The organism is Micromonospora sp. NPDC047730 (assembly GCF_043204765.1).
Classification (GTDB): Bacteria; Actinomycetota; Actinomycetes; order Mycobacteriales; family Micromonosporaceae; genus Micromonospora.
In genome coordinates this window covers 512339-569883 of the sequence record NZ_JBIDCU010000003.1, presented here as the reverse complement: position 1 = coordinate 569883, position 57545 = coordinate 512339, and the positions used below count along the sequence as shown (strand labels likewise).

The following is a 57545-nucleotide window of genomic DNA, read 5'->3' as shown; positions in this document are numbered from 1 at the left end:
TCCGCATTCGGGCCGCTCAGGCCGGCGACCCAGTCCACGTACTCCTCGTCCTGTGCCGTCAGCGGCTCGGACTCCCGGTCCGCCGGAGCGTCCTCGGCCCGGGGCCGGTTGCGCCGGAACAGCCCCAGCCGACCACGGTTCCGTCCCCCGGGCTGCTCGGCCGGGCCGGCCGACGCCGCGCCGTCGGCCGGCGTCCCGGGTCCCTCGGCGGCAGCGGTCCCGTTCTCCGACGCGGCGTCCACCGGCGTCGGCGCGGGGCCCCCGGGCCGCGCGGTGGCGAGGGCGTCCCAGTTCGCCGCCCGGGCCAGGTCGGGCAGCGGGGCCCGGTGTCGGGGCCGGGGCGCCGGCTCGGGCGTGGGCTCCGCGGCGGCCGGGCGGGGCGCGTCGAGGGCGTCGTCGGGCCCGACCCGGGGCGCTGCCGGCCACGCCGGTGCGGGTCGCCAGGCCGGCCGGGGCGCCGGGTCCGGCTCGCCGCCCGGACCAGCCGCCGGCTCGTCGCTGGGCAGGAGTGGCACCGCGCGGGGACCGCTGTCGTCCGGATCCGGCGCGTGGGAGCCGACCCCGGACGTCGTGCCGAACACGCCGGCGGCTGGGGCGGCCTTGTCGATCCGATCCGCTCCGGCGGCCGGACGGACTTCGGTGGTGGGACGGACTTCGGTGGTCGGACGGACTTCGGCGGTCGGACGGACTTGGGTGGTGGGACCCGCCTCGGCCGCGGGACCGACTTCGGCGGTCGGGCCTACCTCGGTGGTCGGGGCCGGTTCGGCGGCACTGCTCGCCGTCTGAGCGGTTGCGGCGGCCCCGGCCGACCGTGTCCCTGCCGCAGCGGCGGTGGCCGGTGCCGTGGCCTGAGCGCCGGCACGCGGTGCCGCCGGTGGGGTCGCCGGATCGGCGGGGGAGTCGATGACCGCGGGCGTCGGGTCGGCGCTGTTCGCCGCCGCGGCCGCCGGCTGTTTCGTCGACCGGGGCTTGCGGGTGCGGCGGGGCTTGGGGGCGGCCGGGGCGGCCGGCTGCGCGGGGGGCGCGGCGGCCTCGGCCGCAGCCGGTGGTTGCTCGGCCGCAGCCGGTGGTTGCTCGCCCGCAGCCGTAGTGGCCTGGGCGCCCTCGTCGGCGCGGTCCCGCCTGGCGGCGGGCACGGCCTCCACCGGGGGCGGCGATCCGGCCGCTCCCGTCGCGTCCGTAGCCGCCGGGACCGGCGATCCCGCCGCATCCGTTGCGGCTGGCGGCTCGGCCGATCGCGCCGCATCCGTCGCCGCCGACGGCGCGGCGGAAGCCGCCGCATCCGTTGTCGTCCGCGACCTGGCCGGTTGTGCCGTGTCGGCGACCGGCGGGGCCGGCGATCGTGGCGGCGGCGCCGTATCCGTTGCCGGGTGCGCCGCATCCGAAACCGGCGGGGGTGGCGATCCGGCAGACGCCGCCCCGTCTGTGACCGGTGCTGACTCGGCGGGTTGTGCCGCGTCCGTGACCGGTGGTGATTCGGCAGAGGCCGCCGCGTCTGTGACCGGTGGGGGTGGTGATCCGGCGGAGCGCGGGGCGCCCGTCGTCGCCGCTGACCCGACCGGGTGCGCCGCGTCCGTGACCGGCGGGGGCGACGATCCGGCAGAAGCCGCAGAGGCCGCCGCGTCCGTCGTCGCCGGTGCCCCGGCCGGGTGTGCCGCGCCCGTGACCGCCGGGGGCGGCGATCCCGCGGTCCGGCCCCGGGCCACGGACGTCGAGGCCGGAGCGGCGGCGGGTGTCGTCGGGACGGTGGTGCCGTCGGCCGGCCAGTCCCAGTGCGCCGGGACGGCCCGGGGCGGCGGGGCGTCGTCGCCGGCGGTCCCGCCGGGGTCCGTACCCCCGGGCCGGTCGGCGGCCACGCGCCCGGCGTCGGTCAGGTCGACCGTCGCCGGCTCGTCGGCGCCGGCGGCCGGCTCCGGGGCGTGCGGCAGCGCGGGACCGGTGGGCAGCGGGCGCAGGATGTCGGTCGGCTCGATGGCGCCGCCGGGGGCGGTGCGCGTGACGAGCGGCCAGCGCAGCAGCGCGGCGGCGGCCGAACCGAGCGCGCCGGCGGCCACCGCGAACAACGCTCCGTAGTACGGCGTGAGCTGGTAGCGGTCGGTCGCGTCGCCCGGACCGGCGGTCAGGTAGGCGAACGCCACCAGCACCGGACCTGCCACCCCGATCGCGCCGTTGACCAGCGGCGGGTGGCCGCGCCACCGGGCCAGCCCGCCGGTCGCCGCGCCGGCGAGCAGCGCCACCAGAGGCAGGAGCACCAGGGCCAGTCGCTGGGCCGCGCCGGCGTCGAGCCAGGCCGGCTCCAGCACCCCGAGCCGTACGCTGGGCAGCGGCCCGGTCGAGGCGACCGACGGCGCCGTCGACAGCAGCGCCAGCAGCCAGACCGCGCCCGCGACCGCCGCCATGTTCCATCCCACCGGCGGCCGGAGCAGGACGGCGAGTGCGGCGCCCGCGCCGGCCAGCGCGCCGAGGACGGCGCAGATGCCGACGGCCCAGACCGGGTCCATCGCGACGAGTTCGGCGGCCCGGGCGGGCTGCATGCAGAGCGGCGCGACGACGGTCGCGCCCAGCGCGGCGCCGCTGGCGACGGCGAGGTGGCGGCCGGTGCCGGCCACCATGCCGTCCCGGCGGGCGAGGCGTTCGGTGAGCACCGCGCCGACCACGGCGGCGTTGGCGGCGAACCAGCCCGCCCAGACGAGCTGGGCCGGCCACTGGTTGACGGTGGCGCCGGTGAAGGTGCCGGCGAGCCGGACGATGCCGAAGCCGAACGCGACGCCGAGCTGACCGGCCCCGGCCAGCAGGCTCACCCCGAGCGCCGTGAGCAGCAGTCTGCCCCAGGTCCGATAGGCCATGTCCGGCACGTTACGCACCTGTTGGGCAGGCCGCCACCGGCGCGCCGCGAGCGGGGTCGGCCCGCCCGGCCAGCGGTTACTTCAGCTCGACCAGCCGCGCCAGGTACGTCGTGTCGCCGACGTTGGTCAGCATGTGCACGGCGCCCGGGTCCCGGTAGACCACCCCACCGGTCGGCTCGTCGGCGTCGATCGTGGTCCCGTCGAGCTGCGTGTCGGTCATCGGGTGCCGTCCAGCCGGGGGAGCACCTCGGCTGCGATGAGCTCCAGGTGGTCGAGGTCCGCGACGTCGATCAGCCGCAGGTGCACCCGGGTGGCGCCGATCGCGGCGAACTCCCCGATCCGGTCGACGAGCTGCGCGGGCGAGCCGACCACCGGGTCCTCCGGCGGCAGCGCGCTCTTGACGTGCAGCGGGGCGGCCCGGCGCTGCGCCTCGGCGTCGGTACGGCCGATCGCGACCACGATCCCGGCGGAGAGCGTCAGCGGGCCGCGCCCGGACTCGGCCCGGCCGACCCGGTCGCAGGCCTCCCGCACCCGGTCGTACGCCTCGGCGGTCTCCTCGACGGTCTTGAACGGCATGTTGAACTCGTCGGCGTACCGGGCGGCGAGTTCGGGGGTGCGCTTCGGGCCGCGCCCGCCGACGATGACCGGCGGGCCGGGCACCTGCACCGGCTTCGGCAGGGCCGGGGCGTCGACCAGCCGGTAGTGGTCGCCGGTGAAGCTGTACGTCTCGCCCGGCGGGGTCCGCCACAGCCCGGTGATGACCTCCAGCTGCTCGGCCAGCCGGTCGAAGCGCTCGCCGACCCGGGGGAACGGGATGCCGTACGAGGTGTGCTCCCGCTCGTACCAGCCGGCGCCGATGCCCAGCTCGACCCGGCCGCCGCTCATCTGGTCGACCTGGGCCACCATCACCGCCAGCGGGCCGGGCAGCCGGAAGGTCGCCGAGGTGACCAGGGTGCCGAGCCGGATCCGGGTGGTCTCCCGGGCCAGCGCGGCCAGGGTCAGCCAGGCGTCGGTCGGGCCGGGCAGCCCCGGCTCGTCGCCCATCGCCTGGTAGTGGTCGGCGCGGAGGAAGCCCTCGAAGCCGCCGTCCTCGGCCAGCCGGGCGAAGCGGAGCTGGTCGTCGTAGGTGGCGCCCCGGTGCGGCTCCGTGAAGACGGAAACCCGCATGCTCATCGTCCCTCCGCGCCGGCCGGCGCCGGCAGGTCCCGTTCCATGAGGAGTTCGTGCAGGTCGGCGCTGACCCGGGCGACGTCCGCCAGGTGCGCGTTGCGGCCGAGGGTGCGCGGTCGGGGGATGTCCACGTCGACCACCTTGCGGATCCGGCCGGGCCGGGGGCTGAGTACGACCACCCGGTCGGCCAGCAGCACCGCCTCGTCGATCGAGTGGGTGACGAAGACGACGGTGGCCCCGGACGTCATGTGCACGCGTTGCAGCTCTCCGGAGAGTTCCTCGCGGGTGAGCGCGTCGAGCGCGGAGAACGGCTCGTCCATCAGCATCACCCGGGGCTCGCCGATCAGCGACCGGCACAGCGACACCCGCTGTTGCATGCCACCGGAGAGCTCGTGCGGCAGCCGCTTCTCGAAGCCGCCCAGCCCGGCGAGGTCCAGCAGCTCCCGGGCACGGTCGCGGTGCTTGGCCCGCTTCCAGCCGAACATCTCGACGGGGAGCAGGACGTTGTCCAGCACCGTGCGCCAGGGGAGCAGGGCCGGCCGCTGGAACAGCATGGCGATGTCGCGGCGGGGCTTGGTGATCGGCGTGCCGGCCACGGTGATCTCGCCGTCGGACACCGGCAGGAGGCCGGCGACCAGGCGCAGCAGTGTGGACTTGCCGCACCCGGAGCGGCCGAGGACCGCCACGAACTCGCCCTCGGCGACGTGCAGGTCGATGCCGCGCAGCGCCTCCACCCGGCCACCGCGGCCGTCGAAGGTGCGGGACACCCCGGACAGGCGGATCATCTCCGGCGGCCTCCCTGATTCGGCGATCAGCAGTCGCGGCACAGGGTAGCCGGCCTGCCTCCGTGTCGCACCGTCCGGGGTGGATCACCTGACCAACCGCGGTGGATGACGGCGAGCCGTCACAGGTGGACACGAGTTGTGTCCGTACCGCAACCCGATACGGCTGGCACCGCAAAGGTTGTTTTCTCGTACGCTGTGCCCGCGATGGATCCCCTCACGACGGTGGAGCCGGCAACCCCTCCGCCGGCCCGCCAGACAACCCCCACCGGGCGGCGGCGAGCCGTACCGGTCGGAAAGGACATGGTGCACTGATGAGAAGGCTGACCCGTACGGTCGCCACAGCCGCGCTGGCCACCGCCCTCGCCCTGGTCTCCGCGTGCAGCGGCTCGGACTCCGGCGACGACGCCAAGGGCGGCAACGGCGGGGCGCTGGAGAAGGTGACCTACCTCACCTCGTTCGGCAACTTCGGCCGTGACTCCTACGCCTGGGTGGCGAAGGAGAAGGGCTTCTTCAAGGAGGCCGGGTTCGACGTCGAGATCAAGCCGGGGCAGGGCACCGGCATGGTGATCCAGACGATCGTCGGCGGGCAGGCCCACTTCGGCCCGATCGACCTCACCGGTGGGCTGCTCCAGTTCGGCAACGGCCAGGCCAAGGACTTCGTCGCGGTCGCCGCCATCCAGCAGCGCACCATGGCCGCCATCGCGACCGTCGAGGGCAAGGGCATCGCGTCGCCGAAGGACCTGGAGGGCAAGAAGCTCGCCGACACCCCCACCTCCGTCGTCCGCAACCTCTTCCCGACGTACGCCCGGATGGCCGGCGTGGACGCGAGCAAGGTCACCTGGGTCAACGGCGACGCGCAGACCCTGATGGGCACGCTCGCCTCCGGCGCGGTGGACGGCATCGGCCAGTTCGTCGTCGGCCAGCCGACCATCGAGACGGTGACCAAGAAGAAGGCCGTCCTGCTGCCCTACAGCAACGTGATGCAGGACCTCTACGGCAACGTGCTGATCACCTCCTCGAAGATCGCCAAAGAGAAGCCGGAGATGGTCAAGCGATTCACCGCGGCCCTGATGAAGGGCCTCGAGTACTCGCTGGCCAACCCGCAGGAGGCGGGCAACATCCTGAAGAAGAACGTCGACGCCGCCAACCCGGCCTCCGCCGCCGCCGAGCTGCAGCTGATGGCCGGCTACGTGCGGTCCAGCAACTCCGGCACCCAGCTCGGCACCCTGGACAGCGGCCGGGTGGCCAAGAGCATCGCGATCCTGCAGGGCGCCGGCCAGCTCAAGCAGAACATCACCCCCGACCAGATCATCGACTTCAGCCTCGCGCCGAAGGCCTGACCGACGCCGACCGTGCCGCGGGGGTGCGACCCACCGGGATGACCGGAGGGCGCACCCCCGCCGCGTGCCGGCCCCGGCCGGCAGGAGAGGAGGACACGTGACGGAGACGACAGGTACCCGGTCCGGCCCCACCGAGGCGGGGCGCGAGTCCGCCGTCCCGGCCCCGTCCGGCGCGCCCGGAGTGGCGACGCCCACCACGCCGCCGGTTTCGGCGGCCGCCCGCCGGTCTGGCGTACGCCCGGCGGCCGTCGGTCTGCCGCTGCTCGGCGCGGTGATCGCGCTGATCGTCTGGTGGCTGGTCACGTCGGTGCTGGAGCTGGTGCACCCGGCGTCCCTGCCGCCGCCGCAGGCGGTGTGGAATTCGTTGACCGCGTCGGCCGACGTGCTGCTGCCGGCGCTGGGGGTGACCACCCTGCTGACGCTGGTCGGCTTCCTGCTCTCGGCGGTCGCCGGGGTGCTGATCGGGATGGCCCTGGCCGCGTCCCGCCGCGTCGAGCGGATGTTCGCGCCGCTGCTGGTGGCGGTCAACGCGGTGCCGAAGATCGCCCTCGGCCCGCTGCTGGTGGTCTCGGTCGGCTGGGGGGAGAAGCCCATCCTGACCATGGTGTTCCTGCTGTGCTTCTTCCCGATCGTGCTCTCCACCGCGACGGGTCTCACCACCACCCCGGCGGACCTGGCCGAGCTGGCCAGGTCGCTGAACGCGTCGTGGTGGCAGGCGTTCCGCAAGGTGCGCTTCCCGGCCGCGCTGCCGCAGGTCTTCGTCGGCCTCAAGGTGGCGATGCCGCTGGCGGCGATCGGCGCGGTGATCGGCGAGTTCTACTCGGACAAGCCGGGGCTTGGCTACCAGATCCTGCAGTACAACGGCATCGGCGACACCGCGACCGCCTGGGCGGCGATCGTGCTGATCGCGCTGATGAGCATCCTGCTCTACAGCGCCCTCTCCCTGGTCGAGCGGCTCGCGCTGCCCTGGGTCCGGGCCACCACGTCGGCCCGGTGACCGTCGCCCACGGGTGACCGGCCATCCGACGTCGACCGGTCACCCGCTAGACCAGCCAAGGTGTGGCCCGCCGTGCCCGGCGCAGGGATCAAGCCTGACCGCCCGGAGCCGGGTACGCCGGGCCACACCGCCCAACCACCCTCACCCCGCGAGGCGCCACCGGCCGTTGCGGGCGACCAGGGTGGTCAGGGCCTGGGGCATCAGGCCGGAGTGGTTGTCCGGCGTCATCCGGATCGGGCCGGACAGGCCGTCCATCTGCGACGTCTCCAGCACGTCGCGGATGCCGTCGCGGTCGACCCGGCCGGGCTCGCCGCCGGCGCGCAGTTCGGCGTCGGCGATGAGCTGCACGGCGTCGGCCGCGAACGAGGACGAGCCGTTGTAGCCGCCGAACCGGGCGGTGTAGTCCTGGAACCACTGCCGGCGGGCCGCCTTCGCCGGGGTGGTGGCGATGACGTCGTCGATCACCATGGTCTGGGTGAAGACCATGGTCGCCCGCTCGGTCGCCCGGGCGGCGGCCCCGAGGAAGAGGTCGCCGGCGGCCGCCGCGTCGAAAAAGAGTGATCCCTTGAACTTGGCCTGCTGGGCCGCGGTGGCGGCCAGCGCCGCCTGCTCCGGCGGGGTCCACACCACCAGTGCGTCCGGCTCGTCCTCGGTCAGCGCCTTGACCTGCTCGCCGACCTCGGTGTCGGTGGTCTTGACCGACTCCGCACGCGGTGGCTTGATGCCGCTCTTCGCGAACTCGCTGCGCAGCGCGGCCAGACCCTCGCGGCCGTAGTCGTCGTCGCTGTGCAGCACGCCGGCCGTCTTGACGCCGTTGCGGCGCATCTCGACGGCGAGGGCGGCGGCGCTGTCGGCCGCGTTCGGGGCGAGCTTGAACACGTACCGCCGGTCGGCGATCGGGCTGGCCACCGCGCCGGACGAGGCGAGCGCAATGGTGGGAATTCGCTTCTCGTTGATGGCCCGGACGGCGCCGACCGCGCAATCGTTGCAGCCGCCCATGATGATCGCGCTGACTTGGGAATCGGCGCTGAAGTCACCGATGTTGCGCAGCGACTCGGCCGCGTCCGACCGGTTGTCCTTCACCTTGAGTTCGATCCTCCGGCCGTTCAGCGCGCCCGAGGAGTTAAGTTGCTCGATCTTCAGTTCCAGCGCCCGCTGGTACGTCTTGCCGACGGTCGCCGCCGCGCCGGAGAGTTCGAGGTCCGCCGCGATGACGATGGGACTGGTGTCCTGCTCGTCCGCGCCGAACTGGCAGCCGGTGAGCGTGGTGGCCAGCACGGCCGATGCGAGCGCCGCGGCGGTCGCGGAGCGGATGGTGCTCAACTCAGTCCTCCAGATGCGGCCCGGGCGCTGCCCGGTCACCGCCGGTTGTTTCCGTCCTCAGTGGAGAAACGGTATCGGTCTGCCGTACGGTGTGCGCGAAGCCTGCAAAACCTTGCCAACGCCGGGCCCTGTGGTCAAGCGCGGGCGTCGGAGGCGTTTCGGGACGCGTATCCCACATGGTGGGGCTGCGAGAAGTCTGCCAGCGCTTACTAATCCGACATGGCTGACCACCCTGGAGTTACATGCCCTGTTCACGGGCGTGGAGAATTGAAGGTATTAGTTGACCGGATCACGGGATGCGTGCCCTCCGACCGTTTCCTTCCCCACTGCGACTTCCCAAACAGGATCGCTTCTGATGAAATCGCGGCCGTGCCGCGTGTGGCGCAGTCCGCTGCACCGGGCGCGAGTCGGCGGGGCAGGCGTGGAAGAAACGACGGAGGCGATGTCGTGAGCACCGGACCGACGACCCTGCCCGACGGCGGCGAGAGGGAGCAGGCGAAGCGCCGGCGCATGCCCCGGCTGCGCGACGCGCGGATCCGCTCCAAGCTCGCGCTGATCCTGGTGGTGCCGGTCGCCGCGGTGATCGCGCTGGCCGCCGTCCGGCTCATCTCCGTCGGTGAGGGCGCCTACGACGCGACCCGGGCCCGGTCCCTGACCGCGCTCTCCATCGACATTTCCGCGATGACCCAGGACCTGCACGCCGAGCGGATGGCGGCGTCCGCCTTCCTGGCCGCGCCGCAGCAGAAGGCCGACACCTACAACCTGCGGGTGCGCAGCACCGACGAGCGGATCAACGCCTACCGGGCGGAGCGCGGGCGGATCGGCGACGTCCCGGCAGCCGTCGGGGACCGGCTGGCGACCATCGACGAGCACCTGGAGACGCTGGCCGCCACCCGGCAGAAGGTGCTGGACCGCCAGCAGATGGCGGTCGCCGAGGCGGCGCTGCGCTACGGGGTCATCATCACCGACCTGGTCGCGTACGGCGACGGGCTCGCCCAGCTGCCCGGCGAGGAGCAGCTCGCCGACGCCCGGCGTGCGGTCGCCGCGTTCGCCCGCGCCAAGGCGGCCGTCGCCGAGGAGCAGTCGGTCGCCTTCACCGCGCTGAGCGCCGGCGCGCTCGACGAGGAGCAGTTCTCCTCCTTCGTCGCCACCCTGACCAGCCAGCAGGAGGCGCTGCTCGCCTTCTCCCTGGCCGCCGACCCGACCCAGCGCGCACTCGTCGACGGCACCGTCTCCGGCGACGCGGTCACCCTCGCCGACCGGGTCGCGGCCGACATCACCCGCTCGGTCGGGCAGCGCCCGCTGGTGACCGCCCAGGACGCCACCGCCGCCTTCGGCGCGGTCAACGACCTCATGCGGTGGGCCGAGATCCGGCTCCAGGACCGGCTTCTCGACCAGGCCGACCAGGCCCTCTCGGACGTCATCCGGCAGGCCGTCGTCGAGTCGGTGCTGGTGCTGCTCACGCTCGCCATCGCGGTCAGCCTCGCCGTGGTGCTGGCCCGCTCGCTCAACCGCTCGCTGCGCCGGCTGCGGGAGGGTGCCCTCTCGGTGGCCAACCACGACCTGCCGGACGCGGTGAAGCGGCTCCAGAACGTCGGCAACGTCGGCGACGGCGGCGTCGACGAGATCGTCCGGGAGGTGCGCGACCCGATCCGGCTCGACAGCCGCGACGAGGTCGGGCAGGTGGCGCTCGCCTTCAACGTCGTGCACCGCGAGGCGGTCCGCGTGGCCGCCGAGCAGGCCGCGCTGCGTACCAGCGTCTCGGCGATGTTCCTCAACCTGGCCCGGCGCAGTCAGACCCTGGTCGACCGGATGATCGGCGAGCTGGACGCGATCGAGCGCGGCGAGGAGGACCCGAAGCGGCTGGCGCAGCTCTTCGAGCTGGACCACCTCGCCACCCGGATGCGCCGCAACGACGAGAACCTGCTCGTCCTGGCCGGCGCCGACTCGGCCGTGCCGCGCCGCGACGACGCCCTCCTGGTGGACGTGCTGCGCGCCGCGCAGTCCGAGGTCGAGCTCTACAACCGGATCGAGTTCGGCACCGTCGACACCGACATCTCGGTGGCCGCGCACGCGGTCAACGACGTGGTCCGGCTGGTCGCCGAGCTGCTCGACAACGCCACCCGCTTCTCGCCGCCGACGACGACCGTGGTCGCCGACGGCCGGCGCATCCGGGACTACGTGCTGATCCAGGTGGAGGACCGGGGCCTCGGCCTGACCGACGAGCAGCTGGACTCGCTGAACCGCCGGCTGGCGGCCCCGCCGAGCGTCGACGTCGCGGCGTTCCGGCTGATGGGTCTGGCCGTGGTCAGTCGGCTCGCCTCCCGCTACGGCATCCGGGTGGAGCTGCGCCGCAACGTGGAGGGCGGCACCGTCGCCCAGGTGACGCTCCCCGCCGCGACGGTGGTGCTGCCGCAGCTTCCCAGCCGCGACCAGCAGATCACCCGGCCCCGGCAGCCGCTCGCCGTCGAGCAGACGCCGCTCACCCCCGTCGGTCTCGGCGAGCCGCTCGCCGGAACGGGACGTACCGCCACCCTCACCGACCAGTGGCGGTCCGCGCCGGCACCGTGGCAGGCGCCCGAGCAGGCGCGGGACGCCGCGTCCCCGGTGCAGGCCGGCGGCCTGACCGGGACGCCGTCGTCGGCCCCTCCGGCGACGCCGGCCCAGCCGACCTTCACCGGCGGCGGGGTCTCGGTCGGCACGCCGACCGTCGCCTACCCTGCCGTCGAGCCGCTGCCCAAGCGTGTCCCCGCGGCGGAGGCCGCCGCGCCGGCCGCGCCGGTGCTGCCGGCCGGCCCGGTCGCCGGCCAGCCGGCCGCCACCCCGCTGCCGGCCGGTCCCGCCGCGGCGGGCGGATTCGGAGCGGGTGCGGGCCGTGGCCTCGGGGCCAACCTGGCTGCCACCGCCCCGGCCGCACCGGTCACCCCGGCCGCGCCGATCACCCCGCGCGCCGAGCTGCCGGCCGAGGCGCCCATCTTCCGCGAGATGGAGGCGGTGTGGTTCCGTTCGCACGGCAACGACGCCACCGCCATCTTCACCCGCCCGGACTTCAGCCAGCCGCCGCAGGCCCAGCCGTCCGCCGGCCAGCCGGCTGCGGCCCAGCCGACGACGGGCGAGTCACGCCCGCCACGGCTGCCCACGCGTACGCCGGGCAGCACGGCCACCCCGCCGCCCGCGCAGCCGCCGCCGCCGTCGTACACCCCGCCGGCCCCGGCCCCGGCCCCGGCACGGCCCGTGACGCTGGACGCGCCCCCCGCGCCGCCGGCCACGACGCCGGCTGCGGACCCGCCGCCGGCGGCGCCCGCGACGGACGCGGACGCCTGGCGGACGGCGGCCGACGAGGGCTGGTCCCGGGCCAGCCGGGCCGCGGAGCCGGCCGCCGCCGGCACCACCCGCTCCGGGCTGCCCAAGCGGGTGCCGCAGGCGCAGCTCGTGCCCGGCGGGATCGAGCCCCAGGGCGGCCGCGACCGCAGCCGGCGCACCCCCGACGAAGTACGGGGCCTGTTGTCGGCCTACCACCGCGGCGTGCAGCGCGGCCGGGCGGCCGGAACGGACCAGAACAGCACCTCGACCAAGGAGACGAGTCGATGAACAGGCCAGCGGCCATGCAGGACATGAGTTGGTTGCTCACCAACTTCGCCGACAGCGTGGCGGGCATCGCCCACGTGGTGGCGGTGTCCGCCGACGGGCTGCTGCTCGCCTCCTCGCGGGACCTGCCCGCGGACCGGGCGGACCAGCTCGCGGCGATCACCTCGGGCGTGGTCAGCCTGACCGAGGGCGCCGCCCGGATGTTCAGCGCCGGCGGTGTGCTGCAGACGGTCATCGAGATGGACAGCGGCTACCTCTTCCTGATGTCGATCAGCGACGGTTCGTCGATGGCGGTGCTGGCGGCCCGCAGCTGCGACGTCGGGCAGGTGGGTTACGAGATGGCGCTCCTGGTCGAGCGGGTCGGCGCGGCGCTGGTGCCGCTGCCCCGGGACGCCGTGCGGTCGTAGCCGGGTCGCGACGCGGGCTCCGCGTCGGCGAGGGATGAGGAGACCGGTGCCAGAAGGGCCCGGCCGGGAAGGGGAGGTGATCGCGGATGGACCAACGGCGCGCGGACCCGCGCGGCGCGCTGGTACGGCCGTACGCCGTCACCCGCGGTCGGACCGAGGCGCAGATGGACATCGCCCTGGAGGCGGTCCTGTCGGCCACCCCCACCCAGGTCGCGGAGTCCCGCTTCGCGGGGCACGACAAGCACCGCATCGCCACCGTCTGCGAGGGGCGGGCGCAGTCGCTGGCCGAGATCGCCGCGTACACCCGGATGCCGCTGGGCGTCACCCGGGTGCTGGTCGCCGACATGGTGGCCGAGAGCCTGCTGACGCTACACACTGCCGCTCCCGCCGAGGGGTTCGAGGAGCGGATGGAAATCCTTGGAAGGGTGCTAAGTGGACTTCGCAGGCTATGACCCCGCCGGGGCCCGCCAGAGCCGGGGAATCATCTCCGCGAAGATCGTGGTCGCGGGCGGCTTCGGCGTGGGCAAGACGACCCTGGTCGGCGCGATCTCGGAGATCACCCCACTGAGAACCGAGGCGGTGATGACCGCGGCCGGGGTCGGCATCGACGACCCGTCCAAGGTGCCGGGAAAGCAGACCACCACGGTCGCCATGGACTTCGGCCGGATCACCATGGCCGAGGACCTGATCCTGTACCTCTTCGGCACGCCCGGCCAGACCCGGTTCTGGTTCATGTGGGACGAGATCATCAAGGGCGCGGTGGGCGCGGCCGTCCTCGTGGACACCCGCCGGATCACCGACGCCTTCGCGCCGCTGGACTACTTCGAGAACCGCCGGCTGCCGTACGTGGTGGCGTTGAACCGGTTCGACGGCGCGCCGCAGTACGAGCTGGAGGAGGTCCGGGAGGCGCTGGCCATCTCGCCGGACGTGCCGCTGGTGTTGACCGACGCCCGGCACCGGGAGTCGGTCAAGCAGGTGCTGGTGACCGTCGTGGAGCACGCCATGATCCGCCTCCAGTCCGAGCACGGCCGCGGCTTCCCGGCTCCGGTCGGCTGAGAACGGCCACGGCTGGGCGGTGCCCTTGGCCGCCCCGGTGCGGGCGGCAGGGGCCACCCTGCCGGGTCAGTCGACCCGGAGCCGGTAGCCGCGCTTGACGACGGTCTGCACCACCCGGGGCGCCCGCAGCCCGGCGCGCAGCCGGGCGACCGCCATCTCCACCGCGTGCTCGTCGGCGCCGCGCGGCAGCGTCCGCAGCAGCGCGGTCCGGGACAGCACCCGGCCGGGGGAGTGGGCCAGCGCCCGGAGCACGGCCATCGGCGCCGGGGCCAGCGGACGCAGCTCGCCGTCGACCAGGGCGGCGTGCCCGCGCAGGGTGAGCAGGTGGCCGGCCGCCTTCAGGGTGACCGTGCGGCGCGGCAACTCGTCCACGATGGTCCGGACCAGGGCGCCCAGCCGCGCCCGGGACGGCGCGCTGACCGGCACCCCGCGCCGCAGCAGCGGCTCCGCGGTGACCGCCCCCACGCAACTGGCCAGCACGTCGCGCCGGAACGCGTCCAGCACCGCGTCGCCGCGGTCCCCGGCGGCGCGCAGCAGCGCCTCCGCCGCCGGGGCCGAGGTGAACGTGACGGCGTCGACCAGCCGGCCGGCGACCAGGTCGATCAGGCGGTGCAGCGGGGCCGGGTCGGTCGGTGCCGCCCACCGGTAGACCGGCACCTCGATCACGGTGGCCCCGGCCGCCTCCAGCGCCATCGTGCACTCCGGCTGCCGCTCGCCGTGCAGCTGCATGGCGATCACCTGCCCGGCGACACCGCGCCGGCACAGGTGGTCGACCACCTCGTCGCAACTCTCCGATTCCGGTGACCACTGGTCGTGCAGGCCGGCGGCGCGGATCGCCCCGCGCGCCTTGGGGCCCCGGGCCACCACGTAGGCGTCGGCGAGGACGCCGCGCAGCGGCTCGGCCAGCCCCCAGCCCTCGGCGGCCTCCAGCCAGCCGCGCATCCCGATGCCGGTGTTGGCCATCAGGATGTCGGGTGGCCGGTCCAGGCAGGCCCGGGTGGCCTCGCGCAGGTCGGTGTCGTCGGCCAGCGGCACGATCCGCAGGGCCGGGGCGATCACCACCCGGGCGCCCCGCCGCTGGAGCAGCGCGGCGAGTTCGTCCCGCCGGCGGTCGGCGGTCACCCCGATGGTGAAGCCGGCCAGTTCGTCGCGCATTCACCCCTCCTGTCGCAGCCGCACCTCGACCAGCCCGTTCCGGCAGCGCACCTCGTGCCGGGGCACGGCGACCCCGGGCAGGTCCAGACAGACCCCGGTGCGCAGGTCGTACGCCTGCTTGTGCAGCGGCGAGGCGACCGTCGGCACCCCGCCCCGGCTGCCGACGATGCCCCTCGACAGCACGTACGCCCGGCCGACCGGGTCGAGGTTGTCGAGGGCGAACAGCCCGTCGGCGGTGCGGAAGAGGGCCACCTGCACGCCGTCGACCAGCGCCGCGACGCCCCGCTCGGGCTCCAGCCGGTCGAGCGGGCAGACGGGCGTCCAGGCGCGCGTCGCGGCGGCCGGGACCGTGGCGGTCGTCGGCATCGCGGCGGTCGTCGGCATCGCGGCGGTCGTCGTGGTCATCGCCGTACCTCCGGCAGTCCGGTCGTGGTGGTGGTCATGGCCGCACCTCCGGCATCCCGAGCGCGACCGGCGGTCGGCCCTCGGCCCCGGGCACGCGGTTCGCCGGGACCGGCTGGCCGCGTTCGAGCGCGAAGGTGATCGACGGGTCGGGCACCCCGGGGGCGTTGACGAAGGAGGCGAACCGGCGCAGCCGGACCGGGTCCTCCAGCACGTCCCGCCACTCGTCGGAGTACGACTCGACGTGCCGGGCCATCGCGGCGTCGAGTTCGGCGCACAGGCCGAGCGAGTCGTCCACGACGACGGCGCGCAGGTGGTCGAGGCCGCCGTCCATCGCCTCGATCCAGGCGGCGGTGCGTTGCAGCCGGTCGGCGGTGCGGATGTAGTACATCAGGAATCTGTCGATCAGCAGGATCAGCGCTTCCGTGGACAGATCAGTGGCGAAGAGGTCGGCGTGCCGGGGCCGGAAGCCGCCGTTGCCGCCGACATAGAGATTCCAGCCGGTGTCGGTGGCGATGATGCCGAAGTCCTTGCTGCGGGCCTCGGCGCACTCGCGGGCGCAGCCCGACACCGCCGACTTGATCTTGTGCGGGGCGCGCAGCCCCCGGTAGCGCAGCTCCAGGGCGATGGCCAGCCCGACCGAGTCCTGCACCCCGTACCGGCACCAGGTCTCGCCGACGCAGGACTTCACCGTGCGCAGCGCCTTGCCGTACGCGTGGCCGGACTCGAAGCCGGCGTCGACCAGGCGGCGCCAGATCTGCGGAAGCTGCTCGACCCGGGCCCCGAACAGGTCGATCCGCTGTCCTCCGGTGATCTTCGTGTAGAGCCGGAAGTCGCGGGCCACCTCGCCGATCACGATCAGCTTCTCCGGGGTGATCTCCCCGCCGGGGATCCGGGGCACCACCGAGTAGCTGCCGTCCCGTTGCAGGTTGGCCAGGAAGTGGTCGTTGGTGTCCTGCAACGACGCCCGCTCCCCGTCGAGCACGTGCCCGGTGCCGAGGGAGGCGAGGATGGAGGCCACCATCGGCTTGCAGATGTCGCAGCCGCGCCCCCGGCCGTGCTCGGCGATGAGCTGGGAGTACGTCCGGATGCCACGCACCCGGACGATGTCGAACAGCTCCTGCCGGCTGGCGTCGAAGTGCTCGCAGAGCGCGGTGGACTGCCGCACCCCGGCCGCGTCGAGGAGCTGTTTGAGCATCGGCACGCAGGAGCCGCAACTGGTGCCGGCCCGGGTGCACGCCTTCAGCGCCGGCACGTCCGCGCAGCCGCCGGCGATCGCGTCGTCGACGTCGGCGCGGGTCACCGCGTTGCAGGAGCAGACCTGGGCGGCGGCCGGCAGCGCCCCGGCCCCCGCGCCCGCCGCGCCGGAGGGGGCGAGCAGCGCCAGTGGGGGCGCGGGCAGCGGCCCGCCGACGCTGGCCCGCAGCGTCGGGTAGGCGCTCGCATCACCGACCAGCACCCCGCCGAGCAGGGTCTTCGCATCGTCGGAGAGGACCAGTTTGGCGTACACCCGGGTGGCCGGGTCGGTGAACGTGACGTCGAGGCAGCCCTCGGTGACGCCGTGCGCGTCGCCGAACGAGGCCACGTCCACGCCGAGCAGCTTCAGCTTCGTGGCGGTGTCCGCGCCCGGGAAGGTGGCCGCCCCGCCGACCAGCCGGTCGGCGACCACCTCGGCCATCGCGTAGCCGGGGGCGACCAGGCCGTGGCAGGTGCCGTCGACCGCCGCGCACTCGCCGACCGCCCAGACCCGCTCGTCGGCCGTCCGGCACGCGCCGTCGACCAGCACCCCGCCGCGTGGGCCGAGCGCCAGCCCGGCGGCCCGGGCCAGCTCGTCGCGGGGCCGGATGCCGGCCGCCACCACCACCAGTTCGGCGTCGACCACCGTGCCGTCGGCCAGCTCCAGCCCGGCGGCGGTGCCGTCCGGGCCGGGCCGGATCGCGGTGGTGGCGACGCCCAGGTGGGTGGTCACGCCCAGCTCGTCGACGTACCGGCGGAGCATCGCGCCACCGGCCGGGTCCACCTGCACCGGCATCAGCCGCGGCGCGAACTCCACCACGCTGGTGGCCAGCCCCAGCAGCCGCAGCGCGTTCGCCGCCTCCAGCCCGAGCAGCCCGCCGCCGATCACCGCCCCGGTGCGCCGGCCGCGCGCGTGTTCCCGGATGGCCGCCAGGTCGTCCAGCGTGCGGTAGACGAAGACCCCGGGCAGGGTCGCCCCGGCCACCGGCGGTACGAAGGCGGACGAGCCGGTGGCCAGCACCAGGGCGTCGTACGGGTGCTCGCCGGCCGCCGTGCGCACCACCCGCCGCGCCCGGTCGACCGCCGTCGCCGGCTCGCCCAGGCGCAGTTCCACCCCGTCGTCGGGGGTGTGCAGGTTCAGCTCCTCGGCGCCCACACCGTCGAAGAACGCCGAGAGCCGCACCCGGTCGTACGCCGGGCGGGTCTCCTCGGCGAGCACGGTGATCCGCCACCGCCGCTCGGGGTCGCGGGCACGCAGCGCGTCGACGAAGCGCTGCCCGACCATGCCGTTGCCGACGACGACCAGCCTGCCGGCATGCGGCACGGTCGCACCGGGCCTGCTGATTCGCCCGCTTCGATCGCTCATGACGGCACTCCGCTTCGCTGCGTGCCGTCATGCGGCACCGTCGCACCGGGCCTGCTGATTCGCTCGCTTCGCTCGCTCATTGCGCCACCTCCACCGAATCCACCTCGGACAGCCAGTCGACGATGCCGGCGACCGCGTCCCGGCAGCCGCCGCATCCGGTGCCGGCCCGGGTCGCGGCGACCACGGCGTCGACCGTCCGGGCCCCGGAACGCCAGCAGTCCACCAGCGCCCCCTTGCTGACGTTGTTGCACTGGCAGACGGTCGCCGCGTCCGGCATCAGGGCCGGGGACGCGGCGGGCGCCGCCGGGGCCGCGCCGAAGGCCCGGCCGAGCAGCAGCGAGCGCCGGTCGGCCGGCACCGGCTGACCGCGGTCGAAGAGCTGGACGACAGTGCCGACCGCCGGGTTGTCGCCGAGCAGGATCGCGGCGGTCAGCCGCTCGTCGCGGATGCGCAGCCGGGCGTACGTGCCCCGGGCCGGGTCGGCGAAGGTCAGCTCCTCGCCGGCCCCGCCGTCGGCCGGGTCGCCCATGGCGGCGAGGTCGATGCCGGCCGCCTTCAGTCGGGTCACCACCGGGCGGGGGCGGTAGCGGACCAGCGGGTCCTCGCCCGTGAGCACCTGCGCCACCACCCTGGCCTGCGCCCAGGCCGGGGCGACCAGCCCGGTGAGGACGCCGTCGTGCTGGGCGCAGTCGCCGATCGCCGAGATCCGCCGGTCGCTCGTGCGCAGCCGGTCGTCGACCAGCACGCCGCGATCCACGGCCAGCCCGGCCGCGGCGGCGAGGGCGGTGTCGGGGCGTACCCCGCAGGAGAGGACCAGCAGGTCGGCGGTGAGCGACCGGCCGTCGGCCAGGTCGAGGCGGACCCCGTCGTCGTCCGCGGCCACCCGGGTGGCCGACACGGCCAGGTAGGTGGTCACCCCGAGGCCCGCGAGCGTGCCGGCCAGCACGGCGGCGCCGGCCGGGTCGAGCTGCCGTTCCATCAGGTACGGCACCGGGTGCACCACCCCGACGTCGAGGCCCCGGGCGGCGAGCCCGCGGGCAGCCTCCAGCCCGAGCAGCCCGCCGCCGAGCACCAGGGCGCTGCGCGCGCCCTCGGCGACGGCGAGGATCCGCCGGCAGTCGTCCAGCGTGCGGAACGGGACCACCCGCGCCGGCAGGTCGGGCCCGTCCAGGCCGGACAGCGGGGGCACCACGGCCCGGCTGCCCGTGGCGAGCACCAGATGGTCGTACGCGATGCGGTCGCCGTCGTCGGTGCGGACCGCGCCGGCGGCCGGGTCGATCGCGGTGGCGGTCACCCCGGTACGCAGGTCGACGCCCTGCCCGGCGGCCTCGGCCAGTTCCACGTCCGCCTCGCCGATCTTGCCGGCCAGCAGCGTGGAGAGCATGATCCGGTTGTACGCCCGGTGCGGCTCGGCCCCGAGCACGGTGACCTTCCGCTCCCCGCCCCGGGCGTGCAGCTCGGCGGCCAGCCGGGCGCCGGCCATCCCGTTGCCGACGATCACGACCCGCTCGGTCATGGTTCGTCCACCCTTTCCAGCCGGACGGCGCAGATCTTGAACTCCGGCATCCCGGAGACCGGGTCGACGGCGTCGTTGGTGACCGAGTTGGCCCGCGCGGCGCCGCCCCAGTGGAACGGCGCGAAGACCGTGTCCGGCCGGATGGCGGTGCTGAGCCGGGCCGGCGCGCGCAGCTCGCCCCGGCGGGAGATCACGCGCACCGGCGCGCCGTCGCCGATGCCCAGCCGGGCGGCCAGGTCCGGGTGCAGCTCGACGAAGGCGTCCGGGGCGGCCCGGCGCAGCGCGTCGACCCGGCGGGTCTGGGTGCCGGACTGGTACTGCGCGAGTACCCGGCCGGTGGTGAAGTGCAGCGGGTACTCGGCGCAGACCTCCTCGGCCGCCGGCCGGTGCTCCACCGGGTGGAACCGGGCCCGCCCGTCGGGGGTGGCGAAGCGGTCGGCGAAGAGCCGGGGCGTGTCCGGGCCGTCCTCGGCCGGGCAGGGCCAGAACACGCCGTCCCGCTCGTCGATCCGCTCCCAGCTCACCCCGGCGTAGTCGGCGATCCCGCCGGCCGAGGCCCGCCGCAGCTCCTCGAACACGGCCCGCGGGTCGCTGCCGTCCACCGCGCCGACACGACCCGGGCTGGGTGCAAGGAAGGGGCCCTTCCTATGCAGAATCCGATAAGAAGGTGCCCTTCCTTGCGCCTGGAGGCGGGCGGTGAGGGCGGCGAGGATCGCCAGGTCGGTGCGGACGCCGGCGGGCGGTGGGCGCAGGGCGCGGCGGCGCAGCACCCGGCCCTCCAGGTTGGTCATCGTGCCGTCCTCCTCGGCCCACTGGGCGGTGGGGAGCACCACGTCGGCCAGCGCGGCGGTCTCGGAGAGCAGGAGGTCGGCGACCACGAGCAGGTCGAGGTCGCGCAGTCGGCCTTCGACGCGGGCGGCCCGGGGCGCGGAGACCACCGGGTTGGAGCCGAAGACCAGCAGCGCTTTCGGCCCGGCCGGCGTGCCCAACGAGTCGAGCAGTTGGTACGCCGGCACACCCGGCCCGGGCAGCTCGTCGGCCGGCACGCCCCAGACCCCGGCGACGTGTTCGCGGGCGGCCGGGTCGTCGATCCTCCGGTAGCCGGGGAGCTGGTCGGCCTTCTGCCCGTGTTCCCGCCCGCCCTGCCCGTTGCCCTGCCCGGTGAGGCAGCCGTAGCCGGAGCCGGGGCGACCGGGCAGCCCCAGGGCGAGCGCCAGGTTGACGAAGCCGGTGACCGTGTCGACGCCCTTGGCGTGCTGTTCGGCGCCCCGCGCGGTCAGGATGATCACGCGCTCGGCGGTGCCGAGGGCCCGGGCGGTCGCCTCCAGGTCGGCCACCGGCACCCCGGAGAGCGCTTCGGCGCGGGCCGGCCACCAGCCCGCCACGCTGCGGCGGACCGCCTCGAAGCCGGTGGTGCGGGCGGACACGTAGTCCCGGTCGACCCAGCCCTCGGTGAGCGCGATGTGCAGCAGCGCGTTCGCCACCGCCAGGTCGGTGCCGGGCAGGGGTTGCAGGTGCAGGTCGGCCTGCCGGGCGGTGGCGGTGGCCCGGGGGTCGACCACGATCAGCCGGCCGCCGCGCTCGCGCTGCTCGGTCAGCCAGCGCACCAGCGGGGGCATGGTCTCCGCCGGGTTCGCGCCGACCAGCAGCAGGGTGTCGGCCCGGCCCAGGTCGGCCAGCGGGAACGGCAGGCCCCGGTCGACGCCGAAGGCGCGCATCCCGGCCGCCGCCGCGGAGGACATGCAGAACCGGCCGTTGTAGTCGATGTGCCGGGTGCGCAGCGCCACCCGGGCGAACCTGCCGAGCGCGTACGCCTTCTCGTTGGTGAGCCCGCCGCCGCCGAAGACAGCCACCGCGTCCCGGCCGTGTCCGTCCTGGACGGCACGGATGCCGGCGACGATCCGGTCGAGGGCGGCGTCCCAGCTCGCGGGGCGCAGCCGGCCGGTGTCGGGGTCGCGCAGCAGCGGGGTGGTCAGCCGTTCGGGGTGGTCGAGCAGCTCGGCGGCCGTCCAGCCCTTCTGGCAGAGGCCGCCCCGGTTGGTGGGGAACTGCCGGGGGAGCACCGTCACCCGGCCGGCCTCCTCGCGCAGCGTCATGCCGCACTGGAGGGCGCAGTACGGGCAGTGCGTCGCCACCTCCCGGGGCGTCCGCCCCGGCCGAGTCGCCGCCCGTGCACCGTCCGTCATGTCGGCAAAGCGTGCCGGCGGGCGGTTTCCGGTCCGGGTCCCGTTCGTTTCGGTCCTGTCAAGAGCCCCTCACACCGCACCGGAGCGGCGGGCCGAATCGTGGCGTTTACAATATGAGACAACTGTCCCGGGATTTGGGAGTTGCGACATGGGTGTGAGTGCGGTCTTCGACGCGGTGGTCGGCAGCTACGACGAGGCCCGCCGGCGGCTGGTGCCCTGCTTCGACGCGTTCTACGGCACGGCCGTGGAGGTGGCCGCGCCGCCGCTGCGGGCCGCGCTGGCGTCGGGGCGTACCCCCGAGGTGCTGGACCTGGGCGCGGGCACCGGGCTGCTGTCGCTGCTGCTCGCGGCGGCGGTGCCGGGGGTGCGGCTGACCCTGGTCGACGCCGCGCCGGCCATGCTCGCGGTCGCCGCCGAACACCTGCGGGCCCGGTCGGTGCCACACCGCACGGTGACGGCCGACCTGGCCGACCCGCTGCCCGCCGGTCGCTACGACGCGGTGGTCAGCGCGCTGGCCATCCACCACCTCGACGACGCCGGCAAGCGCACGCTCTACCGGCGCGCGGCGGCGGCGCTGGCACCCGGCGGCGTGTTCGTCAACGCCGAGCAGGTGGCCGGTCCGACCCCGGAACTCGACCGGCGCTACCACGAGGTGTGGCTGGCGCAGGTCGCCGCGCTGGGCTCCGACGCCGAGGAGATCACCGCCGCCGAGGGCCGGATGGCGTACGACCGACCGGCGCCGGTCGCCGCACAGTGCCGCTGGCTCACCGAGGCGGGACTGGCCGACGTCGACTGCTTCTTCAAGCAGTGGCGGTTTGCCGTGTTCGGCGGCCGGCGCGAATAGCGGGTCTCGACGGGATGACTGCCGGTCATACCGCTGGGTAGTCTGCCCGGCATGACTGCCAAGGTGACCCTGTCGTTCTCCGACGAGACGATCGAGGAGGCCCGGCGGTTCGCCAAGCGCGAAGGGCTCTCCCTGTCGGCGTGGATGGACCAGGCGGCCCGGGAGAAGGCGCTGCGCGAGGTCTTCACCGCGCACGCCGCCGCCGTCGGCCGGGCCGGGCTCGACCTCGAATCCGCCGCCCTCGCCGACGCCCGCGAGGTCGGCATGGTCGACGACGTGCTCTTCGGCGGGCGCCCGCGTGCTGCGTAGGGGCGAGGTCTGGCGCATCGACGGCGCCCGGGAACGGCTCGGTCTGGTGATCAGCTCCGATGTCTACAACTCCACCGACGTGCCGATCGTCATCGTGGCCGAGGTGGTCGAGGAGGCGCTGCTGCGCGACTCGCCCCTGGCGGTGCCGATGGGCGCGTACGTGGTGATGCCCGACCGGCTCTCCTCGCCGATGAAGAAGTGGTTCACGGAGTGCGTGGACGTCGCCGACACCGAGACCATGCTCCGGGTCGGCCGGGCGTTGCGCATCCTGCAACAGCTCTGACATCTCACCGGCGTGGCCCGGCCGAGGTGCGCTCCTCGTTTCCGGCCCGACCCGCGACGGGCACCGCGGGGTAATCCCCGGTTCCTAGCGTCCCTCCAGGTCACACCGACGAGGAGGAGTCGCCGTGAGCGCACTGGCCCCCACCACACCCCTGGCCGAGGCCGCCCCGGCCGCCGCCGGGCGCCGGCACCGCATCGACGACTGGCGCCCCGAGGACCCGGAGTTCTGGCGTACGACGGGGGCGCCGATCGCGCGGCGTAACCTCTGGGTCTCGATCTTCGCCGAGCACGTGGGCTTCTCGGTGTGGAGCCTCTGGTCGGTGACGGTGCTCTTCCTCGGCCCGCAGTACGGCATCGACCCGGCGGGGAAGTTCCTGCTCACCGCCGTGCCGGCCGCCCTGGGGGCGGTGCTGCGGCTGCCCTACACGCTGGCGGTGGCCCGCTTCGGCGGGCGGAACTGGACCATCGTCAGCGCGTCGCTGCTGCTCGTCCCGGCGGTGCCGATGGCCGTGCTGCTGGAGCCGGGCGTCTCCTACACCACGCTGATGGTGCTGGCCTGCCTGACCGGCGTCGGCGGCGGCAACTTCGCCTCCTCGATGGCGAACATCAACCTCTTCTACCCGCAGCGGCTCAAGGGACGGGCGCTCGGGCTCAACGCCGGCGGCGGCAACCTCGGCGTGCCGGCGGTGCAGCTCGTCGGGCTGGCGGTGCTGGCGACGGCGGGGGCCGCGTACCCCCGACTGGTGCCGGCGGTCTACCTGCCGCTGATCGTGCTGGCCGCGCTGGCTGCGGCGCGCGGGCTGGACAACATCCCCGGGGCGCGCAACGAGCCCGGCGCGCTGCGCGAGGCCGCCCGCGACCCGCACACCTGGACGATGTCGCTGCTCTACATCGGCACCTTCGGCTCCTTCATCGGCTTCGGCTTCGCCTTCGGGCAGGTGCTCCAGCTCCAGTTCGCCGACCGCTTCCCGACCCCGGTCGACGCGGCCTGGCTGACCTTCCTCGGCCCGCTGATCGGCTCGCTGGTCCGGCCCGTGGGCGGCCACCTCGCCGACCGGCTCGGCGGGGCCCGGGTGACCTTCTGGAACTTCGTGGCGATGGCGGCCGGCGCCTCGCTGGTGCTCTACGCGGCCCGGGAGCGGTCGTTCGGGCTCTACCTGCTCGGCTTCCTGTCCCTCTTCGTCTTCTCCGGCGTCGGCAACGGCTCGACGTACAAGATGATCCCGGCGATCTTCCGGGCCCGGGCGGCCGACGCGGTGGGTGCCGGCCGGCGGGACGCGGCGGCCGCCCAGCGCTGGGCCGGGCGGATGACCGGGGCGCTGATCGGCATCGCCGGGGCGGTCGGGGCCGCCGGCGGGGTGCTGGTGAACATCGCCTTCTGGCAGTCGTTCCTCACCCTGGGCAGCGCGGACGCGGCGTACGTCGCCTTCGTCGTGGCGTACGCCGTGTGTTTCGGGGTGACCTGGTCGGTCTACCTGCGGCCGGGCCCGCGCCGGCTGGTCGGGGTGTGACCCCGGCCATGCCCTGTGGCGGGTCAGGCGGGGCGGTACCCCGTTTTGACCTGCCGACGGGGCGGCGGGTATCGTTGCCTGCTGTTGTACGACATCCAGAGGCGTGCCGCCTGAGGTACGCTTGGTCGTTCGTGCGCGCCCGGTAACCTCGGCGCGCGACCCCAGACCGACGACGAGACAAGGTATACCTGTGCGTACGTACAGCCCGAAGCCGGGTGAGATCGAGCGTCAGTGGCACGTCATCGACGCCTCTGATGTCGTGCTGGGCCGCCTGGCCACCCACGCCGCCACGCTGCTGCGCGGCAAGCACAAGCCGACTTTCGCGCCGCACGTCGACACGGGCGACTTCGTCGTCATCGTGAACGCGGGCAAGGTGGCGCTGACCGGCAACAAGCGGCAGCAGAAGATCGCCTACCGCCACTCCGGTTACCCGGGTGGTCTGAAGCAGGTCGGCTACGACGAGCTGCTGACCAAGCGTCCCGAGCGGGCCATCGAGCTCGCCGTCAAGGGGATGCTCCCGCACAACAAGCTCGGCCGTAAGCTCATCAAGAAGCTGAAGGTCTACGCCGGTGCCGAGCACCCGCACGGCGCGCAGCAGCCGGTGCCGTTCGAGATCAAGCAGATCGCGCAGTGAGCGCGGGCGAAGGAATCAGCATGACCGACATCACCGCCACCGAGGTTGCCCCCGAGGAGGCCACCGAGGCGCCGGCGCCCGTCGCCCGCGCGCCTCGTGGTGACCGGCCGATCCAGACCGTGGGTCGCCGCAAGGAGGCCATCGTCCGGGTCCGCATCGTGCCGGGCACCGGCAAGATCACCTGCAACGGTCGGGACCTCGAGGCCTACTTCCCGAGCAAGGTGCACCAGCAGCTGATCAAGGATCCGCTGGTCACCGCCGAGAAGCCGGAGGCGTTCGACGTCATCGCCAACCTGCGCGGCGGCGGCACCACCGGTCAGGCCGGCGCGCTCCGGCTGGCCATCGCCCGGGCCCTGATCGTCAGCGAGCCGGACGACCGTCCGGCGCTGAAGAAGGCCGGCTTCCTCACCCGGGACGCCCGGGTCAAGGAAAGCAAGAAGTACGGCCTCAAGAAGGCCCGTAAGGCTCCCCAGTACTCGAAGCGCTGACCTTCAGCGGCACGTTGTACTTCTGACGAACGGCCGGGTCGCCTCCCCTCGACGGGAGGCGGCCCGGCCGTTCGCCTTTCCCTGGACCGTTTCATCGGAGGTTGGCGGGTATGGGTCGGTTGTTCGGCACGGACGGCGTACGCGGGCGGGCGAATGCGGATCTCACGCCCGAGTTGGCGCTCGCGGTGGCGGTAGCCGCCGCGCACACGCTCGCCGAGTCGGACAAGAGCCATCCCCCGCTCGCCGTGGTCGGCCGGGACACCCGGGCCAGCGGCGAGATGCTGGAGGCCGCCGTCGTGGCCGGGCTCACCAGCGCCGGCGCCAACGTGGTGCGGGTGGGCGTGCTGCCGACGCCGGCCGTGGCGTTCCTCACCGCCGAGGCCAAGGCCGACCTGGGCGTCATGCTCTCCGCCTCGCACAACCCGATGCCCGACAACGGGATCAAGCTCTTCGCCGCCGGCGGGCACAAGCTGCCCGACGAGATCGAGATGCGGATCGAGTCGGCCGTCGCGGCGAACGCCACCACCGCCTGGGAGCGGCCGATCGGCGCTGGCGTCGGCCGGGTGCACGACCTGCTCGACGGCGCCGACCACTACGTGCAGCACCTGGTCGGCACCGTGCCGCACCGTCTCGACGGGATCAAGGTCGTGGTCGACTGCGCCAACGGCGCTGCCGCCGAGGTGGCGCCGGTGGCGTACCGGGAGGCCGGGGCCGAGGTCGTCGCCATCCACGCCGAGCCCGACGGCCTGAACATCAACGACGAGTGCGGCTCCAACCACATCGAGGCCCTGCGGGCCGCCGTAGTCGAGCACGGCGCGCACCTGGGCATCGCGCACGACGGCGACGCCGACCGGTGCGTCGCGGTGACCGCCGACGGCGACGAGGTCGACGGCGACCAGGTGATGGCGATCCTCGCCCTCGCCATGCGGGAGGCCGGCACGCTGACGCAGGACACGCTGGTCGCGACCGTGATGAGCAACCTGGGCCTGCGCCTGGCGATGTCCCGCGAGGGCATCCGGCTGGTCGAGACCAAGGTCGGCGACCGGTACGTGCTGGAGGAGCTGCGGGCGTCCGGGCTGGCGCTGGGCGGCGAGCAGAGCGGCCACATCGTGATGCCCGCGTACGCCACCACCGGCGACGGCGTGCTGACCGGGCTGCACCTGATGTCGCGGATGGCGGCGACCGGCAAGTCCCTGGCCGAGCTGGCCGGCGTGCTCACCCGGCTACCGCAGGTGCTGGTCAACGTTCCCGTCGCCGACCGTACGGTCGGCGCGGCCGCGCCCGCCGTCCGGGCCGAGGTCGAGCGGGCCGAGGCGGAGCTGGGCGAGACCGGCCGGGTGCTGCTCCGCCCGTCCGGCACCGAGCCCCTGGTCCGGGTCATGGTCGAGGCCGCCACGGAGCACGTCGCCCGCGAGACGGCCGAGCGCATCGCCGGCGCGGTGCGCGTCGCCAGCCCGACCGCCTGACATCCCGCTTCGGCCCGGGCCCGCCATCGGCGGGCCCGGGCCGTCGCCTTTCCCGGGCGGTCGGGAACCGGCCCTGAGTCCTCCGCCAGGGGCGGCTGCCGGCGGCCGGTCTACAGGCGCAGGCCCGCGGCGCGCTGGAAGGTGGCCGCCGGGTCCTCGCCGTCCGTGAGGTCCACGTCCTCGACGATCCGCCCGTCGCCGAGGCGGACCAGCCGGTCGCACCGGGCGGCTATCGCCCGCTCGTGGGTGGCGAGCAGGATCGTCATGCCGTGCCGGTCCCGCAGGTCCAGCAGCAGGTCGAGGATCTGCCCGCCCGTGGCCGAGTCGAGGTTGCCGGTCGGCTCGTCGGCGAGCAGCAGCCCGGGGGAGCCCATCAGCGCCCGGGCGATCGCCACCCGCTGCTGCTGACCGCCGGAGAGCTGGGACGGCAGGGCCCGCTCCCGCCCGGCCAGGCCCACCGCGTCGAGCAGCTCCCGGGCCCGGGCGGCGTGGTCGGCCCGCCCCCGGCGCGGCAGCATCGGCGCGATCACGTTGTCCAGCACGGTCAGCGCGGGCAGCAGGTGGTAGCGCTGGAAGACGAAGCCCACCCGCTGCCGGTACCGGGTCAGGGCGGACCGGCCGAGCCCGGTGATCTCCAGGTCGTCCACCGTGACGGTGCCGGCGTCGACCTGTTCGATCGCGCCGATCATGTGCAGCAGCGTCGACTTGCCGGAGCCGCTGGCCCCGGTCAGCGCCACCACCGCCCCGGGCGGAATCTCCAGGGACACGTCGTCGATCGCGGTCACCTGCTGCGGGCCGGCCCCGAACCGTCGGACCAGCCCGGCGACCCGGACCGTGCTGCCCACCGTCGTCGTCTTCATCGTCACTCCTCCGCGAGCAGTCGTGCGGTCGGCAGCCGGCGCAGCAGCGCGGCCGGGACCAGGGCGGCCATCGAGGTGACCAGGACACCGGCCACCGCCACCAGCGCGGCGACCGTGACCAACGTGCCGGGCAGGGCGCCGACCAGCCAGGCGGCCCCGGCCAGCCCGAGGCCGGCGCCGGTGACCGCGCCGAGCAGTCCGAGGGCCAGCCCCTCGTACCCGATCAGGCGACCCAGCGCGCCGTCGCTCCAGCCGACCGCGCGCAGGGTGGCCAGCTCGGCGGCCCGGTCCCGGATGTTCAGGTAGAGCACGTCGGCGACCGCGGCGGCCCCGAGCAGCACGGTCGCGACGGCGGCCATGGTGTCGGCGCCGCGCACGCTCAGCGACACCGTGTCGCCGAGCAGGCTGCCGACGATGGCACCGCGGAACGCGTACCCGGCGGCGGCGACCAGGGTCAGCGCGGCCACCCCGATGGCCAGGGCGCCGGCCCCGAGCAGGGTGCGGCCGGGCGTGCGGGCCAGGTTGGCCAGGGCCAGGCCGGCCAGGGTGCGCGGCCGGCGTACCCAGTGGGCCGTCGCCACCGCCGGGCGCAGCGCGGCGGCCGGGTGGGCCCGCGCGGCCCGCAGGGCCGGCGTCAGGCCCGCGACCAGCGCCAGCAGCAGCGCCACCGGTACGGCCAACAGCGCCTGCCGCCACCCCACGTCGATGCCGAGTGCGGCCCCGAGCGGGATCGCCAGCACCAGCGCGAGCAACCCGGCGGCCAGCCCGAGGACGGCGACCTCGCCGAGGATCAGCGCGCCGAGCCGCCGGGCCGGCCAGCCCAGGCAGGCGAGCACCGCCAGTTCGGACCGGCGGTCCCGGACGGCGGCGGCGACCGCGTTGCCGAGGAAGAGCGCGCAGACCACCAGCACCAGCACGAAGAGCACGACGCTCTTGCGGTCCACCGCCTTCGTGATCACCGAGGCGACCCCGAGCGCCGACCAGTTCTCGGTCAGCCGCAGCGCCGGCCGGCCGAACGCCCCGGCGGGCAGCTCCACGGCCTGCGGGGCGGGGGACGAGCCGAGCGTGATGTCGACGTCGAGCCCGGTGACCTGGGCGATCCGCTCGGCGACCAGCCGGACCTGTTCGGCGGCGCGTTCGCTGTAACCGTCCACGTCGGCGACCCGCACCCGGATGGCGCTGATCGGGGCCTTCGCCTGTGGACTGCCACCGCCCGCCAGCAGCGTCGGCACGCTGTCCAGGCTGGTCAGCAGCAGCGGCGGGGCGGAGAAATGGCCGGCGGGGTTGCCGCCCGGCTCCAGCGGACGACCGCCCAGGGCATCCCGGCTGCGGGCGTCCGCGCCCTGCGCCGACGGCGGCTCGTACGTCTCCAGCGGCACCCGCCCGAGGTCGCTGAAGCCGGTCAGCTTCTCCGGGTCGAAGACCCCCACGGCCCGCCAGCCCCGGTACAGCTCGCCCGGCGCGCCCTTCTTCAGCGGGAGCTTGCGCAGCGATCGCGCCCCCGTGTCCTCAGCGAGCCAGGGGCGCGGGAAGGGGTTGAACGTGAACTGATCGCCGTACACCTCCGGGTCGGCCGCCGGGAGCGCACCGACCCGCAGGGTGCCGTCGGGCAGCCGGTCGTACCGCGTCGGCCCCGCCTGGACCATCGCCTGGAGCTGGCCGAAGCAGCAGCCGGCCGGGGAGAGGCCCGCGTCGAGCCGGGTGCGCCACCCGGCGGCCACGTCGTGCCGGGCTTCGCCGGCGGGCAGCTCGGGGCCGCGCCGGAGGGCGCGCTCCAGCTCGTCGAGTCCGACGCCGGCCGGTCGGGCCGCGGGCAGCCGCGTGAAGCTGGCACGCAGCTCCTCGTCGACGAAGGGGGTGCTGGTCGCGAGCACCGGCACGTTGAGCATTTCCGCCGAGCCGGTCCGCTTGACGGTCGTGGTGTCGTCCGGGCCCAGCGCCCGCCCGTCGACCACCGCCCCGCCCAGGCCGACGAGACGGTCCTCAGCGGTCGGGTCCACGGCGGCGAGCAGGAGCGGCACCGTCAGGCTGACCGCGATCCGCAGCCGGTCCGAGGTGGACGAGGGGCCCGTACCGCCGTCGGGGAAGACGCCCCGGCCGGCCTCGAACCGGCCGTCGGGGAGCAGCCGCACGGCCACCAGCGACCACTCCTCGCGTTCCGAGTACGCGCCGGGGCTGCCCAGGGCGTATCGCGGGTCGCAGACGGGCCGGGTGCGGCCGTCGGGCAGCACCTCGCGCGGCGAGGGACCGCACATGTCGGCCCACGGATAGCTGCGCCCGTCGGTGTACGGCGTGGAGTCGCTGGAGTGGGACACGTCCGTGCGGGGGTAGATCAACGGGTGGGTGGTGACGTACACGTAGCGGGGCCGGCCTGGCGCGCCGGAGAGGCCGCGTTCGGCGACGAACCGGGGATCGACGCGGATGACCTGCCGGTCGAGCGACCGGTCCACCGCCCCGGTCAGGTCCAGCGGGGTCGGCACGGGGGCGGTGGAGTAGCCGAGCATGGCGATGGGGGCGGCGACGTCCACCCCGGTGACCGCCTTCACCTGCTCGTACTGGGCCATCGTGATGCCGCCGAAGAGGCCGGAGAGGTAGTTGGGCTGGACCAGCCGGCGTTCGGCCTCCAGCGGGGTGCGCGCCCCCTTCGGACGGACCAGGATGTCGTAGGCGGCGCGGGTCTCCCGCTCGACGGTGCCGGTGACGTCGAGTCGGGAGGTGGTGGTGGCGCCGGTCAGGACGACGAAGCCGGTGGTCGCCACCAGCACGCCGACCAGCAGCGCCACCGACCGTCCCGCACGGCCACGAAGCTGCTTCCAGATGATGTTGAGCATGTCGCGCCTCCCCGTGTGCTGAACACACTGTGCGCGATACATTGTGACAATGCAAGGCCCGTCGGGGCGGGCCAGTCCGGATCGGATCGGAGGAGACGGTGGCGATACAGCACGCGGTCCTGGCCCTGCTCGCTGGCGGCGCCAGCTACGGCTACGAGCTGAAGGGCGCCTTCGAGGAGGCGGTCGGCCCGCAGTGGGGGCCGCTCAACATCGGGCACCTCTACCAGATCCTCGACCGGCTCTCCCGGGACGGCCTGGTGGTGGCCGAACGGCATCCGCAGCCGGTCAAGCCCGACCGGGTGGTCTACGAGATCACCCCGGACGGCCGGGCCGAGCTGGACCGTTGGCTCGCCGAGCCCAGCCCGCGCAGCGGCGGGTTCCGGGACGACTTCTTCCTCAAGGTGACCGCCGCGGCCCGGTCCGGCGACCCGGCCACCGTGCGGACGGTGCTCGGCAACCAACGCGGCCACCTGATGCGGGAGCTGCGCAACCTCGACGGACTGCGCCGCCGGGCCGACGATCCGGTGGTCGGCCTGCTGCTCGCGGCGGCGAGTCGACACGTCGAGGCCGACCTGGCCTTCGTCGACGACGCCGAGGGGGTGCTGCTCGCCGACGGCGGCGCGGTGCTCGCCAGGCTTCGTACGGCCCGCTCCGAGGGGACGCCCACGGAGCGGGGGAGCAAGCAGACCCGCGCGGCCGGCTGACGGTCAGGCGTACGTGCCGGTCACCGCGTGTCGGTGAGCCGGCGCAGCCGGGCGACGGCCTCGGTCAGGACCTCCGGGCGCTTGCAGAAGGCGAAGCGGACCAGCCGGCGACCGGCCTCGGCGTCGTCGTAGAAGACCTGGGTCGGGACGGCGACCACCCCGCACCGCTCGGGCAGCGACCGGCAGAACTCCACGCCGTCGCGCCCGCCCAGCGCGGTGACGTCGGCGGTGACGAAGTACGTGCCCTCCGGCGCCAGCACCTCGAACCCGGCGTCGGTCAGCCCGCCGACGAGCTGGTCCCGGCGGGCCTGCATGCCGGCCCGGAAGCCGGTGAAGTAGTCGTCCGGCAGGGCCAGCGCCACCGCGACCGCCGGCTGCAACGGCGCGGCGTTGACGAAGGTGAGGAACTGCTTCACCCGCAGCACCGCCGAGACCAGCGCCGCCGGCCCGCTCACCCAGCCGACCTTCCAGCCCGTGCAGGAGAACGTCTTGCCGGCCGAGGAGATGCGCAGCGTCCGCTCGCGCATGCCGGGCAGGGTCGCCAGCGGCACGTGGCCGGCGGCGGCATCGGTGAAGACGAGGTGCTCGTACACCTCGTCGGTCACCGCGTACGCGCCGTGCTCCCGGCACAGCTCGGCGACCAGGGCCAGCTCGTCGGGGGTGAACACCTTGCCGGTCGGGTTGTGCGGCGAGTTCAACAGCACCAGCCGGGTGCGCGGGCCGAACGCGGCGCGCAGGGCCGCCGGGTCGAAGGCGTACCGGCCGTCGGCGGCGGGACGCAGCGTGACCGGGCGCCGGACCGCCCCGGCCAGCGCGATCGAGGCGGCGTACGAGTCGTAGTACGGCTCGAAGCAGATCACCTCGTCGCCCGGCTCGCAGAGCCCGAGGATCGCCGCCGCGATCGCCTCGGTGGCGCCCGCCGTCACCACGATCTCGCCGTCCGGGTCGTACTCCAGCCCCCAGAACCGGCGCTGGTGCGCGGCCACCGCCGCGCGTAACGCCGGGACGCCCGGCCCCGGCGGGTACTGGTTCTGCCCGGTGCGCAGCGCCTCGGCCGCGGCGGCGAGCATCTCCGCCGGCCCGTCGGTGTCCGGGAAGCCCTGGCCGAGGTTGACCGCGCCGGTGCGCACGGCCAGGGCGGACATCTCGGCGAAGACGGTCGTCCCGAACGCGCGCATCCGCGCCACCAGCGGGTCGGCATCGGCGGTGGTCGTCACGCCCGCCAGCCTACGGACTCCCGGCCCGGGTTCAACCCGTCGTCCCCTTGTTGCAGGTGACCTGCCACCGGTCGCCGTCCTCGGCTACGGCCCGGCCGTCGACGGTGATGCGGCAGCCGATCGTGCGGTTCCGGTCGGGGCCGGTGGCCAGCACCATCACCCGCTCGGCGTCGTGTGCGCGCAACCGCATCCGCCAGGGCAGGGTGACTCCTTCGGTCTGGACGAAGTCACCGTTGGCGTCGTAGTACTCCACGTCGGCTGGCCCGCGGCCGGTCACCTCGTAGACGACGGTGACCGTGCCCGGCCCGTCGGAGGGCGTCCGTGCCGGTGCGACAGTCCGTGCCGGCACGGCTGGCGGAGTCGTCGGGGCCGGCTCCGCCGTCGGCCACCCGCCGCCTGCCGGTTGCTGGTACGGGTGGGGCAGGTGGGCGAGCGGACGTTCCGGGTTGCGCTCGTCGGCGGGGCTGACGAGGCGGTCGGCGAGGCCGAGGCAGGCGCAGATGCCGAAGACGACGACGGCGCCGGCGGCGACGCCGAGGTCCACGGCGGGAGGGCGCTTGCCCGACGCACGCGGGCCGGAGGGGGCCGCTTCGGGTGCGGACGGGCCTGCCGGCGGGGTCGGCTCGGGCGGCGGCATGGCGTGGGACATGGCTGTGCTCCGGGAAGGCGGGCGGGGCGGCCGCGAAAGGGGTCCAGGTTGGTCGTCGGGGAGACGGGCGCGCGGCCGTCAGGGTGCCGTACGCGGCCGACGCGGGCAAGCCACTCCCCGTGCCGGTTTCGCCCCCGGCGTACGGGGGCGGCTGTTTGTCCTCCCGGATCCCGCCCGTTACCTGATCGCTCAAATTCAGTGATCGTTTACCCGGCTTTCGCGCACATGCGATGAGCGAAACTGGGTTAGGCTGCGGGACATGTGTGGAATCGTGGGTTACGCCGGCGCGCGCCCGGCGCTCGGAATCGTGCTCGACGGACTGCGGCGGCTGGAGTATCGCGGCTACGACTCGGCCGGCGTCGCCATCGTCTGCGACGGCGAGCTGCTGACCGAGAAGAAGGCCGGCAAGCTGGCCAACCTGGAGAAGGTGCTCTCCGAGCGGGCCGCCGAGGACCCGACGTCCTGCGCGGCCAGCCCCATCGGCATCGGGGACGGCACCACCGGCATCGGGCACACCCGGTGGGCCACCCACGGCGGCCCGACCGACCGCAACGCCCACCCGCACCTCGCCCCCGACGGCCGCGTCGCCGTGATCCACAACGGCATCATCGAGAACTTCGCGAAGCTCCGCGCCGAGCTGGAGGCCGACGGCGTCCAGTTCGCCAGCGACACCGACACCGAGTGCGCGGCGCACCTGCTCTCCGCCGCACTGGCCGACCTGCGCGCCGCCGGCCACCCCGAGGGCCCGCAGCTGCTCGCCGCCGGCATGCGGGTGGTCTGCCAGCGCCTGGAGGGCGCGTTCACTCTGCTCGCCGTCGACGCCGCGGTGCCCGGCGCCGTCGTCGGCGCCCGCCGCAACTCGCCGCTGGTCGTCGGCCGGGGCGACGGGGAGAACTACCTCGCCAGCGACGTGGCCGCGTTCATCGAGCACACCCGGGACGCGGTGGAGCTGGGCCAGGACCAGATCGTCCTCATCACCGGCGACACCATCGAGATCACCGACTTCTCGGGCCAGCCCGCCAGCGGCAAGGACTTCCACATCGACTGGGACTCCTCGGCCGCCGAGAAGGGCGGCTACGACTGGTTCATGCTCAAGGAGATCGAGGAGCAGCCCCAGGCCATCGCCGACACCCTGCTCGGCCGGCTCACCGAGACCGGCGAGATCATGCTCGACGAGGTCCGCCTCAGCGACCAGGACCTGCGCGACGTCGACAAGATCTTTATCGTCGCCTGCGGCACCGCCTACCACTCCGGCCTGGTCGCCAAGTACGCCATCGAGCACTGGACCCGGATCCCCTGTGAGGTGGAGCTGGCCAGCGAGTTCCGCTACCGCGACCCGGTTCTCGACCGGTCCACGCTGATCGTCGTGATCTCGCAGTCCGGCGAGACGATGGACACGCTGATGGCGCTGCGGCACGCCAAGGAACAGAAGGCCCGCGTCCTGGCCATCTGCAACACCAACGGCTCCACCATCCCCCGCGAGTCCGACGCCGTCCTCTACACCCACGGCGGCCCCGAGATCGCCGTCGCCTCGACCAAGGCGTTCCTGACCCAGCTCGTCGCGTGCTACCTGATCGGCCTGCACCTGGCCCAGGTGCGGGGGATCAAGTTCGCCGACGAGGTGGCCGCCGTGGTCGAGCAGCTCCACCGGATGCCGGGCAAGCTGCGCGAGCTGCTGGACCGCATCGAGCCGGTCCGCGAGCTGGCCCGCGACCTCAAGACCGAGCCGACCGTGCTGTTCATCGGCCGGCACGTCGGCTACCCGGTGGCCCTGGAGGGCGCGCTCAAGCTCAAGGAGTTGGCGTACATGCACGCCGAGGGCTTCGCCGCCGGCGAGCTGAAGCACGGCCCCATCGCCCTGATCGACAAGGGCACCCCGGTGATCTGCATCGTGCCGTCGCCCGTCGGCCGGGGCATGCTGCACGACAAGGTGGTCTCCAACATCCAGGAGGTGCGGGCGCGCGGCGCCCGGACCATCGTGATCGCGGAGGAGGGCGACGAGGCGGTCGTCCGCTACGCCGACCACCTGATCTACGTGCCGCGTACGCCGACGCTGCTCGCGCCGCTGGTCACCACCGTGCCGTTGCAGGTCCTCGCCGCCGAGATCGCCGCCGCCCGGGGGCACGACGTGGACCAGCCCCGCAACCTGGCCAAGTCGGTGACGGTCGAGTGACGCCGGCCGGCGGCGGGGCGCCCGCCGCGCCGCCGGCCGATCCCGGGATCCTGGGGACCCGCTGCGCGCCCGGGGGCCGTTCGTCGCCGAGGTCTCGCCTGGCGCCGCCACGTCAACGGCCGAGCACCACGCGGGCCATGCCGTCCAGCGCCGGGTTGTCGGCCGCCCAGTAGCCGGTGTGCCCGCGCCGGCCGCTCGGGAAGGTGCGCCCGCCGAAGCCCGGGTGGGCCGGGTCCTGGCCGAACCACAGCTCGCGTTCCGGCCAGCCGGCCAGCCGGGCGGCCCCACCGAGCGGCGACGCGGCGAGCAGGGCCTGCCGGGCCAGCTCGTCCGGCGGCCGGGCGAGCCGGATCACGTCGTCCGGCGCGGTGCTCGCCCAGACCTGCCCGGGTGGCAGGCCCAGCTCGGCGGCGTGCGCGACGCCCACCCCGGGCGAGCCGACGAAGACCAGCGCGTCGGCGGCCAGCCCGTGGTCGCGGGCGGCCGTGCCGACCACCAGCGAGCCGTAGCTGTGGCCCAGCACGGTCTGCCGGCCCGGAGGCCCGTCGTGGGTCGCCCGCAGCCCATCCTGGAACCGGTGCAGCGCCGGGCCCGCGTCCCGGGCCTGCCCCGGCCAGGCCGCCTCGTGCAGGAAGTCGGGGGCGTCGTAGTCCAGCCAGAGCACCGCGGCGGTCTCCTCCTCCGGCGCGAGGTCGGCGCAGCGGGACAGCACCCTCGCCGCCCGGCCCAGCTCGCCGGGCGCGTCGTCCAGGCCGGCGGTCATCCCCGGCACGTACGTCAGCGTCCGCGCCGCCCGGTCCGGGTTGCCCAGCGCCACGACCGCGCGGCCCTCGCCGGCGGTGTCCAGCCCCAGTAGGTACGCCCGGGGCGCCTCGCCGGCGGCCAGGCGCCCGGTCAGCGCGTCCAGCCCCGCCAGTGCCCGTTCGACCCGCAGCAGCCCGGCCAGCTCGACCGGCCCGCGCGGCACCCGCTCCAGCAGCCGGCGCCGCGCGGCGAGCAACTCCTCCCGCCGTGCTCCGAGCAGCAGGCGGTTGGCCTGGTCGCGGGCGGCCACCGGCACCCCGTCGAGGCGCCCGACGAGCGCCGCCTCGTGCGCCACCAGCCACCGCCGCTGCGCGGGAGTGAGCCCCGCCCACCACGCCCGCACCGCGGCCGGGGTGGCGCCGGGCGGGGGCCGGCCGGGTGGCGGCGGGGCGACCCACGTCGACCGGGCGGCGGCGGACAGGGCGCCCAGCCGGTCGGCCGCCTCCCGGTCGGCCGCCCCGGCCAGCGCCAGCGCCTCCCGGATCGCCGCGCCCACCCCGGCCGCGACCTGCCCCGACCGTGGGGAGGTCGGCGCGCGGGCGGGATCGGCGGCGACCCGCCCCTGCCGGTCGACCAGCAGTCCGGCGCCGTCCGCGCGTGTCACCGCGGCGGAGACCCGGGCCTTCGCCGCCGCCAGCCGACCGGCGAACTCGGCCAGCACCTGGTCGGCCTCGATCAGGGCGGGGGAGACCGTGGTCAGCTCGGTGCGCAGCGCCGCGAGCCGGGCGTCGGCGGCCCCGCCAGCGCCGCCCGACCAGTCGGCGCGCAGCGCCGCCGCCCCGGCGGACAACTCGTCGGCCCGGCGCCCGACCCGGTCGGTCACCCCCCGCCAGGCCGCCCCGGCGGCCCGCCAGGCACCCGGATCGGCCGCCCAGAGCTGCCGGTATCCCACGGCCGGCGCCCGCTCGGCGGGGTGCGCCGGCCGCCCGGACGGCCCGGCTCGGCCCGTTGCCCGCTCGGCGGGGTGCGCCGGCCGCCCGGTCGGGCCCGTTCGGCCCACCGCGGGTGGTGCCGGCGCGGCTCCGGCCACCGGTGGTGCCGACCCGGCTCCGCCCGCCGCCGGTCGTGCCGGCGCGCTCACCGGGGGAGGGCGGCGAGCCGGCCGGCCGCCCGGTCGTCCACCGACTCGTACGCCTCGGCCGCCGCCCGCACCGCACCGGCCGTCTCGGCCACCCGGGCGCCGAGCCCGCCGAACCAGGCGTGCACGGCCGACTCCAGCCCGGTCAGGGCCGCCCCGGCCGCCCACTCCGGGGCCGGCACCACCAGCCCGGCCACCCCGGCCAGCCCGTGCCCCAGCCGGTACGCGTCGTCGCCGAGCGCGCTCGCCGCCCGGCGCAGCGCGTCGGGTCGTACGGTGATCGGCTCCTCGGTCATCCTCGCCCCCGTGCCTCGCGGAACATCGACGACCGGAACGCTAGGCGGCGTCCACACCCGCGCAGGCACCCTGTGGACGACGGCCCCGGCGGACGGACAGCCGTCGTCCACAGGCGTTGCCCGGCCCCGAGCCGGCGGCTAATGTGCGGCCGCCCGCGCCGGTAGGGTGAGCCCGTGATCGTCGCTGTCGGCATCGACGTCGTCCTGGTCGAGCGGTTCGCCCGGGCCCTGGCGCGGACGCCGCTGCTCGCCGACCGGCTCTTCACGGAGGCCGAGCGCTACACCAGCTCCGGCAACCCGCGTTCGCCGGAGTCGCTGGCCGCCCGGTTCGCGGCCAAGGAGGCGGTCGCCAAGGCGCTCGGCGCGCCGGCCGGGCTGAGCTGGCACGACTGCGAGATCGTGCCGGACCCGGACGGCCGCCCCTGGCTGACCGTCTCGGGCACGGTCGCGGCGGCGGCCACCGAGCGCGGGGTCAACCGCTGGCATCTCTCGTTGTCCCACGACGGCGGGATCGCCTCGGCGATGGTGGTCGCGGAACGGTGATCGGTGCGCGCCGACCTGGCGCGCCGGGAAGCTCGGACGGGGGCGGTGGCGTGAGACCGGTGTGGCGGGTCGCGGACGTACGCGCGGCGGAGGCGGCGCTGATGGCCACCCTTCCGCCCGGGACGCTGATGAAGCGGGCCGCCGCCGGGCTGGCCCGCCGCTGCGCGCTGCTGCTCGCCGACCGGGGCGGGGTCTACGCCGCCCGGGTGCTGCTGCTCGTCGGCTCCGGCGACAACGGCGGCGACACGCTCCTGGCCGGCGCGCACCTGGCCCGTCGCGGTGCGGCCGTGTCGGCGCTGCTGCTCAGTCCCGGCCGGGCGCACGCCGAGGGGCTGGGCGCGCTGCGGGCCGCCGGCGGGCGGATCGTGGACCGGCCGCCGGCGACGGTCGACATGGTGCTGGACGGCATCGTCGGGATCGGCGGGCGGGGCGGGCTCCGGGACACCGCCGACCAACTCGCCGCCAGCCTGGTGCGGCACTGCGGGCGCGACGGAGCCCCCGCCACCGTGGTCGCGGTGGACGTGCCCAGCGGCGTCGCCGTCGACACCGGGGACGTGCCGCTGACCGCCACCGGGCGGCCGAGCGCCGTCCGCGCCGACGTGACGGTCGCGTTCGGCGCGCTGAAGCCCGCGTTGGTGGTGGGCCCGGCCGCCGCGCTCGCCGGTCAGGTGGAACTGGTCGACATCGGGCTGGAGCCGTGGCTGCGCGGCAGCCCCGCGCTGCGCGTGACCGAGTGGTCGGACGTTGTGGACTGGTGGCCCCGGCTCGGCCCGGCGTCGGAGAAGTACACCCGGGGCGTGGTGGGCCTGGCCACCGGCTCGGCCACCTACCCCGGCGCGGCGGTGCTCTCGGTCGCCGGGGCGCTGGCCGGCCCGACCGGCATGGTCCGCTACGCCGGCTCCGCCCGGGCCGACGTGCTGCACCGGCACCCCTCGGTGATCGCGGCCGGCCGGGTCGCCGACGCGGGGCGGGTGCAGGCCTGGGTCTGCGGCTCCGGGCTGGGCACCGGCGAGGAGGCGGCCCGGGAACTGCGCGCGGTGCTCTCCGCCCCGGTGCCCGTGGTGCTCGACGCCGACGCGCTGACCCTGCTGGTGGACGGCTCGCTCGCCGACCGGCTGCGCAAGCGGGACGCCCCGATCGTGGTCACCCCGCACGACCGCGAGTTCACCCGGCTCTGCGGGGAGACGCCGGGCGCCGACCGGGTGGCGGCCACGCTGCGGCTGGCCGCCTGGATGAACGCCGTGGTGCTGCTCAAGGGCGACCGCACGGTGATCGGCACGCCGGACGGCCGGGCGTACGTCAACCCGACCGGCACCCCGGCGCTGGCCACCGGGGGCACCGGCGACGTGCTGGCCGGGCTGCTCGGCTCGCTGCTCGCGGCCGGGCTGGCGCCGGAGCGCGCGGCGGCCTCGGCCGCGTACCTGCACGGGCTGGCCGGTCGGGAGGCGGCCCGGGGCGGGCCGGTGACCGCGCCCGACGTGGCCGACGCCCTCCGCCCGGTCCTCGCCCGTCTCGGCTGATCGCAGCGGCTCCGCTCTCGGCCGACCGCAGCGGTTCCGCCGGCCTGGGCCGGGGAGATCAGCGCGGAAAGTAGGCTGGGGGCATGTGGCAGGCCGAGGTGCGGGTGGATCTGGACGCGATCCGCGAGAACGTGAGCCGGCTGCGGGCCGGCACCGCCGCCGAGCTGATGGCGGTGGTCAAGGGCGACGGCTACGGCCACGGCATGGTCCCGGCGGCCCGCGCCGCGCTGGACGCCGGGGCGGACTGGCTGGGCGTCTGCACGCTGGACGAGGCGCTGACGCTGCGCCGGGCCGGGATCACCGTGCCGGTGCTGGCCTGGCTCCTCGCGCCCGGGCTGCCGCTGCACGAGGGGGTCGCCGCCGGGGTCGACCTCGGCGCCGCCAGCCTGCCCCAGCTCGACGAGATGGTCGAGGCGGGCCGCGCGGCCGGGCGACCGGCCCGGCTGCACCTCAAGATCGACACCGGGCTGTCCCGGGGTGGCGCGACCGTCGCCGACTGGCCGGCCCTGCTCGACGCCGCCGCCAAGGCGCAGGCCGACGGCCTGGTCGAGGTGGTCGGGGTGTGGAGCCACTTCGTCTACGCGGACTCGCCCGGCCACCCGACCATCGACCGCCAGCTCGCAGTCTTCCACGAGGGCGTCGGCATGGCCGAGCAGGCCGGCCTGCGGCCCCGCTACCGGCACCTGGCCAACTCCGCCGCCACGCTGACCCGACCGGACGCGCACTTCGACCTGGTCCGGCCCGGGCTCGCCGTCTACGGGCTCTCCCCGGTGGCCGGCGAGAGCTACGGGCTGCGCCCGGCGATGACCGCCCGGGCCCGGGTGATGCTCGCCAAGCGCGTCCCCGCCGGCTCCGGCGTCTCGTACGGGCACACCTACACCACCGAGCGGGAGGCGAACCTGGCCGTGGTGCCGCTCGGCTACGCCGACGGGGTGCCCCGGCACACCTCCAACAGCGGGCCGGTGCAGCTCGGCGGCCGGCGGCGGCAGATCTCGGGCCGGGTCTGCATGGACCAGTTCGTGCTCGACTGCGGCGACGACCCGGTGGCCGCCGGCGACGTGGCCACGCTCTTCGGCAGCGGCGCCGACGGCGAGCCCACGGCCGACGACTGGGCCGAGGCGGCCGGCACCATCAACTACGAGATCGTCACCCGGTTCGGCAGCAGCCGGGTGCCCCGCGTCTACGACGGCGAGCGCCCGTGACGTCCCGTTCCCGGATTCCGCTGCCCCGCTCCGGGCACGCCCGGGCCGCCGTGGGCGCGCTGGCCGCCGTCGGGGTCGCCGCCGCCGGGCTCGCGGCCGGCGTCGCCACCGAACGCGCCCTGGTCCGCAAGCTCAAGTCCGACCCCACCGACCGGTACGCCGGCGAGGTCTTCGGCGAGCAGCGGTACGACGAGGCGTTCCGGCTGGAGATGCCCGACGGTACCGACATCCACGTCGAGGTGGTGGAGCCGACCCGGCCGAGGCCCGGCAACCCGACCGTGGTGCTGGTGCACGGCTTCTGCCTGGACATGGGCACCTTCCACTTCCAGCGCAAGGTGCTCGCCGAGCGGGGCGAGCACCGGATCGTCGTGTACGACCAGCCGGGGCACGGCCGGTCCGGGCGGCTGGAGACGGGCGAGTACGACCTCACCGCGCTCGGCCGGACGCTGCGCGAGGTGATCGACCGCGTCGCCCCGGAGGGGCCGCTGGTGCTCGTCGGCCACTCGATGGGCGGCATGACCATCATGGCCTTCGCCGAGCTGTTCCCGGAGCTGTTCGGCGACCGGGTCGTGGGCACCGTGCTGATGGCCACCTCCGGCGGCCTGCTCGCCGAGACCAAGCTGGTGGCGCCGGCCCTGCTCGGCCGGGTCGGGGCGCCGGTGCTCTACATGGTCGGCAACGTCACCCGCTACGGCGGCACGGTGATCGACCGCGCCCGCAAGTCCACCACCAACGTGGCCTGGCTGCTCACCCGCAGGTACGGCTTCGGCACCCGCCACCCCAGCCCGGCCCTGGTGTCGTACGTCGAGACGATGAACTCGCGCACGTCCGCCGACACGGTGACGCGCTACCTGCGGACGCTGGCGACGCACTCCCGGTATCCGGCGCTCGCCGCGTTGGCGGGCACCCCCGTGCTGGTGGTCGTCGGCGACAAGGACATGATCACCCCGGTGACCCACTCGGAGGAGATCGTCCGGCGGCTGCCGCACGCCGAGTTCGTCAAGATCTCCGACAGCGGGCACGTGGTGATGCTGGAGCACGCCGACGAGGTCAACGCGGCACTGACGCGCTTCCTGGAGGAGCTGTGACGCAGGTCGTCGAGCTGCCGACGGTCGACGACACCCACGGGTTCGGGCGGCGGCTGGCCGGGCTGCTGCGCGCCGGCGACCTGCTGCTGCTCACCGGGCCGCTGGGCGCCGGCAAGACCGCGTTGACCCAGGGCATCGGGGCCGGGCTCGGGGTGCTCGGCGACATCACCTCGCCCACCTTCGTGATCGCCAGGGTGCACCGGCCGGACCCGGCCCGGGGCGGCACGGTGGCGCTGGTGCACGCCGACGCGTACCGGCTGGGCGACGCGGCCGATCCGCGCGCCGAGATCGACGACCTCGACCTGGACGCCTCGGTGGACGAGTCGGTGACCGTGGTCGAGTGGGGCGAGGGCCTGGTCGAGCAGCTGGTGGAGGCGCACCTGCGGGTGCGCGTCGACCGGCGCGACGACGACACCCGGGTGGTCGAGCTGGAGCCGGTCGGCGGCGACTGGGCGCAGCGGCTCGCCGCCCTCGGGTGAGCGCTGTCGTACCGTCTGCCTAGAGTGCGCGGGACGGATTCGACAGGCGAAAGGTTGCCGATGCCCGACGACGCCCCCACCCTGGACCTGCTGGCGCTGCTGCCGGAGGACTGGCGTGCCGTGCTCACCCCGCACCTCGACCCGGCCCGCACCGCCGAGCTGGCCGCGTTCGTCGCCGGGGAATACGCGACCCGCACCGTCTTCCCGCCGGTCGACGACCTCTTCTCGGCCTACCGGCTCTGCGCGCCGGCCGACTGCCGGGTGCTGATCCTCGGGCAGGATCCCTACCACAAGGCGGGGCAGGCGCACGGGCTCAGCTTCAGCGTCCGCGAGGGCGTGAGCGTGCCGCCGTCGCTGCGCAACGTCTTCAAGGAGCTCGGCGAGGACGTCGGCGTGCCGAAGCCGCGCAGCGGCAACCTGAGCGGCTGGGCCGCGCAGGGCGTCCTGCTGCTCAACTCGGTGCTCACCGTCCGCGAGGCCACGCCCGGCTCGCACGCGAACCGCGGCTGGGAGGAGTTCACCGACGCCACCATCCGGGCGCTCGACGCGCTGGACTCCCGGGTGGTCTTCCTGCTCTGGGGCGGCTACGCGCGCAAGAAGGCCGCGCTGGTCACCAACCCGCAGCACGTGGTGCTGGAGGCCGGGCACCCCAGCCCGATGAACCCGCGCGGCTTCCTGGGCAGCCGGCCGTTCAGCGCGGCCAACAAGGCCCTCGCCGACGCGGGCCTGCCCACGGTCGACTGGGAGCGTTCGGCCGGCTGACGAAGTCCGCAATCTGCGCGTCACCGGGCGGTGACCGTGCGCTGTAGCCTGTTGCCTCCAGCGGTCGGCGAGCCGGGAGGCGGCGGATGACGGCGACGGTCAGCGACGAACGGTGGCGGGTGGCGCGGACGGCCCTGGCGGACCAGACCGACCGCTTCGTCGATCTGGTCCGCGCCGCCCCGCCGCAGGCCATGGCCACGGCCCACTGGTCGGTGGCGGACACGCTCGCCCACGTCGGCACCATCGCCTGGTTGTACGTCTGCCTGGTGGATCCGGAGCGCCCGCTCCCGCCGGTGCCGGGCTTCGACGGGCTGCTCCCCGAGACCAGCGTCGACACGGTGGCGGGCTTCAACGACGTGCTGCTCGGCCACCTCACCGAGCGCGACCCGCAGTTCCTGCTCGACCGGTTCCAGGCCGACGTGAAGCAGTTCCTGGCCGCCTGCGAGGAGCGGCGCCCCGACGAGACGGTGTCGTGGCTCGGCGGGGCGCAGGTCCCCCTCGCCGGTCTCTGCGCACACCTGGTCAACGAGGTGCTCATCCATGGCCACGACATCGCCCGCGCCACCGGGCTGCCGTGGGAGGTGCCCAGCCCGCACGCCGCGCTCTTCCTGGAGCTGTTCCTGGCCGGCGTGGTCCGGCACGGCTACGGGCGGCTGATCGACGGCGGCCCGCCGCCGAGCGAGCGCCGGGTCGTGGTCGAGTTCCGCTCGGCGTACGCGGCCCCGGTCCGGCTGCTGCTGCACCGGGGCCGGGTGTCGTTCGCCGAGCCGGACGCCCGGCCCGACGCCGTGGTCGACCACGACCCCGCCACGCTCAACCTGATGATGTTCGGCCGGATCAGCCGGGCCCGGGCGGTGCTCACCGGCAAGGTGCGCGTGAGCGGGCGGCGCCCCTGGCTCCTGCCCGCCTTCCTGCGCAAGTTCCGTACCCCGAGCTGACCCGCGTCGCCGGGGCCGACGAGGGGGCCGGCTAGGCTGGCATACCGTGCTCGTACTGGTGGTGGACAGCTCGACGCCCGCGGTGACGGCGGCGCTGGTGGAGGTCACGGCGGACGGCGTCGCGACCCGGGCGCACCGCTGCACGGTCGACGCCCGCGCCCACGGCGAACTGCTCGCCCCGCAGGTCGACGCGGTGCTCGCCGACGTCGACGCCCGCCCGGCCGACCTGGGCGCGATCGTCGCCGGGCTCGGCCCCGGCCCGTTCACCGGGCTCCGGGTGGGGCTGGTCACCGCCGCCACCATGGGCCAGGTGCTGGGCGTGCCGACGTACGGCGTCTGCTCGCTGGACGCCGTCGGCCACCCGGCGGCCGCCGGCGAGCCGGTGCTGGCGGCGAGCGACGCGCGGCGCCGGGAGATCTACTGGGCGGTCTACGACGGCGCGGGCCAGCGGATCGTCGGGCCGGAGGTGTCGGCCCCGGCGGTCGCCGCCGAGCGCGCCCGCGGCCTGGCCGTCACGGTCGCGGTCGGCGACGGCGCGCACCGGTACGCGGACACCCTCGGCCTGCCCGTGCGGGCCGAGCCGCGCTACCCGGACGCCGGCGCGCTGGCGACCCTGGCCGCCGAGCGGATCCGGGCCGGCGCCCCCGGCGAGGCGCTCACCCCGCTCTACCTGCGCCGGCCGGACGCCGTGGCGGCGGCGGCCCGTAAGCCGGTCCTGCCATGACCGGGGTGCGCCTGCAACGGTTCCGGTGGTGGCACATCGACGAGGTGCTGCCGATCGAGGCGGACCTGTTCGGCGCCGAGCAGTGGTCGGCGGCGATGTTCTGGAACGAGCTGGCCAACGGGCACTTCTACCTGGTCGCCACCGACGACGACGGCACGGTGCTGGGCTACGCCGGGCTCACCGCGGCCCCGCCCGACGAGGCGTGGGTGCAGAACATCGCGGTGCGCCGGGACGCCCAGCGGCGCGGGGTCGGCCGGCTGCTGCTGGAGGCGCTGCTCGCCGAGGCGGCCCGGCTCGGGTCCCGCAGCACCCTGCTGGAGGTCGCGGCGGACAACGCCCCGGCCCAACTGCTCTACGCGGCGTACGGCTTCGAGCCGATCGGCGTGCGGCGCGGCTACTACCAACCGAGCAACACCGACGCGCTGGTCATGCAGCGCACCCGGGAGGTGGGCGATGACTGACGAACCCCTGGTCCTCGGCATCGAGACGTCCTGCGACGAGACCGGCGTCGGCATCGTGCGGGGGCACACGCTGCTGGCCGACGCGCTCGCCTCCAGCGTCGAGCAGCACGCCCGGTTCGGCGGGGTGGTGCCCGAGGTGGCCAGCCGGGCGCACCTGGAGGCCATCGTGCCGACCATGGACCGGGCGCTGAAGGAGGCGGGGGTGACCCTCGCCGACATCGACGCGATCGCGGTCACCTCCGGCCCGGGGCTGGCCGGCGCGCTGCTGGTCGGGGTGGCCGCCGCCAAGGGCTACGCGCTCGCCGCCGAGAAGCCGGTCTACGGCGTCAACCACCTGGCCGCGCACGTCGCCGTGGACACCCTGGAGCACGGCCCGCTGCCCGAGCCGGCGATCGCCCTGCTGGTCTCCGGCGGGCACTCCTCCCTGCTCCTCGTCGACGACCTGGCGCGGGGCGTCACCCCGCTCGGCGCCACCATCGACGACGCGGCCGGCGAGGCGTTCGACAAGGTGGCCCGGCTGCTGGGCCTGCCGTTCCCCGGCGGGCCGTACATCGACCGGGAGGCCCGGGCCGGCGACCCGGCGGCCATCGGCTTCCCGCGCGGCCTGACCGCCGCCAAGGACCTCGCCGCCCACCGCTACGACTTCTCCTTCTCGGGACTGAAGACGGCGGTGGCCCGCTGGGTCGAGGCGCGGCAGCGGGCGGGCGAGCCGGTGCCGGTCGCCGACGTGGCCGCGTCCTTCCAGGAGGCGGTCTGTGACGTGCTGGTGCGCAAGGCGCTGGACGCCTGCCGGACCAACGGCGTCGAGACGCTGGTGATCGGCGGCGGCGTGGCGGCCAACTCGCGGCTGCGGGCGATGGCCGAGCACCGCGCCGCCAAGGACGGCATCCGGGTCCGGGTGCCCCGACCGAAGCTCTGCACGGACAACGGCGCGATGGTCGCCGCCCTCGGCTCGCACCTGGTCGCCTCGGGTGTCGCGCCGAGCCGGCTGGACCTGCCCGCCGACTCGGCCATGCCGCTGACCACCGTCAGCGTCTGAAACTCGGGGACGGATGACGTGATCGTGCGGATGTGGGAGGCGCGGGCCGAGCCGTACGGCGTCGCCGACCTGATCACCTGGGTCTGCGACACGGCGCTGCCGGAGTTCGAGCACGACCCGATGCACCTGTCCAGCGAGGTGTTCTCCTCCACGGACCACCGGGTGGTGGTCATCTCCAAGTGGCGCAGCAATCCCCGCCCGCTGCCAGAGCCGCCGGCGATGCTGCTCGCCCGCCCGGCACACTCGTGGGACTTCACCCAGGTCGACCGCTGACCGGCGGGCGCCGCCGTCCGACGTGGATCGGGGCGCGCCGCCGGTCGACGTGAGCCGGGGCACGCCGCAGCGGTAATTGGTTGGCGGTGCTGCCCGTGGCCCGCCTAGCGTCGGTGGGCCATGCGTTTCTCACCGGCCGGTGACCCCGGCGTACCCGACACCCGCTCGGCGACCCGCTACCTGGTGTGGCTGGCCGGGCGGCACAAGGTGCTGTTCACCGTCGGCATCCTGCTCGGCGTCGTCTGGATGGTCGCCCAGGCGCTGGTGCCGGCGGCCGTCGGCCGGGCCGTCGACGGGCTCACCCGCGGGGACGAGGACGCGCTGCTCACCTGGGGGCTGGTGCTGCTGGGCCTGGGCGTGCTCCAGGCGGTCGCGGGGATCCTGCGGCACCGCTGCGCGGTGCACAACTTCCTCGCCGGGGCGTACCGGACGGTGCAGTTGACCGTGGGCGCGGCGAACCGGCTCGGCGCCGCGCTGCCGCGCCGGGTGGCCGCCGGCGAGGTGGTGAGCATCGGCACGGCCGACATCAACCAGATCGGCTCGGCGATCGACATCACCGCCCGGGGCACCGGCGCCGTCGTCGCGATCGTGACCGTCGGGGTGATCCTGCTCGGCGCCTCCCTGCCGCTCGGGCTGGTCGTGGTGCTCGGCGTGCCGCTGCTGATGGCGGTGGTCGGGCTGCTCATCCGGCCCCTGCACCGGCAGCAGCAGGCCTACCGGGACTCCGAGGGGGCGCTGACCACCCGGGCCGGCGACATCGTCTCCGGGCTGCGGGTGCTGCGTGGCGTCGGCGGCGAGCCGATGCTCTCCGCCCGCTACCGCGCGCGGTCCCAGGCGCTGCGCGCCGACGGCCTCCGGGTGGCCCGGGTCGAGTCGCTGCTGGAGGCGGCGCAGGTGCTGCTTCCCGGCGCGTTCCTGGTGCTGGTCACCTGGCTCGGCGCCCGGTTCGCGCTGCGTGGCGAGATCAGCGCCGGCCAGCTCGTGGCGTTCTACGGCTACACCGCGTTCCTGGTCAGCCCGCTGCGGCAGCTCACCGAGGCGGTGGACAAGCTGACCCGGGGGCACGTCGCCGCCCGGCGCGTGGTGCGGCTGCTGCGGCTCGATCCGGAGCTGGTGGACCCGCCCCGCCCGGCGGCGCTGCCGGACGGCCCCGGTGAGTTGGTCGACGTGGAGTCGGGCGTGACCGTGCGGCCCGGCCGGTTCACCGCGCTCGCCGCGACCGCGCCCGAGGACGCGGCGGCGATCGTGGACCGCCTCGGCCGGTACGTCGACTCGGACGCGATGCTGCACGGCGTACCGCTGCGGGCGCTGCCGCTGGCGACGGTGCGGGAGCGGATCCTGGTGGCCGACAACAACGCGCACCTGTTCACCGGCCCGCTGCGCGCGGAGCTGGACCCGCACGACCGGGCCGACGAGGCGGCGATCGCGGCGGCGCTGGCGGCGGCGAGCGCGACGGACATCGTGGAGGCCCTGCCCGACGGGCTGGCCAGCGCCGTGGCCGAGCGGGGGCGGGAGTTCTCCGGCGGCCAGCAGCAGCGGCTGCGGCTGGCCCGGGCGCTCGTCGCCGACCCGGAGACCCTGCTGCTGGTCGAGCCGACCAGCGCCGTGGACGCGCACACCGAGGCCCGCATCGCCGAGCGGCTCGGCGCGGCCCGGGCCGGCCGGACCACCCTGGTCTGCACCACCAGCCCGCTCGTGCTGAGCCGCGCCGACCATGTGATCTTCGTGGAGGACGGCAAGGTGGTGGCCGAGGGGGCGCACACCGCACTGCTCGACGGCGAACCGCGCTACCGGGCGACGGTCAGCCGGGGGGAGGACTGATGGCCACCGCACTGCCGGTCGCCGACGCAGGCCAGGTGCGCCGCTACGCCCGTGCGCTGGTGCGCCGGCACCCGCGCGCGCTCGGCGTGGCGCTCGGCCTGCACGCGCTGGCCGCGGCGGCCGGCCTGGTCGCGCCGTGGCTGCTCGGCGACCTGGTCGAGGGGATCTCCCGGGGCACGACGGGCGTCACCGTCGACCGGATCGCGCTGCTGATCGCCGGCTTCGTGGTGGCGCAGTCGGTGCTGGTGCGGTTCGCCCACCTGGCGTCGGCGCGGCTCGGCGAGCGGGTGCTGGCCGAGCTGCGCGAGGAGTTCGTCGACCGGATCCTGGCGCTGCCGCTGGCCACCGTGGAGCGGGCGGGGACGGGCGACCTGCTCACCCGGACGTCCCGGGACGTCTCCGCGCTGTCCCGGACGGTCCGGTTCGCGGTGCCCGAGACGCTGATCGCGGTCGTCACCGGCTGCTTCATCGTCGGCGCGCTGCTCCTGGTCAACCCGCTGCTCGCGGTGCCCTGCCTGGTCGCGGTGCCGCTGCTGTGGGCCGGCACCCGGTGGTACCTGCGCCGCGCCCCGGACGGCTACCTGCGGGAGAACGCCGCCTACTCCGACATCACCGACGGGATCAGCGAGACCGTCGAGGGCTCGCGCACCACCGAGGCGTTGCGGCAGGAGGCGCGCCGCCGGGCCCGCACCGACGCCGACATCCGCCGGTCGTACGCGGCCGAGCGCTACACCCTGCGGCTGCGCACGGTGTTCTTCCCGGTCACCGAGATCGGCTACGTGGTGCCGGTGGTCGCCACGCTGATCATCGGCGGCTGGTTCCACCTGAAGGGTTGGGTGAGCCTCGGCGAGGTCACCGCCGCCACGCTCTACGTTCAACAACTGATCGACCCGGTCGACCGGCTGCTCTCCTGGCTGGACGAGCTGCAGGTCGGCGGCGCCTCGCTGGCGCGCCTGCTCGGGGTGGCCGACGCCGACGCCCCGACCACGTCCCCGGCCCCGGCCGGGTCGTCGACGCGAGCCGGCGTCAACGTGCCGACGGGCGACCGGCGGCTCGCCGCCCGGGACGTCCGGTACGCGTACCGGACGGGGCGGGACGTGCTGCACGGGGTGACCCTGGTGCCGGAGCCGGGGGAGAAGCTGGCGATGGTCGGCCCCTCGGGCGCCGGAAAGTCCACCCTCGGCCGGCTGCTCGCCGGGGTGCACGCGCCCCGTTCCGGCTCGGTCACCGTGGCGGGACGTCGGCTCGACGAGCTGCCCCTGGCCGAACTGCGGACGCACGTCGCGCTGGTCACCCAGGAGCACCACGTCTTCATCGGCACGCTGCGGGACAACGTGGCGATGGTCCGGCCGGGCGCCGACGAGGCGGCCGTCCGGTCGGCGCTGGCCGCCGTCGACGCGCTGGACTGGGCCGACGCGCTGCCGGACGGGCTCGACACGGTGGTCGGGGCCGGTGGGCACCCGCTGTCGCCCGCGCAGGCGCAGCAGTTGGCGCTGGCCCGGCTGGTGCTGGCCGACCCGCACACGCTGGTGCTGGACGAGGCCACCTCGCTGATCGACCCCCGGGCCGCCCGGCATCTGGAGCGCTCCCTCGCGGCCGTGCTCCAGGGCCGGACGGTGATCGCCATCGCGCACCGCCTCTTCTCGGCGCACGACGCCGACCGGGTCGCGGTGGTCGAGGACGGCCGGATCATCGAGATCGGCCCGCACGACGAGCTGGTCGCCGCAGGCGGTTCCTACGCGGCCCTCTGGCGCTCCTGGCACGGCACCCGCTCCTGACGCCGACCGGCCGCCACCGGCCCTGACGTCGCGCCGCCCGCCACCCGCTCCCGACGTCGCCGTCCGGTCACGCGGTCTTGACGTCGCCGTCCGCCACCCGCTCCTGACATCGCCGTCCGTCACCCGTTCGACGGTTCGGCCGTGCCGCGTCCGCGTGCCGTACCACGATGTTGCCAGTGGCAGGCGACCGCGCGCCCGCCACTGCGGCGCGGCCGGCGGGTGACGGGGGAGCGACGTGGGCGGTCTCGAACTCATCGTGGTGCTGGGCGTCACGGTGCTGGTCGGCACCACCCTCGGCGGGCGGTACAGCGTGGCGCCCCCGGTCCTGCTCATCACGGCGGGCGCGCTGTTGGCGCTCCTGCCGCCGCTGTCGCACGTGGTGCTGGAGCCCGAGGTGGTGCTGCTGCTGTTCCTGCCGGCGATCCTCTACCGGGAGAGCATCACCACCAGCCTGCGCGAGATCCGCACCAACCTGCTGGCGATCACGCTGCTGGCGGTGGGGCTGGTGGCGGCGACGATGGTCGCCGTGTCGCTCGTCGCGCAGCGGCTCGGCATCGACCCGGCCGCGGCCTGGGTGCTCGGCGCGGTGCTCGCGCCTACCGACGCCGCGGCGGTCTCCGGCCTGGCCAAGCGGATGCCGCGCCGCATCCTCACCACCCTGCACGCGGAGAGCCTGATCAACGACGGCACCGCGCTGGTGCTCTTCACCGTCGCGGTGGGCCTGATCGTCGGGGGCACCGAGCCGAGCGCGCTCGGGCTGGCCGAGCGGTTCGTCGGCGCGTCGGCCGGGGGCGTCGTCGCCGGCCTGCTGGTCGGCTGGGCGGTGATCGTCGTCCGGCGACGCCTCGACGATCCGCTGCGCGAGGGCGCGCTGAGCGTTCTCACGCCGTTCGTCGCGTTCCTCCTCGCCGAACTCGTCCACGCCAGCGGGGTGCTGGCCGTGGTGGTCGCCGGCCTCGTGCTCTCCTACGCGGCCCCCCGGGTCGTCCGGGCCCGGTCCCGAGTGCTGGCGTACGCCTTCTGGGACCTCGCCACGTTCCTGGTCAACGGGGGGCTCTTCGTGCTCCTCGGGATGCAGATCCCGCGCGCGCTGCGCGGCCTCACCAGCCTGTCGACGGCGCGGGCGCTGGCCATCGCGGTCGTGGTGACCTGCGTCGTCGTGGCGACGCGGATGCTCTGGATCCACCTGGCGGCGTTCGGTTTCCGGGCCGCCAACCGCCGCCCGTCGCTGGCGGGCGAGCAGGTCGACTGGCGGGTGCGTACGGCGGCCGGGTGGGCGGGGTTCCGGGGCGCGGTGTCCCTCGCGGCGGCCCTCGCGGTGCCGGTGACGACCCCCACCGGCACGCCCGTCCACGGGCGTGACCTGATCATCTTCACGACCGCCGTCGTCATCCTGACGACGATGCTGATCCAGGGCACCACGCTGCCGGCCGTCGTCGGGTGGGCGGGCCTGGTCGGCGACACCCGGCGCGTCGACGAACGGCGCCTGGCCCGGACGCGGGCCACCGAGGCCGCCCTGGCGGCGCTGCCCGAGGTCGCCGACCGGCTCGGCGCCGGGCCGGACGCGGTCGACCGGATCAGGGCCGACTACGAGCAGCACCTCGACGACGTCCGCTCCGCCGACCGGGGCCGGTCGGCGGAGCAGGCCCGGGACCTCGACCGGCGGCTGCGGCTCGCCGTACTGGAACACAAGCGCCGCGAGATCACCAGGTTGCGGGACACGAACCAGATCGACGACATCGTGCTCCGGGACGTGCAGGCCGTCCTCGACATCGAGGAGATCCGGCTACTGGGACCGGAGCCGAACGAGTAGCGGGCAGTGGTACGGACCGGGCATCCCATCAGTTCACGGAACCGGTCCTCGGCCTTCCTGGTGACGCTGCGTCTTCCCGGCCTGGCGTGACCCTGGGCGTGCCGGCGGCCGGCCGACCGGTCAGCCGACGTCGAGCGGGTCGGCGAGCAGCCGTTCGAAGGCCAGCTCGGCGGCGCCGATCAGCGCCGCGTCGTCGCCCAGCTTCGGGGTGCGCAGCCGGACGTGCTCCAGGCAGGCCGGCAGGGCGATCGAGTTGAGCCGGCTGCGCACCTGGGCGGCGGCGGCGAGGTAGAGGTCCCGCATCGTGCCGCCGAAGATGACCATCTCCGGGTTGAAGATGTTGACCAGGTTGGCCACCCCGAAACCGAGCCAGTCGCCGGCCTGGCGGACCGCCGTCTGCGCCCGGGCGTCACCGCGGTCGGCGGCGTCGAAGACGGCCAGCAGCGCGTCCCGGCCCCGCGCGTCGGTGCGTCCGGCCGCGCGGAGCAGCCCGTGCTCGCCGATCTGGGTCTCCCAGCAGCCTCGCGAGCCGCACTCGCAGGGCGGGCCGTCGCGGACGACCACCATGTGTCCGACCTCGCCGCTGTAGCCGCCGTGCCCGGTCAGCCGCCGCCCGCCGGCGATGATGCCGGCGCCCACGCCCACGTCCCCGTACAGGTAGATGACGTTGTCGCAGCCGGCCGCCACGCCGCGCGCGTGCTCGGCGAACGCCGCCACGTCGGCCACGTTGCCGACCGTGACCGGCACCTCGCAGCCCAGCTCGGCGGCGAGCGCCGCGCCGATCGGCTCGTCCACCCAGCCGGTGGTCGGTCCCAGCCGGACCAGGCCGTCGTCGCGGCGGACCATGCCGCAGACCGCGACGCCCGCGCCGACGCAGACCGAGTCCGCCGGCACCGTCTGCTGCATCTCCTTGACCGCGCCGGCCAGCAGCGGGGCGGCCTCCGCGGCGGTCAGACCCCGGGGGCGGGCCAGCTCCCGGCGGTCGAGCACCGCGCCGCCGAGGCCGACCCGCGCCGCCCGCAGCCGGTCCACCTCGATGCTGTACGCGTACGCGTGCACCCGCTCCGACTCGGGCCGGACGACCAGCGACGGTCGCCCGGCCCGGCCGGTCTCCTTCGGCGCCCCCTCGCTGACCAGCCCGGCACCGGCCAGGTCGGCGGTCAGCGCACCGATGGTGCTGCGGTTGAGCCCGAGCGTGGTGGTGAGTTCCGCACGGGTGGTCGCCCCGTGCACGTGCACGTACCGCAGCAACGCGCCCAGGTTCTGCCGGCGGATCTCGTCCTGGCTGGGGCCTGCGCGCATCGCTGTCGTCACTTCCGGTGCCGCGCGTCAGCGGTTGCCGGTGGCGGCGGAGCGCCGGCGGGAGAACGCGTCCACGCTCGCGGCGAGCAGCAGCACCACGCCGGTGACCACGTACTTCACCCCCGAGCTGTATCCCATCAGGCCCATCCCGTTGTCGATGACCGCGACGACCGCGCCACCCAGGACGGCGTCGAGCACCCGGCCCTTGCCGCCGAAGAGGCTGGTGCCTCCGATGACCGCCGCGCCGACCGCGTAGAGCAGTACGTTACTGCCACCCGTGTTCGGGTCCACCGAGTTGGCCCGGCTGGCGGCGACGATGCCCCCGACGGCCGCCATCGAGGAGCAGATCACGAAGACCGAGATGCGGATCCGGTCCACGTCGATGCCCGCCCGGCGCGCCGCCTCCTTGTTGCCGCCCACCGCGTAGACGTGCCGGCCGTAGCTGGTGCGCTGGAGCACGAACGTCCAGAAGACCAGCAGCACCGCGATGATCGGCACCACGATCGGCACGCCCTTGAGCGAGCTGATCACGACGTTGCGGCTGCGCTCCAGGTTGAGGATGAAGACCGCCGTCCCGAGGACGAGCGCCAGCCCGCCGATCCGGGCGAACACCACCGCGATCGGGTCGGTGACCAGCCGCCGGGAGGCCCGCGTACGGTGCCGGAGCAGCTGCACGGCCGCGTAGCCGGCGACCGCCACGGCGGCCAGCAGCCAGCCGAGGACGGGGGAGAGGTTGCGGTTGGCGATGGCCACCAGCACCTCGTCGCGGACGGAGATGTTGGTGCCCTCCTCCATCAGCATCAGCACGATGCCCTGGAAGGCGAGGAACCCGGCGAGGGTCACCACGAAGGACGGGATGCCGATCTTCGCGACCAGGAAGCCGAGGACGGTGCCGATCACCACGCCGGTGACGATCGCGGCGAGCACGGCCACGTACCACGGGTGGCCGAGCACGGTGACGACGTTGGCGAGGATGGCGGCGCAGACCCCGCTGGCGAAGCCGGCGGAGAGGTCGATCTCGCCGAGCAGCAGGACGAAGACCAGGCCCATCGCGATCAGCGTGACCGCGGCGCCCTGGGTGAACAGGTTGGCGAAGTTGCCGGCGGTGAGGAACGACGGCCGCATGATCGAGAAGACCGTGCAGAGCACGACCAGGCCGAGCACGGCGGGCAGTGCGCCGATGTCGCCGCCGCGGACCCGGCTGACGTAGCTGCGGACGTGGCTGCGGAGGGTGGGCGGTGCGGTGACGGCCGCCCGGCCGTCCTTCCGCACGACGGTCGTGATCATCGGAGGCCTCCTGCGTTGCTGCCGGCCGGCCCCGCGCCGTGGCCGTTGCCGCCGTTGGCCGGGTCGGCGGCGAGCCCGTGCCCGCCGGAGCGGCCGGCGGTGATCAGCTCGACCACCTGCGCGTGGGTGATGTCGGTGGTCTTCACCTGGGCGACCATCTGGCCGAGGTAGAGCGCGGCGATCCGGTCGGAGACGGCGAAGACGTCGTTCATGTTGTGCGAGATGAGCACCACGGCCAGGCCGTTGTCGGCGAGCCGGCGGACCAGTTCGAGCACCTGGGCGGTCTGCGCGACGCCGAGCGCGGCGGTCGGCTCGTCGAGGATGACGAGCCTGCTGTTCCAGAGCACGGCCTTGGCGATCGCGACGGTCTGGCGCTGGCCTCCCGAGAGGCTGGAGACGTGCTGCCGCAGCGACTTGACGGTCCGTACGCTCAGCCCGGCGAGGGTGTCGGCGGCCATCTGCTCCATGGTCGGCTCGTCGAGCACGATGCCGTTGCGCTTCTCCCGGCCGAGGAACATGTTCTGCACGATGTCGAGGTTGTCGCAGAGCGCGAGGTCCTGGTAGACGACCTCGATGCCGAGCGCGGCGGCGTCGCGGGGGCTGTTGATGGTCACCGGCCGGCCGTCGAAGAGGAACTGGCCGGCGTCGGTGGGATGGATGCCGCTGATGCACTTGACGAGGGTCGACTTGCCGGCGCCGTTGTCGCCGACCAGCGCGGTCACCTCGCCGGGGTGGGCGGCGAAGGCGACGTCGCGCAGGACCTGGACGGGACCGAATCTCTTGTCGATCCCGCGTAGTTCCAGCAGGGGGGGTGCGGACACGGGGGTCTCCTTCAGACGGAGGGGAGGTCTCGGGTCCCGTCGGCGCGAGCCGCCGCCCGGCACAGGGGCCGTGCCGGGCGGCGTGCGCGTGGATCGGGTACGGGTCAGCTGATGCCGGCGTCGGCGCAGAGCTTGGCGTACGTCCCGGCGCAGACCTCGTCCTTGGTGACGTAGCCGTCGGCGATGACGTCCTTGACGTTCTCCTTGTAGATCGCCTTCGGGGTCAGCAGCACCGCCGGGACGTCCCGGCCGCCCTCCGGGTCCTTGACCGTCTGCGGGGTGTCCTTCTTCACACCCTTGGCCACCGCGATGGCCAGCTCCGCGGCGGCGTCGGCCTCCTGCTTGACCGCCTTGTACACGGTCATGCACTGGTCGCCGGCGAGGATGTGTTGCAGGCCCTGCGGGGTGGCGTCCTGGCCGGTCACCGGGACCTTGCCGTTGAGCTTGTTCTTCTTCAGCACCGAGATGGCCGCGTTGCCGAGGCCGTCGTTGGCCGCGAGCACGCCGTCGATCTTGCCGCGGGTCTGGGTGAGCATCTGCTCGAAGATGGTGGCGGCCTGGGCGTTGTCCCACTCCGGGACGTTCTGGTCCGGGCCCTTGGTGTATTCCTTCGAGTCGAACTTCGGCTTGAGCACCGAGTCGTACCCGTTCTTGAACAGGGTCGCGTTGTTGTCGGTCGGGGAGCCGTTGAGGTAGGCCACGACCGGGTTCTTGGCGCCCTTGTCGGTGAGGCACTTGCTGAGGCCCTCGCCCTGGAGCTTGCCGACGGCCTCGTTGTCGAAGCTGACGTAGTAGGTGGCCGAGCCGCCCAGGGTGAGCCGGTCGTAGTCGATCGTCGCCACGCCCTGGGACTTGGCCTTGTCGAGCACGGCCTTGCCGGTGCCGGAGTCCAGGTTGACGATCATCAGGGCGGTCACGCCGTTGGTGATCATCTGGTCGGCGATGGTCTGGAACGCGTTCTTGTCGCCCTGGGCGTTCTGGATGTCGTACTCGACGCCGGCGGCCTTGAACGCCTCCTCCAGGAACTTGCGGTCCGCGCCCTCCCACCGGGCGGAGGACTTGCTGTCCGGCAGGATCACGCCGATCTTCGGGGCCTTGTCGCTGCCGCCAGCCTGGTCACCGCTGCCGGAGTCGTCGCCGCAGGCGGTCATGCCGCCGGTGGCGAGCAGGCCCACGGCGGCGAGGGTGAGGAAGCCCTTGCGCATGTGCAGGGTCCTTTCGGGGGTGGGGGATGATGCTGGTTTGTTGTGTCCGGCAACGTATTCCGCGTCACACTGTGGGCACAAGAGTGCCGAGGTGGCGAGTTTGTTGTTGGCAGTAACAATTCAGCAACGTCCCTGTCACCCGGCCGTCGCCCCACGCGGGAGCGCTCTCCCGCCGGCTCGGGGAGCGGCGCAGCTCAGCGGGCGGACAGCGGGGCCGTGGCCGCCCCGGTGAGGGCGACCAGATCCTGCGGGGCGAGTTGGAGCTGGAGGCCGCGCCGGCCCGCCGAGACGTAGACGGTGGGGTGGTCGAGCGCCGACGAGTCGAGCACCGTGGGCAGCCGCCGGCGCTGGCCGAGCGGGCTGATCCCGCCGCGCACGTAGCCGGTGACCCGTTCGGCCACCGCCCGGTCGGCCATGGCGGCCCGCTTGCCGCCGACCGCCGCGGCGAGCGCCTTGAGGTCCAGCTCGCCGGTGACCGGCACGACCGCCACGGTCAGCGCGCCGTCGACCTCGGCGACCAGCGACTTGAACACCCGCTCCGGGGGCACCCCCAGCGCCGCCGCGACCAGCGCGCCGTAGTTCGGCGCGTCGGGGGAGACGTCGTACGGATGCGTGCTGTGGGCGATCTTCCGCTTCGTCAGCAGCGCGGTCGCCGGAGTGCCCTGTCCCGCCATGACCGTCAAGCTAACCCGGGCCCGGGTGGCCCGCGAGCCGATAAGGCCGGCTACCCGACCGGCCGGCAGACCAGCGCCGTCGGCGCCCCGGCGACCCGGGTCAGCACCAGGCTGGCCGCCTCGTCGCCGGCCAGCCGCAGGTCCCGCCGCAGCTTCTCCGGCTCCAGCGCGGAGCCGCGCTTGAGGATCTCCACCCGCCCGACCCGGCGGTCCCGCAGCAGCGCCCGCAGCCGCTTGAGCGAGAACGGCAGCACGTCGGTGACCTCCAGGCAGCGGGCGAACGGGGTCGCCGCCGG

General features: G+C 74.8%; 50 protein-coding genes and 1 pseudogene (2 of these 51 running past the window's edge). 29 read left to right on the top strand and 22 right to left on the bottom strand.

The window, feature by feature from the left end:
• From ACGF5G_RS11915 to ACGF5G_RS11900, 4 genes and pseudogenes are all read right to left on the bottom strand, one after another.
• On the bottom strand, positions 1-2846 hold the 5' portion of the coding sequence (locus tag ACGF5G_RS11915) for a hypothetical protein (RefSeq protein ID WP_393261632.1). The gene continues 67 nt to the left of window position 1, outside the view; only the first 2846 of its 2913 coding nucleotides appear in the window; its start codon is at positions 2844-2846; the stop codon falls past the left edge of the window.
• A gap of 76 nt (positions 2847-2922) precedes the next feature.
• Positions 2923-3051: pseudogene (locus ACGF5G_RS11910) on the bottom strand (cupin); the annotation flags it as partial.
• 11 nt (positions 3052-3062) lie between these two features.
• Positions 3063-4013: an LLM class F420-dependent oxidoreductase gene (locus ACGF5G_RS11905; protein WP_393261705.1), complete on the bottom strand. Its 951-nt coding sequence runs from the start codon at positions 4011-4013 to the stop codon at positions 3063-3065.
• A 2-nt stretch (positions 4014-4015) separates the two neighbouring features.
• The gene (locus ACGF5G_RS11900; RefSeq protein WP_393261630.1) at positions 4016-4801 is read right to left on the bottom strand and encodes an ABC transporter ATP-binding protein; all 786 of its coding nucleotides are present in this window, start codon (positions 4799-4801) and stop codon (positions 4016-4018) included.
• Between the two features lie 311 nt (positions 4802-5112).
• Between ACGF5G_RS11900 and ACGF5G_RS11895 the strand changes: the two genes are divergently transcribed.
• Together ACGF5G_RS11895 and ACGF5G_RS11890 are read left to right on the top strand one after the other, a co-directional pair.
• Positions 5113-6141, top strand: coding sequence for an ABC transporter substrate-binding protein (locus ACGF5G_RS11895; RefSeq protein WP_393261627.1), 1029 nt, complete (start codon positions 5113-5115; stop codon positions 6139-6141).
• 97 nt (positions 6142-6238) lie between these two features.
• Positions 6239-7138 carry an ABC transporter permease gene (locus ACGF5G_RS11890; RefSeq protein ID WP_393261624.1) on the top strand — a complete coding sequence of 300 codons (900 nt, stop codon included), beginning with the start codon at positions 6239-6241 and terminating at the stop codon, positions 7136-7138.
• Positions 7139-7279: 141 nt separating this feature from the next.
• On the opposite strand, the gene ACGF5G_RS11885 is transcribed toward ACGF5G_RS11890, so the two are convergent.
• Positions 7280-8461, bottom strand: a complete 1182-nt coding sequence (locus ACGF5G_RS11885; protein WP_393261622.1) for an ABC transporter substrate-binding protein — start codon at positions 8459-8461, stop codon at positions 7280-7282.
• A gap of 447 nt (positions 8462-8908) precedes the next feature.
• On the opposite strand from ACGF5G_RS11885, the gene ACGF5G_RS11880 reads away from it, so the two are divergent.
• From ACGF5G_RS11880 to ACGF5G_RS11865, 4 genes are all read left to right on the top strand, one after another.
• Positions 8909-12052: a nitrate- and nitrite sensing domain-containing protein gene (locus ACGF5G_RS11880; protein ID WP_393261620.1), complete on the top strand. Its 3144-nt coding sequence runs from the start codon at positions 8909-8911 to the stop codon at positions 12050-12052.
• A complete protein-coding gene (locus ACGF5G_RS11875) occupies positions 12049-12456 on the top strand; it encodes a roadblock/LC7 domain-containing protein (protein ID WP_067359650.1) in 408 nt (135 codons plus the stop codon). The genes ACGF5G_RS11880 and ACGF5G_RS11875 overlap by 4 nt, the downstream gene beginning before the upstream one ends.
• An 86-nt stretch (positions 12457-12542) precedes the next feature.
• Entirely contained in the window at positions 12543-12908 is a 366-nt protein-coding gene (locus tag ACGF5G_RS11870; protein WP_350704113.1) for a DUF742 domain-containing protein, read from the top strand.
• The gene (locus tag ACGF5G_RS11865; RefSeq protein WP_357455296.1) at positions 12889-13512 is read left to right on the top strand and encodes an ATP/GTP-binding protein; all 624 of its coding nucleotides are present in this window, start codon (positions 12889-12891) and stop codon (positions 13510-13512) included. The genes ACGF5G_RS11870 and ACGF5G_RS11865 overlap by 20 nt, the downstream gene beginning before the upstream one ends.
• Positions 13513-13578: 66 nt before the next feature.
• Here ACGF5G_RS11865 and ACGF5G_RS11860 read toward each other — a convergent pair whose 3' ends face one another.
• From ACGF5G_RS11860 to ACGF5G_RS11840, 5 genes are all read right to left on the bottom strand, one after another.
• Complete coding sequence (locus tag ACGF5G_RS11860; protein ID WP_393261616.1) at positions 13579-14667, bottom strand: uroporphyrinogen-III synthase; 1089 nt, start codon at positions 14665-14667, stop codon at positions 13579-13581.
• A complete protein-coding gene (nirD, locus tag ACGF5G_RS11855) occupies positions 14668-15033 on the bottom strand; it encodes a nitrite reductase small subunit NirD (protein ID WP_357703346.1) in 366 nt (121 codons plus the stop codon). It lies immediately after the preceding gene.
• Between the two features lie 73 nt (positions 15034-15106).
• Positions 15107-17671, bottom strand: coding sequence for a nitrite reductase large subunit NirB (gene nirB / locus ACGF5G_RS11850; RefSeq protein WP_393261614.1), 2565 nt, complete (start codon positions 17669-17671; stop codon positions 15107-15109).
• Between the two features lie 76 nt (positions 17672-17747).
• A complete protein-coding gene (locus ACGF5G_RS11845; RefSeq protein ID WP_393261612.1) occupies positions 17748-19187 on the bottom strand; it encodes an FAD-dependent oxidoreductase in 1440 nt (479 codons plus the stop codon).
• Complete coding sequence (locus ACGF5G_RS11840) at positions 19184-21373, bottom strand: molybdopterin oxidoreductase family protein (protein ID WP_393261609.1); 2190 nt, start codon at positions 21371-21373, stop codon at positions 19184-19186. The genes ACGF5G_RS11845 and ACGF5G_RS11840 overlap by 4 nt, the downstream gene beginning before the upstream one ends.
• Positions 21374-21521: 148 nt before the next feature.
• Here ACGF5G_RS11840 and ACGF5G_RS11835 point away from each other — a divergent pair, with 148 nt between their 5' ends.
• The 7 genes from ACGF5G_RS11835 to glmM all read left to right on the top strand — a co-directional run bounded on the left by ACGF5G_RS11835 (position 21522) and on the right by glmM (position 26907).
• Entirely contained in the window at positions 21522-22217 is a 696-nt protein-coding gene (locus ACGF5G_RS11835) for a class I SAM-dependent methyltransferase (protein ID WP_393261607.1), read from the top strand.
• Between the two features lie 51 nt (positions 22218-22268).
• Positions 22269-22526, top strand: a complete 258-nt coding sequence (locus ACGF5G_RS11830; protein ID WP_208417965.1) for a DUF6364 family protein — start codon at positions 22269-22271, stop codon at positions 22524-22526.
• Complete coding sequence (locus ACGF5G_RS11825) at positions 22516-22809, top strand: type II toxin-antitoxin system PemK/MazF family toxin (RefSeq protein WP_350680954.1); 294 nt, start codon at positions 22516-22518, stop codon at positions 22807-22809. Before ACGF5G_RS11830 ends, ACGF5G_RS11825 begins: the two co-directional genes overlap by 11 nt.
• 133 nt (positions 22810-22942) lie before the next feature.
• Positions 22943-24319 carry an MFS transporter gene (locus ACGF5G_RS11820; protein WP_393261702.1) on the top strand — a complete coding sequence of 459 codons (1377 nt, stop codon included), beginning with the start codon at positions 22943-22945 and terminating at the stop codon, positions 24317-24319.
• A gap of 190 nt (positions 24320-24509) precedes the next feature.
• Positions 24510-24953 (top strand): 50S ribosomal protein L13, encoded by a 444-nt coding sequence (gene rplM / locus ACGF5G_RS11815; RefSeq protein ID WP_018720634.1) that lies wholly within the window; start codon positions 24510-24512, stop codon positions 24951-24953.
• 20 nt (positions 24954-24973) lie between these two features.
• Positions 24974-25441 carry a 30S ribosomal protein S9 gene (gene rpsI / locus ACGF5G_RS11810; protein ID WP_350680952.1) on the top strand — a complete coding sequence of 156 codons (468 nt, stop codon included), beginning with the start codon at positions 24974-24976 and terminating at the stop codon, positions 25439-25441.
• 110 nt (positions 25442-25551) lie between these two features.
• The gene (glmM, locus tag ACGF5G_RS11805) at positions 25552-26907 is read left to right on the top strand and encodes a phosphoglucosamine mutase (RefSeq protein WP_393261603.1); all 1356 of its coding nucleotides are present in this window, start codon (positions 25552-25554) and stop codon (positions 26905-26907) included.
• A gap of 110 nt (positions 26908-27017) precedes the next feature.
• On the opposite strand, the gene ACGF5G_RS11800 is transcribed toward glmM, so the two are convergent.
• Positions 27018-27767: an ABC transporter ATP-binding protein gene (locus tag ACGF5G_RS11800; protein ID WP_393261600.1), complete on the bottom strand. Its 750-nt coding sequence runs from the start codon at positions 27765-27767 to the stop codon at positions 27018-27020.
• A 2-nt stretch (positions 27768-27769) separates the two neighbouring features.
• Positions 27770-30598 (bottom strand): FtsX-like permease family protein, encoded by a 2829-nt coding sequence (locus tag ACGF5G_RS11795; protein ID WP_393261597.1) that lies wholly within the window; start codon positions 30596-30598, stop codon positions 27770-27772.
• Positions 30599-30696: 98 nt separating this feature from the next.
• Between ACGF5G_RS11795 and ACGF5G_RS11790 the strand changes: the two genes are divergently transcribed.
• Positions 30697-31302 carry a PadR family transcriptional regulator gene (locus ACGF5G_RS11790; protein ID WP_393261594.1) on the top strand — a complete coding sequence of 202 codons (606 nt, stop codon included), beginning with the start codon at positions 30697-30699 and terminating at the stop codon, positions 31300-31302.
• Between the two features lie 20 nt (positions 31303-31322).
• Here ACGF5G_RS11790 and ACGF5G_RS11785 read toward each other — a convergent pair whose 3' ends face one another.
• The gene (locus ACGF5G_RS11785; protein WP_393261591.1) at positions 31323-32519 is read right to left on the bottom strand and encodes a pyridoxal phosphate-dependent aminotransferase; all 1197 of its coding nucleotides are present in this window, start codon (positions 32517-32519) and stop codon (positions 31323-31325) included.
• A gap of 31 nt (positions 32520-32550) precedes the next feature.
• Entirely contained in the window at positions 32551-33063 is a 513-nt protein-coding gene (locus tag ACGF5G_RS11780) for an MmpS family transport accessory protein (RefSeq protein WP_393261588.1), read from the bottom strand.
• A 364-nt stretch (positions 33064-33427) separates the two neighbouring features.
• Between ACGF5G_RS11780 and glmS the strand changes: the two genes are divergently transcribed.
• Positions 33428-35341: a glutamine--fructose-6-phosphate transaminase (isomerizing) gene (gene glmS / locus ACGF5G_RS11775; protein ID WP_393261585.1), complete on the top strand. Its 1914-nt coding sequence runs from the start codon at positions 33428-33430 to the stop codon at positions 35339-35341.
• Positions 35342-35453: 112 nt separating this feature from the next.
• Here the strand turns inward: glmS and ACGF5G_RS11770 are convergent, their stop codons facing one another.
• Together ACGF5G_RS11770 and ACGF5G_RS11765 are read right to left on the bottom strand one after the other, a co-directional pair.
• The gene (locus ACGF5G_RS11770) at positions 35454-37037 is read right to left on the bottom strand and encodes an alpha/beta hydrolase (protein WP_393261583.1); all 1584 of its coding nucleotides are present in this window, start codon (positions 37035-37037) and stop codon (positions 35454-35456) included.
• 185 nt (positions 37038-37222) lie between these two features.
• On the bottom strand, positions 37223-37519 hold the full coding sequence (locus ACGF5G_RS11765) for a hypothetical protein (RefSeq protein WP_393261580.1): 297 nt from the start codon (positions 37517-37519) through the stop codon (positions 37223-37225).
• 174 nt (positions 37520-37693) lie between these two features.
• On the opposite strand from ACGF5G_RS11765, the gene ACGF5G_RS11760 reads away from it, so the two are divergent.
• From ACGF5G_RS11760 to ACGF5G_RS11695, 14 genes are all read left to right on the top strand, one after another.
• The gene (locus tag ACGF5G_RS11760; protein WP_350704088.1) at positions 37694-38062 is read left to right on the top strand and encodes a holo-ACP synthase; all 369 of its coding nucleotides are present in this window, start codon (positions 37694-37696) and stop codon (positions 38060-38062) included.
• Positions 38063-38112: 50 nt separating this feature from the next.
• Positions 38113-39582 carry an NAD(P)H-hydrate dehydratase gene (locus ACGF5G_RS11755; protein ID WP_393261577.1) on the top strand — a complete coding sequence of 490 codons (1470 nt, stop codon included), beginning with the start codon at positions 38113-38115 and terminating at the stop codon, positions 39580-39582.
• 83 nt (positions 39583-39665) lie between these two features.
• Positions 39666-40784 carry an alanine racemase gene (gene alr / locus ACGF5G_RS11750; RefSeq protein WP_393261574.1) on the top strand — a complete coding sequence of 373 codons (1119 nt, stop codon included), beginning with the start codon at positions 39666-39668 and terminating at the stop codon, positions 40782-40784.
• The gene (locus ACGF5G_RS11745) at positions 40781-41872 is read left to right on the top strand and encodes an alpha/beta fold hydrolase (RefSeq protein WP_393261571.1); all 1092 of its coding nucleotides are present in this window, start codon (positions 40781-40783) and stop codon (positions 41870-41872) included. The genes alr and ACGF5G_RS11745 overlap by 4 nt, the downstream gene beginning before the upstream one ends.
• Positions 41869-42351, top strand: a complete 483-nt coding sequence (tsaE, locus tag ACGF5G_RS11740) for a tRNA (adenosine(37)-N6)-threonylcarbamoyltransferase complex ATPase subunit type 1 TsaE (protein ID WP_393261568.1) — start codon at positions 41869-41871, stop codon at positions 42349-42351. Before ACGF5G_RS11745 ends, tsaE begins: the two co-directional genes overlap by 4 nt.
• A gap of 60 nt (positions 42352-42411) precedes the next feature.
• Positions 42412-43113 (top strand): uracil-DNA glycosylase, encoded by a 702-nt coding sequence (ung, locus tag ACGF5G_RS11735; RefSeq protein ID WP_350704078.1) that lies wholly within the window; start codon positions 42412-42414, stop codon positions 43111-43113.
• 86 nt (positions 43114-43199) lie between these two features.
• Positions 43200-44051: a maleylpyruvate isomerase family mycothiol-dependent enzyme gene (locus ACGF5G_RS11730; protein WP_393261565.1), complete on the top strand. Its 852-nt coding sequence runs from the start codon at positions 43200-43202 to the stop codon at positions 44049-44051.
• 46 nt (positions 44052-44097) lie between these two features.
• Positions 44098-44775: a tRNA (adenosine(37)-N6)-threonylcarbamoyltransferase complex dimerization subunit type 1 TsaB gene (gene tsaB, locus ACGF5G_RS11725; protein WP_393261563.1), complete on the top strand. Its 678-nt coding sequence runs from the start codon at positions 44098-44100 to the stop codon at positions 44773-44775.
• Positions 44772-45236, top strand: coding sequence for a ribosomal protein S18-alanine N-acetyltransferase (gene rimI, locus ACGF5G_RS11720; protein ID WP_393261560.1), 465 nt, complete (start codon positions 44772-44774; stop codon positions 45234-45236). Before tsaB ends, rimI begins: the two co-directional genes overlap by 4 nt.
• Complete coding sequence (gene tsaD, locus ACGF5G_RS11715) at positions 45229-46275, top strand: tRNA (adenosine(37)-N6)-threonylcarbamoyltransferase complex transferase subunit TsaD (RefSeq protein ID WP_393261557.1); 1047 nt, start codon at positions 45229-45231, stop codon at positions 46273-46275. Before rimI ends, tsaD begins: the two co-directional genes overlap by 8 nt.
• A gap of 18 nt (positions 46276-46293) precedes the next feature.
• Positions 46294-46548: a hypothetical protein gene (locus ACGF5G_RS11710; protein WP_393261555.1), complete on the top strand. Its 255-nt coding sequence runs from the start codon at positions 46294-46296 to the stop codon at positions 46546-46548.
• Between the two features lie 120 nt (positions 46549-46668).
• Entirely contained in the window at positions 46669-48369 is a 1701-nt protein-coding gene (locus tag ACGF5G_RS11705; protein WP_393261552.1) for an ABC transporter transmembrane domain-containing protein, read from the top strand.
• Positions 48369-50147: an ABC transporter ATP-binding protein gene (locus ACGF5G_RS11700; protein ID WP_393261549.1), complete on the top strand. Its 1779-nt coding sequence runs from the start codon at positions 48369-48371 to the stop codon at positions 50145-50147. The genes ACGF5G_RS11705 and ACGF5G_RS11700 overlap by 1 nt, the downstream gene beginning before the upstream one ends.
• A 235-nt stretch (positions 50148-50382) precedes the next feature.
• A complete protein-coding gene (locus ACGF5G_RS11695; protein WP_393261546.1) occupies positions 50383-51960 on the top strand; it encodes a Na+/H+ antiporter in 1578 nt (525 codons plus the stop codon).
• 120 nt (positions 51961-52080) lie between these two features.
• Here ACGF5G_RS11695 and ACGF5G_RS11690 read toward each other — a convergent pair whose 3' ends face one another.
• From ACGF5G_RS11690 to ACGF5G_RS11665, 6 genes are all read right to left on the bottom strand, one after another.
• Positions 52081-53262, bottom strand: coding sequence for an ROK family protein (locus ACGF5G_RS11690; RefSeq protein ID WP_393261544.1), 1182 nt, complete (start codon positions 53260-53262; stop codon positions 52081-52083).
• Between the two features lie 27 nt (positions 53263-53289).
• The gene (locus tag ACGF5G_RS11685) at positions 53290-54549 is read right to left on the bottom strand and encodes a sugar ABC transporter permease (protein ID WP_393261542.1); all 1260 of its coding nucleotides are present in this window, start codon (positions 54547-54549) and stop codon (positions 53290-53292) included.
• Positions 54546-55370, bottom strand: coding sequence for an ATP-binding cassette domain-containing protein (locus tag ACGF5G_RS11680; protein WP_393261539.1), 825 nt, complete (start codon positions 55368-55370; stop codon positions 54546-54548). Before ACGF5G_RS11680 ends, ACGF5G_RS11685 begins: the two co-directional genes overlap by 4 nt.
• A 104-nt stretch (positions 55371-55474) precedes the next feature.
• Positions 55475-56575, bottom strand: coding sequence for a sugar ABC transporter substrate-binding protein (locus ACGF5G_RS11675; RefSeq protein ID WP_393261537.1), 1101 nt, complete (start codon positions 56573-56575; stop codon positions 55475-55477).
• A gap of 194 nt (positions 56576-56769) precedes the next feature.
• Entirely contained in the window at positions 56770-57249 is a 480-nt protein-coding gene (gene ybaK, locus ACGF5G_RS11670) for a Cys-tRNA(Pro) deacylase (protein WP_350704052.1), read from the bottom strand.
• Positions 57250-57299: 50 nt separating this feature from the next.
• Positions 57300-57545, bottom strand: the 3' portion of a protein-coding gene (locus tag ACGF5G_RS11665; protein WP_393261534.1) for a methyltransferase domain-containing protein. 978 nt of this gene lie beyond the right edge of the window; only the last 246 of its 1224 coding nucleotides appear in the window; its start codon lies off the right edge, out of view; it ends in the stop codon at positions 57300-57302.

Bases quoted from the DNA above. Each gene is read 5' to 3' on its own strand.
- ACGF5G_RS11905 (WP_393261705.1), bottom strand. From the start codon at position 4,013: ATGCGGGTTTCCGTCTTCACGGAGCCGCACCGGGGCGCCACCTACGAC.
- ACGF5G_RS11900 (WP_393261630.1), bottom strand. From the start codon at position 4,801: ATGATCCGCCTGTCCGGGGTGTCCCGCACCTTCGACGGCCGCGGTGGC.
- ACGF5G_RS11895 (WP_393261627.1), top strand. From the start codon at position 5,113: ATGAGAAGGCTGACCCGTACGGTCGCCACAGCCGCGCTGGCCACCGCC.
- ACGF5G_RS11875 (WP_067359650.1), top strand. From the start codon at position 12,049: ATGAACAGGCCAGCGGCCATGCAGGACATGAGTTGGTTGCTCACCAAC.
- ACGF5G_RS11870 (WP_350704113.1), top strand. From the start codon at position 12,543: ATGGACCAACGGCGCGCGGACCCGCGCGGCGCGCTGGTACGGCCGTAC.
- ACGF5G_RS11860 (WP_393261616.1), bottom strand. From the start codon at position 14,667: ATGCGCGACGAACTGGCCGGCTTCACCATCGGGGTGACCGCCGACCGC.
- nirD (WP_357703346.1), bottom strand. From the start codon at position 15,033: ATGCCGACGACCGCCACGGTCCCGGCCGCCGCGACGCGCGCCTGGACG.
- nirB (WP_393261614.1), bottom strand. From the start codon at position 17,671: ATGAGCGATCGAAGCGGGCGAATCAGCAGGCCCGGTGCGACCGTGCCG.
- ACGF5G_RS11845 (WP_393261612.1), bottom strand. From the start codon at position 19,187: ATGACCGAGCGGGTCGTGATCGTCGGCAACGGGATGGCCGGCGCCCGG.
- ACGF5G_RS11840 (WP_393261609.1), bottom strand. From the start codon at position 21,373: ATGACGGACGGTGCACGGGCGGCGACTCGGCCGGGGCGGACGCCCCGG.
- ACGF5G_RS11835 (WP_393261607.1), top strand. From the start codon at position 21,522: ATGGGTGTGAGTGCGGTCTTCGACGCGGTGGTCGGCAGCTACGACGAG.
- ACGF5G_RS11830 (WP_208417965.1), top strand. From the start codon at position 22,269: ATGACTGCCAAGGTGACCCTGTCGTTCTCCGACGAGACGATCGAGGAG.
- rpsI (WP_350680952.1), top strand. From the start codon at position 24,974: ATGACCGACATCACCGCCACCGAGGTTGCCCCCGAGGAGGCCACCGAG.
- glmM (WP_393261603.1), top strand. From the start codon at position 25,552: ATGGGTCGGTTGTTCGGCACGGACGGCGTACGCGGGCGGGCGAATGCG.
- ACGF5G_RS11800 (WP_393261600.1), bottom strand. From the start codon at position 27,767: ATGAAGACGACGACGGTGGGCAGCACGGTCCGGGTCGCCGGGCTGGTC.
- ACGF5G_RS11795 (WP_393261597.1), bottom strand. From the start codon at position 30,598: ATGCTCAACATCATCTGGAAGCAGCTTCGTGGCCGTGCGGGACGGTCG.
- glmS (WP_393261585.1), top strand. From the start codon at position 33,428: ATGTGTGGAATCGTGGGTTACGCCGGCGCGCGCCCGGCGCTCGGAATC.
- ACGF5G_RS11765 (WP_393261580.1), bottom strand. From the start codon at position 37,519: ATGACCGAGGAGCCGATCACCGTACGACCCGACGCGCTGCGCCGGGCG.
- alr (WP_393261574.1), top strand. From the start codon at position 39,666: ATGTGGCAGGCCGAGGTGCGGGTGGATCTGGACGCGATCCGCGAGAAC.
- ung (WP_350704078.1), top strand. From the start codon at position 42,412: ATGCCCGACGACGCCCCCACCCTGGACCTGCTGGCGCTGCTGCCGGAG.
- ACGF5G_RS11730 (WP_393261565.1), top strand. From the start codon at position 43,200: ATGACGGCGACGGTCAGCGACGAACGGTGGCGGGTGGCGCGGACGGCC.
- rimI (WP_393261560.1), top strand. From the start codon at position 44,772: ATGACCGGGGTGCGCCTGCAACGGTTCCGGTGGTGGCACATCGACGAG.
- tsaD (WP_393261557.1), top strand. From the start codon at position 45,229: ATGACTGACGAACCCCTGGTCCTCGGCATCGAGACGTCCTGCGACGAG.
- ACGF5G_RS11705 (WP_393261552.1), top strand. From the start codon at position 46,669: ATGCGTTTCTCACCGGCCGGTGACCCCGGCGTACCCGACACCCGCTCG.
- ACGF5G_RS11700 (WP_393261549.1), top strand. From the start codon at position 48,369: ATGGCCACCGCACTGCCGGTCGCCGACGCAGGCCAGGTGCGCCGCTAC.
- ACGF5G_RS11690 (WP_393261544.1), bottom strand. From the start codon at position 53,262: ATGCGCGCAGGCCCCAGCCAGGACGAGATCCGCCGGCAGAACCTGGGC.
- ACGF5G_RS11685 (WP_393261542.1), bottom strand. From the start codon at position 54,549: ATGATCACGACCGTCGTGCGGAAGGACGGCCGGGCGGCCGTCACCGCA.
- ACGF5G_RS11675 (WP_393261537.1), bottom strand. From the start codon at position 56,575: ATGCGCAAGGGCTTCCTCACCCTCGCCGCCGTGGGCCTGCTCGCCACC.
- ybaK (WP_350704052.1), bottom strand. From the start codon at position 57,249: ATGGCGGGACAGGGCACTCCGGCGACCGCGCTGCTGACGAAGCGGAAG.